Annotated in this window: 48 protein-coding genes and 1 pseudogene; 23 read left to right on the top strand and 26 right to left on the bottom strand. The window is 63.5% G+C overall.

The features are described 5' to 3' along the window. Nucleotides 1–42: 42 nt before the first annotated feature. Both JFN93_RS10750 and JFN93_RS10745 read right to left on the bottom strand, forming a co-directional pair. A complete protein-coding gene (locus tag JFN93_RS10750) occupies nucleotides 43–948 on the bottom strand; it encodes an AEC family transporter (protein ID WP_199384081.1) in 906 nt (301 codons plus the stop codon). A gap of 187 nt (nucleotides 949–1135) precedes the next feature. Continuing rightward, nucleotides 1136–1969 (bottom strand): GNAT family N-acetyltransferase, encoded by an 834-nt coding sequence (locus JFN93_RS10745; RefSeq protein ID WP_199384080.1) that lies wholly within the window; start codon nucleotides 1967–1969, stop codon nucleotides 1136–1138. A 273-nt stretch (nucleotides 1970–2242) separates the two neighbouring features. On the opposite strand from JFN93_RS10745, the gene JFN93_RS10740 reads away from it, so the two are divergent. Beyond that, nucleotides 2243–2812 carry a methanogen output domain 1-containing protein gene (locus JFN93_RS10740; protein ID WP_199384079.1) on the top strand — a complete coding sequence of 190 codons (570 nt, stop codon included), beginning with the start codon at nucleotides 2243–2245 and terminating at the stop codon, nucleotides 2810–2812. Continuing rightward, a complete protein-coding gene (locus JFN93_RS10735) occupies nucleotides 2802–5225 on the top strand; it encodes a PAS domain-containing hybrid sensor histidine kinase/response regulator (protein ID WP_199384078.1) in 2424 nt (807 codons plus the stop codon). The genes JFN93_RS10740 and JFN93_RS10735 overlap by 11 nt, the downstream gene beginning before the upstream one ends. Nucleotides 5226–5309: 84 nt before the next feature. Here JFN93_RS10735 and JFN93_RS10730 read toward each other — a convergent pair whose 3' ends face one another. Further along, on the bottom strand, nucleotides 5310–7661 hold the full coding sequence (locus JFN93_RS10730) for a PAS domain S-box protein (protein ID WP_199384077.1): 2352 nt from the start codon (nucleotides 7659–7661) through the stop codon (nucleotides 5310–5312). A 33-nt stretch (nucleotides 7662–7694) separates the two neighbouring features. Beyond that, complete coding sequence (locus JFN93_RS10725) at nucleotides 7695–8750, bottom strand: ABC transporter substrate-binding protein (RefSeq protein WP_199384076.1); 1056 nt, start codon at nucleotides 8748–8750, stop codon at nucleotides 7695–7697. Nucleotides 8751–8951: 201 nt separating this feature from the next. On the opposite strand from JFN93_RS10725, the gene JFN93_RS10720 reads away from it, so the two are divergent. The 11 genes from JFN93_RS10720 to JFN93_RS10670 all read left to right on the top strand — a co-directional run bounded on the left by JFN93_RS10720 (nucleotide 8952) and on the right by JFN93_RS10670 (nucleotide 18968). After that, a complete protein-coding gene (locus JFN93_RS10720) occupies nucleotides 8952–9674 on the top strand; it encodes a YkgJ family cysteine cluster protein (protein WP_199384075.1) in 723 nt (240 codons plus the stop codon). A gap of 191 nt (nucleotides 9675–9865) precedes the next feature. Beyond that, nucleotides 9866–10288 carry a hypothetical protein gene (locus JFN93_RS10715; RefSeq protein ID WP_199384074.1) on the top strand — a complete coding sequence of 141 codons (423 nt, stop codon included), beginning with the start codon at nucleotides 9866–9868 and terminating at the stop codon, nucleotides 10286–10288. A 603-nt stretch (nucleotides 10289–10891) separates the two neighbouring features. Beyond that, nucleotides 10892–11245 (top strand): hypothetical protein, encoded by a 354-nt coding sequence (locus JFN93_RS10710; RefSeq protein WP_199384073.1) that lies wholly within the window; start codon nucleotides 10892–10894, stop codon nucleotides 11243–11245. Then, the gene (locus JFN93_RS10705; RefSeq protein ID WP_328753847.1) at nucleotides 11242–13155 is read left to right on the top strand and encodes a V-type ATP synthase subunit I; all 1914 of its coding nucleotides are present in this window, start codon (nucleotides 11242–11244) and stop codon (nucleotides 13153–13155) included. The genes JFN93_RS10710 and JFN93_RS10705 overlap by 4 nt, the downstream gene beginning before the upstream one ends. Nucleotides 13156–13235: 80 nt before the next feature. Continuing rightward, nucleotides 13236–13448, top strand: a complete 213-nt coding sequence (locus JFN93_RS10700; RefSeq protein WP_199384072.1) for an ATPase — start codon at nucleotides 13236–13238, stop codon at nucleotides 13446–13448. A gap of 13 nt (nucleotides 13449–13461) precedes the next feature. Next, the gene (locus tag JFN93_RS10695; RefSeq protein ID WP_199384071.1) at nucleotides 13462–14022 is read left to right on the top strand and encodes a V-type ATP synthase subunit E family protein; all 561 of its coding nucleotides are present in this window, start codon (nucleotides 13462–13464) and stop codon (nucleotides 14020–14022) included. 2 nt (nucleotides 14023–14024) lie between these two features. Next, on the top strand, nucleotides 14025–14966 hold the full coding sequence (locus tag JFN93_RS10690) for a hypothetical protein (RefSeq protein WP_199384070.1): 942 nt from the start codon (nucleotides 14025–14027) through the stop codon (nucleotides 14964–14966). Further along, complete coding sequence (locus tag JFN93_RS10685; RefSeq protein ID WP_199384069.1) at nucleotides 14963–15280, top strand: V-type ATP synthase subunit F; 318 nt, start codon at nucleotides 14963–14965, stop codon at nucleotides 15278–15280. The genes JFN93_RS10690 and JFN93_RS10685 overlap by 4 nt, the downstream gene beginning before the upstream one ends. Beyond that, the gene (locus JFN93_RS10680) at nucleotides 15280–16896 is read left to right on the top strand and encodes a V-type ATP synthase subunit A (protein ID WP_199384068.1); all 1617 of its coding nucleotides are present in this window, start codon (nucleotides 15280–15282) and stop codon (nucleotides 16894–16896) included. The genes JFN93_RS10685 and JFN93_RS10680 overlap by 1 nt, the downstream gene beginning before the upstream one ends. A 132-nt stretch (nucleotides 16897–17028) precedes the next feature. Further along, a complete protein-coding gene (locus JFN93_RS10675) occupies nucleotides 17029–18351 on the top strand; it encodes a V-type ATP synthase subunit B (RefSeq protein WP_199384067.1) in 1323 nt (440 codons plus the stop codon). Further along, nucleotides 18348–18968 carry a V-type ATP synthase subunit D gene (locus JFN93_RS10670; RefSeq protein WP_199384066.1) on the top strand — a complete coding sequence of 207 codons (621 nt, stop codon included), beginning with the start codon at nucleotides 18348–18350 and terminating at the stop codon, nucleotides 18966–18968. Before JFN93_RS10675 ends, JFN93_RS10670 begins: the two co-directional genes overlap by 4 nt. Nucleotides 18969–19189: 221 nt before the next feature. On the opposite strand, the gene JFN93_RS10665 is transcribed toward JFN93_RS10670, so the two are convergent. Then, nucleotides 19190–20122 carry a homocysteine S-methyltransferase family protein gene (locus JFN93_RS10665; RefSeq protein WP_199384065.1) on the bottom strand — a complete coding sequence of 311 codons (933 nt, stop codon included), beginning with the start codon at nucleotides 20120–20122 and terminating at the stop codon, nucleotides 19190–19192. A gap of 190 nt (nucleotides 20123–20312) precedes the next feature. Between JFN93_RS10665 and JFN93_RS10660 the strand changes: the two genes are divergently transcribed. Next, nucleotides 20313–20726 (top strand): DoxX family protein, encoded by a 414-nt coding sequence (locus tag JFN93_RS10660; protein WP_407931881.1) that lies wholly within the window; start codon nucleotides 20313–20315, stop codon nucleotides 20724–20726. A 234-nt stretch (nucleotides 20727–20960) separates the two neighbouring features. On the opposite strand, the gene JFN93_RS10655 is transcribed toward JFN93_RS10660, so the two are convergent. The 6 genes from JFN93_RS10655 to JFN93_RS10630 form a co-directional block, all read right to left on the bottom strand. Beyond that, on the bottom strand, nucleotides 20961–21206 hold the full coding sequence (locus tag JFN93_RS10655; RefSeq protein WP_199384064.1) for a helix-turn-helix domain-containing protein: 246 nt from the start codon (nucleotides 21204–21206) through the stop codon (nucleotides 20961–20963). A gap of 753 nt (nucleotides 21207–21959) precedes the next feature. Beyond that, a complete protein-coding gene (locus tag JFN93_RS10650; RefSeq protein ID WP_199384063.1) occupies nucleotides 21960–22949 on the bottom strand; it encodes a D-2-hydroxyacid dehydrogenase in 990 nt (329 codons plus the stop codon). A gap of 158 nt (nucleotides 22950–23107) precedes the next feature. Continuing rightward, entirely contained in the window at nucleotides 23108–23995 is an 888-nt protein-coding gene (locus JFN93_RS10645; protein WP_199384062.1) for a fumarylacetoacetate hydrolase family protein, read from the bottom strand. Nucleotides 23996–24011: 16 nt separating this feature from the next. Next, nucleotides 24012–25856, bottom strand: coding sequence for a carbon starvation CstA family protein (locus tag JFN93_RS10640; protein ID WP_199384061.1), 1845 nt, complete (start codon nucleotides 25854–25856; stop codon nucleotides 24012–24014). 198 nt (nucleotides 25857–26054) lie between these two features. Continuing rightward, nucleotides 26055–26789 (bottom strand): LytR/AlgR family response regulator transcription factor, encoded by a 735-nt coding sequence (locus JFN93_RS10635; protein ID WP_199384060.1) that lies wholly within the window; start codon nucleotides 26787–26789, stop codon nucleotides 26055–26057. Next, entirely contained in the window at nucleotides 26786–28480 is a 1695-nt protein-coding gene (locus tag JFN93_RS10630; RefSeq protein WP_199384059.1) for a sensor histidine kinase, read from the bottom strand. Before JFN93_RS10630 ends, JFN93_RS10635 begins: the two co-directional genes overlap by 4 nt. Nucleotides 28481–28727: 247 nt before the next feature. Here JFN93_RS10630 and JFN93_RS10625 point away from each other — a divergent pair, with 247 nt between their 5' ends. After that, complete coding sequence (locus JFN93_RS10625; protein WP_199384058.1) at nucleotides 28728–30239, top strand: phosphotransferase; 1512 nt, start codon at nucleotides 28728–28730, stop codon at nucleotides 30237–30239. Between the two features lie 51 nt (nucleotides 30240–30290). Here the strand turns inward: JFN93_RS10625 and JFN93_RS10620 are convergent, their stop codons facing one another. Both JFN93_RS10620 and JFN93_RS10615 read right to left on the bottom strand, forming a co-directional pair. Next, nucleotides 30291–31472 carry a PAS domain-containing protein gene (locus JFN93_RS10620; protein ID WP_199384057.1) on the bottom strand — a complete coding sequence of 394 codons (1182 nt, stop codon included), beginning with the start codon at nucleotides 31470–31472 and terminating at the stop codon, nucleotides 30291–30293. A 571-nt stretch (nucleotides 31473–32043) separates the two neighbouring features. Next, the gene (locus tag JFN93_RS10615; RefSeq protein ID WP_236021644.1) at nucleotides 32044–32268 is read right to left on the bottom strand and encodes a hydrogenase maturation nickel metallochaperone HypA; all 225 of its coding nucleotides are present in this window, start codon (nucleotides 32266–32268) and stop codon (nucleotides 32044–32046) included. 542 nt (nucleotides 32269–32810) lie between these two features. Between JFN93_RS10615 and JFN93_RS10610 the strand changes: the two genes are divergently transcribed. Then, nucleotides 32811–35834 carry a PAS domain S-box protein gene (locus JFN93_RS10610; protein ID WP_199384055.1) on the top strand — a complete coding sequence of 1008 codons (3024 nt, stop codon included), beginning with the start codon at nucleotides 32811–32813 and terminating at the stop codon, nucleotides 35832–35834. A gap of 13 nt (nucleotides 35835–35847) precedes the next feature. Here JFN93_RS10610 and JFN93_RS10605 read toward each other — a convergent pair whose 3' ends face one another. Beyond that, nucleotides 35848–36870: a zinc-binding dehydrogenase gene (locus JFN93_RS10605; RefSeq protein ID WP_199384054.1), complete on the bottom strand. Its 1023-nt coding sequence runs from the start codon at nucleotides 36868–36870 to the stop codon at nucleotides 35848–35850. Between the two features lie 219 nt (nucleotides 36871–37089). Here JFN93_RS10605 and JFN93_RS10600 point away from each other — a divergent pair, with 219 nt between their 5' ends. Continuing rightward, nucleotides 37090–37503, top strand: a complete 414-nt coding sequence (locus JFN93_RS10600) for a VOC family protein (protein WP_199384053.1) — start codon at nucleotides 37090–37092, stop codon at nucleotides 37501–37503. Nucleotides 37504–37906: 403 nt separating this feature from the next. Here the strand turns inward: JFN93_RS10600 and JFN93_RS10595 are convergent, their stop codons facing one another. From JFN93_RS10595 to JFN93_RS10585, 3 genes are all read right to left on the bottom strand, one after another. After that, nucleotides 37907–39400: an ATP-binding protein gene (locus JFN93_RS10595; RefSeq protein WP_199384052.1), complete on the bottom strand. Its 1494-nt coding sequence runs from the start codon at nucleotides 39398–39400 to the stop codon at nucleotides 37907–37909. Between the two features lie 333 nt (nucleotides 39401–39733). Then, nucleotides 39734–40288 (bottom strand): class I SAM-dependent methyltransferase, encoded by a 555-nt coding sequence (locus JFN93_RS10590; protein ID WP_199384051.1) that lies wholly within the window; start codon nucleotides 40286–40288, stop codon nucleotides 39734–39736. 99 nt (nucleotides 40289–40387) lie between these two features. Further along, nucleotides 40388–40570: a YezD family protein gene (locus tag JFN93_RS10585; protein ID WP_199384050.1), complete on the bottom strand. Its 183-nt coding sequence runs from the start codon at nucleotides 40568–40570 to the stop codon at nucleotides 40388–40390. Nucleotides 40571–41051: 481 nt separating this feature from the next. Here JFN93_RS10585 and JFN93_RS10580 point away from each other — a divergent pair, with 481 nt between their 5' ends. After that, a complete protein-coding gene (locus tag JFN93_RS10580; RefSeq protein WP_199384049.1) occupies nucleotides 41052–42758 on the top strand; it encodes a YncE family protein in 1707 nt (568 codons plus the stop codon). Nucleotides 42759–42822: 64 nt separating this feature from the next. Further along, nucleotides 42823–43410 carry a c-type cytochrome gene (locus JFN93_RS10575; RefSeq protein ID WP_199384048.1) on the top strand — a complete coding sequence of 196 codons (588 nt, stop codon included), beginning with the start codon at nucleotides 42823–42825 and terminating at the stop codon, nucleotides 43408–43410. Nucleotides 43411–43790: 380 nt separating this feature from the next. On the opposite strand, the gene JFN93_RS10570 is transcribed toward JFN93_RS10575, so the two are convergent. The 9 genes from JFN93_RS10570 to JFN93_RS10530 form a co-directional block, all read right to left on the bottom strand. Further along, nucleotides 43791–45233: a glycosyltransferase 87 family protein gene (locus tag JFN93_RS10570; protein WP_199384047.1), complete on the bottom strand. Its 1443-nt coding sequence runs from the start codon at nucleotides 45231–45233 to the stop codon at nucleotides 43791–43793. Further along, nucleotides 45230–46702 (bottom strand): glycosyltransferase family 2 protein, encoded by a 1473-nt coding sequence (locus JFN93_RS10565; RefSeq protein WP_199384046.1) that lies wholly within the window; start codon nucleotides 46700–46702, stop codon nucleotides 45230–45232. Before JFN93_RS10565 ends, JFN93_RS10570 begins: the two co-directional genes overlap by 4 nt. Beyond that, the gene (gene arsS, locus JFN93_RS10560) at nucleotides 46687–47691 is read right to left on the bottom strand and encodes an arsenosugar biosynthesis radical SAM (seleno)protein ArsS (RefSeq protein ID WP_199384045.1); all 1005 of its coding nucleotides are present in this window, start codon (nucleotides 47689–47691) and stop codon (nucleotides 46687–46689) included. The genes JFN93_RS10565 and arsS overlap by 16 nt, the downstream gene beginning before the upstream one ends. Further along, nucleotides 47692–48222 (bottom strand): hypothetical protein, encoded by a 531-nt coding sequence (locus JFN93_RS10555; protein WP_199384044.1) that lies wholly within the window; start codon nucleotides 48220–48222, stop codon nucleotides 47692–47694. Between the two features lie 127 nt (nucleotides 48223–48349). Next, entirely contained in the window at nucleotides 48350–49225 is an 876-nt protein-coding gene (locus tag JFN93_RS10550) for a sulfurtransferase (protein ID WP_199384043.1), read from the bottom strand. A gap of 723 nt (nucleotides 49226–49948) precedes the next feature. Beyond that, complete coding sequence (locus JFN93_RS10545) at nucleotides 49949–50701, bottom strand: glycosyltransferase family 2 protein (protein ID WP_199384042.1); 753 nt, start codon at nucleotides 50699–50701, stop codon at nucleotides 49949–49951. Further along, the gene (locus JFN93_RS10540) at nucleotides 50698–52527 is read right to left on the bottom strand and encodes a VTT domain-containing protein (RefSeq protein WP_199384041.1); all 1830 of its coding nucleotides are present in this window, start codon (nucleotides 52525–52527) and stop codon (nucleotides 50698–50700) included. The genes JFN93_RS10545 and JFN93_RS10540 overlap by 4 nt, the downstream gene beginning before the upstream one ends. A gap of 11 nt (nucleotides 52528–52538) precedes the next feature. Then, the gene (locus tag JFN93_RS10535; RefSeq protein WP_199384040.1) at nucleotides 52539–53378 is read right to left on the bottom strand and encodes a hypothetical protein; all 840 of its coding nucleotides are present in this window, start codon (nucleotides 53376–53378) and stop codon (nucleotides 52539–52541) included. Between the two features lie 225 nt (nucleotides 53379–53603). Beyond that, entirely contained in the window at nucleotides 53604–54773 is a 1170-nt protein-coding gene (locus JFN93_RS10530) for a sulfurtransferase (RefSeq protein WP_199384039.1), read from the bottom strand. Between JFN93_RS10530 and JFN93_RS10525 the strand changes: the two genes are divergently transcribed. The 4 genes and pseudogenes from JFN93_RS10525 to JFN93_RS10515 all read left to right on the top strand — a co-directional run. Beyond that, entirely contained in the window at nucleotides 54754–55005 is a 252-nt protein-coding gene (locus JFN93_RS10525; protein WP_199384038.1) for a hypothetical protein, read from the top strand. The genes JFN93_RS10530 and JFN93_RS10525 overlap by 20 nt on opposite strands. Nucleotides 55006–55161: 156 nt before the next feature. Continuing rightward, nucleotides 55162–56526, top strand: coding sequence for a Fic family protein (locus JFN93_RS10520; protein WP_328753842.1), 1365 nt, complete (start codon nucleotides 55162–55164; stop codon nucleotides 56524–56526). A 154-nt stretch (nucleotides 56527–56680) separates the two neighbouring features. Beyond that, nucleotides 56681–56878 (top strand): annotated as a pseudogene (locus tag JFN93_RS26090) (hypothetical protein); the annotation flags it as partial. 146 nt (nucleotides 56879–57024) lie between these two features. Next, nucleotides 57025–57671: IS256 family transposase (locus JFN93_RS10515; RefSeq protein ID WP_199384036.1), on the top strand; the 647-nt coding region annotated here is incomplete at its 3' end.

Below are 57671 nucleotides of genomic sequence, written 5' to 3'. Positions count from 1 at the left end.
CTCGGGGTGGCAGCTCCGTACCGTGGCAGGGGGCTCCCGGCATCAGATGCGGGTCAGGAACAGGTGCCAGAAATGCAGGGTCACGAAGGAGAGCGGGATCCCGATCCCGACCAGCATGCCGACCAATTGCGGCCGCAGCTCGTGGTCGATCGCGATGATCCCCGCCGTGATCATCGGTGCCATGGCCGCCTCGAACACGGTGACCCGCACCGCCGTCTCGGTCGCGCCCAAGAGCCCCAGATAGAGCAGGGTGACGAGAGCCGGGCCGGCGAACAGTTTGTACCCCAAACCGGCCAGAAGGTATTTCAGCTCGGCGCCGATGCCTCCGAAATGGAGCTGGAAACCGACCGAGACCAGGGCCAGCGGGGTCAGCGTGCTGCCGAGTTTCTCCAGCACGGTCACGCTCCACTCCGGGAAGGGAACCGGCCGGAGCAGCAGTGCCAGCACCAGCGCCTGGAAGGGGGGAAACATCAGCACCTTGCGCGCCATCTGCCGGGGAGAAACCGATCCGGAGGAGTAAAGGGTTGCGACGAAGATGCCCAGGGTGGAAAGGACCATGAAGGAGCCGAGTTGATCGGCGACGATCCCCACCCCGAGGTATTCCTTCCCGAAATAGGCCTCGATCATGGGAAGGCCGACGAAGGAGGTGTTGCCAAGACCGGCGACCAGGATCAGCGCGCCCAGGGTGTCGCGCTCCAGGTTGAACATCCGGCCGGCGCACCAGAATACGGCCCAGGCGCACCCGAACAAAAGCCAGGCCATCCCGGCGGTCAGCGCGAGCGACGGGTCCAGCTTCAGCTTGTGGATATGCAGCACCGCCAGGGCAGGAAGCGAGATGTGGATGATGAACCCGTTCAGCGCCGCCGGCGTCGCGGCAGGGAAGCGTCCGTTTTTCTTGAGCCCGATGCCGGCGAGAAGACAGACCGCCAGCAGGATGATGTTCGCCATGCTTCAGTTCCTTGGGTGGAGGGAGATGGGTTGGGGGAACGACCGGGACCTGGGCGCCGGGGACACGAGTCGAGGCGGGACCGGTGCCGTCTACCGTTTAATGAAACAAGGTTTTAGCCTTATTGCATGACGGCTCACCGGACGCAACAGAAATTTTCGGGGCGGGTCTTCTTCTGAGGGGGGACTGTCAGCCGATACTGCCGAGCGCCAGGGAAAAGATGAAGGTGGGGTCATAGGCGGACGGGTCGCCGCAGCACATGAGCAGGTGGTTTTCCACGACGCGGAAGTGGTGCATGAACAAAAGGGCCGCGGCCGCGGAATTGCCTACCGGCGCGTGCACCAGCACCGGTCTCGCCCGCCCCGCCAGGGCCAGGACCGCATCCAGCAATCCCCATGCGGTCAGCCATTCCCGGCAGGCCCAGGGGCCGACCCGGACCAGCCCTTTCCATTCCTGGGCGGTCACGAACCCGTCCTTTTCCTCGAACAGGCTCCCCCGGCGGACCAGTTCGGCGATGGCCGGCGCCTTCGGTTCGCCCCAACCGGCCTGGTCCAGGTCCAGCATCGCCGGAGTGGCCCTGCGGTGCGGCGCCCGGCGCTCGCCGTCGGCCCCGAAGCCCACCCAGGAGTTGACCGTGTCGACCGGCAGAAAACCGAGCCGCTCGTAGATGGGTCTCCCCGCCTCGCTTGCGGTCAGCCAGATGTTTTCCACCCCCGCCCCCCGAAGGGCCTGGAGCGCCCGCCGGGCGAGCTCCAGTCCGATGCCCCGGCCGCGCCACCGGGGCGCCAAGTAAAGGTTGGCGATCCAGCCGCTGCGGCCGTACCTTATCGAAAAGCACCACCCGACCGGCCGCCCCAGTTCGCGATAAACCAGGCACCCTTCCGGAAACCGCTCCAGGAGGAATTCCAGCTCCCAACGGTCGAGTACGGTCCCGACCGCGCCTAGTTCCTCCAGGACCGGATCGATGTCGTCGACGGCAAAACGATCAAAGGTCCCCCTGGCTTCCTCGTCAATAATCTCCACGGCATCTCCTCCCACCGGCGGATTCATGGCGCATGACCACCCGGTAATCCTGGGCGGAAAATGCGCAACAAATACGCCGGCAATGAGGAGAAATACCGCCTTGTCCGCGAGAGCCTGTTGGCAGCAGCAATTCCGGCCCCCACGAGCACGGTAGGGACACCCGATTGACTGACACAGCTTCGGGGCCACGGTGTGTTGAAACATGTCCATACTGTTTTATAGTCAAGAGGTGTTCAGTTTTGTCAGGAAGAATCTGACACAAAGGAGGAAGTCATGCCAGAGATCACCTCTGCTGAGAGTATTCCCCATCGCGGCAATGCCGAAACAGCTCGCACCATACAGCAGCTCGACATCCCCCTGGAACGGGACCTCTTCATGCGGACTCTGATTCGGGAACTGGCCGGGACCCTCGAGGAGATCATCGGCTACGAGGAGGCCGCCGGTTACATCAGCCTGGTGGGGCAGCACATCGGGGAGTGGATCGATTCGGTCTACAAGCGGGAGCTTGGGGTAGCCGTGCTTTCCCACGATCAGGTGGCCCAGGTGCTCGTCGACCTGAAGCGACGGATCCAGGGCTCCTTCTCCATCGTCGAGAGCGACGACAAGCAGATCATTCTGACCAGCACCAGCTGCCCGTTTGCCGACAAGGTACTGGACCGCCGCTCCATGTGCATGATGACCTCCAACGTCTTCGGGGTGATCGCGGCCAAAAACCTCGGCTATGCCAAGGTGGTCCTCGAAGAGACCATCGCGGGGGGGTGCGACCGGTGCAAGGTCCTGGTGTACCTGCAACCGACGGCGGAAGCCGCCGCGGCCGAAGGCAGGGAATACTATGGGAGATGACCCGGCACCACCCTCCCTCCTTGATTTCTTCGCCGGGCTTTGCGGTCCGTGGGACACCGCGTGTTTCATCGTGAACAACGAAGCTAAGCTGATCGCGGCAAACCAGGCCGGGGTGCGGCTTTTGGGCGCCGGCGCCACGGACTGGCCGGGAAAGACGCTTACCGACTTCCTCACCAACCCTCCCGAGTCGGTGCACCGGTACCTGTCGGTCTGCGCCCGGAACCGGCAGCAGGTTCCCGGGGTCCTCACCTGCGCCGGAAACGACGGAGTGGATATCAGGTACCGCTGCGTCGGGCATCGGATCGACACCCGGGCGAGCTCTGCTCCGCTCGTTTTTCTGCGCTGCAACCCCAGCCACAACCTGGCCGACAAGTTCATCGCCCTGAACGAACAACTCGACAAGCAGCACCGGATCCAGAACCAGTTGCTCGTCGAGCGGGATCAACTCCAGGTCGAGATTGCCGAGCGCCAGCGCGTGGAAGAGGAGTTGCGGCAGACGACCAAGACACTGAACCTGATCGTGGAAAACCTGCCGGACATGGTCTTTTTGAAAGACGGCCGGGAATTCCATTTCCTCCAGTTCAACCACGCCGGCGAAACGATGCTCGGGATCCCCCGGGAGGAGCTGCTCGGCAAAAACGACCACGACTTTTTCACCCAGGAGCAGGCGAACTTCTTCACCGGGAAGGACCGGGAGGTTTTTCTGCGGGGAGAGGTGGTCGACATCCCGGAGGAGCCGATTCGGGCGCGCGACGGGCAGACCCGTTTCCTGCACACCAAGAAGGTGCCGATCCTGGACGAGCGCGGCGAACCCGCCTACCTTTTGGGCATCTCCGAAGACATCACCAACCGGAAGAAGGCCGAAGAGGCGCTGCGGGCCAGCGAAGAGAAATACCGCACCGTCGCCGACTTCACCTACGACTGGGAGTACTGGGTCAGCCCGGAGCGGCAATTCATCTACTGCTCCCCCGCCTGCGAGCGGATCACCGGCTACAGTGCCTCGGAATTCATCGACAACCCTTCCCTTTTGGAAACGATCGCCCACCCGGAGGACCAGGAAGAGTTCCGCCGGCACCTCAGCTCAGCCCCCTCCCCCTCGGGGGCCGAATACGAGTCGGAATTCCGCATCCTGCACCGTTCCGGGGAGATCCGCTGGATCTCTCACGCCTGCCGGGCGGTATACGACCGCAACGGCACCTACCAGGGGCGCCGCGGCGCCAACCGCGACATCACCGACCGAAAACACGCCGAGGAGGCGCGGATCAGCCTGGAAAAGCAGCTTCTGCATGCCCAGAAGCTGGAATCGCTGGGGGTACTGGCCGGGGGGATCGCCCACGATTTCAACAACATCCTCATGGCGATCATCGGCAACGCCGACCTCGCCCTGGTGAAGGTCCCCCCCGAGGCCCCCGTGGTGGAGTACCTGCGCAACATCGAGACCGCCGCGACCCGCGCCGCCGACCTCGCCAAGCAGATGCTCGCCTACTCGGGAAAAGGGAAATTTTTCGTCGAGCCTTTGGAGGTGAACCGCCTGCTGCGGGAGATGCTCCACATGCTCGAGGTCTCCATCTCCAAAAAGGCGGTGCTGCGCCTGAACCTGGGCGAGATCCCGACGGTCGAGGCCGACGCCACCCAGCTGCGCCAGGTGGTCATGAACCTGGTGATCAACGCCTCCGAAGCCATCGGAGACCGCAGCGGCGTCATCTCCATCACCACCGGAGCCATCGAGTGCGACGCCAGGTACCTGCAGGACATCTGGCAGGGCGAGGGGATCTCCCCCGGCAGCTACCTCTACCTGGAGGTGGCCGACACCGGCTGCGGCATGGACAAGGAGACCGTCTCCCGGATCTTCGATCCCTTTTTCACGACCAAGTTCACCGGACGGGGTCTCGGGCTCTCGGCGGTCATCGGCATCGTACGGGGCCACCGGGGGGGGATCAAGGTGTACAGCGAGCCGGGCAAGGGGACCAGCTTCAAGATCCTGCTGCCGAGCTCCCACGCCCCGGCCGCACCGGACGCCCCCCGGGAGCAGGGGGACCAGTGGCAGGGGGAAGGGACGGTACTTCTGGTGGATGACGAGGAAGCGGTGCGGGGGATCGGGAGCCAGATGCTCCGGGAGCTGGGGTTCACCCCCGTCACCGCCAAGGACGGCCGCGAGGCGCTCGCGATCTACCGGGAACATCCCGGCATCGAATTCGTGATCCTCGATCTCACCATGCCGCACCTCGACGGGGAGCAATGCTTTCGGGAGTTGCGGCAGACCGATCCCCAGGCGAAGGTGATCATCTCGAGCGGCTACAACGAGCAGGAGATCTTCGCCAAGTTCGCGGGAAAGGGTCTGTCCGGATTCATCCAGAAGCCGTATCACCTGAATTCGCTTCGGGAAGCGATCAAGAAACTGCACAAAGAATGATCCCGGCAATCGATGGGGCACCGCAACCAAAAAGGGGGAGCGTTTCGGCTCCCCCTTTTTTTCTCAACCTTACCCACCCCTGTTTCAGCCTTTTTCTCCCGTCACCACCTTGACCAGCACCTCCCGCAGCGATTTCAGGGTGTACGGCTTCTGGATGAAACCGGCGAGCCCCTTGCCGGCGAACTTCCGGGTGATCTCCTGCTCGGTATACCCGCTGGACATGACCACCTGCACCTCCGGTACGATCCGGCGCAGCTCATGAAAACACTGCTCCCCGTCCAGGTGCGGCATGGTGAGATCCAGCAGGACCAGGACGATCTTTGAGCTTCGCTCCCGGAAAAGGGCCAGGGCCTCGTTGCCGTCCCGGGCGGTCACCACGTCGAAACCGAGTTCCTGGAGCATCTCCGAGGCGATGTCCAGGACCGTCTCCTCGTCGTCCACCAGAAGCACCGTCCCGCCCCCCCGCCATTCCTTAAGGGCCTGTTCGGTCGCGGTCGGCGGCTGCAGCGCACCGGCGGCGGGAAGCAGGATCTTGAACATGCTCCCCTTGCCCGGTTCGCTGTAGACGTTGATCCCCCCGTTGTGTCCCCGGACGATACCCAGCACCGCCGCCATCCCCAGGCCGCGGCCGGTGAACTTGGTGGTGAAGAAGGGATCGAAGATCTTCCCCATGGTTTCCTTGTCCATGCCGCAGCCGGTGTCGGTCACCTCCAGGCAGACGTAGCGCCCGGCACGGATGTGATCGTTGAGCCAGACCCCCTTCAGATAGTTCTGGTCGCAGTCGAGGGAGCCGGTGGTAAGGGTGATCACGCCGTTGACCTCCCCGATCGCCTCCGAGGCGTTGATGACCAGGTTCATCACGACCTGACGGATCTGGGTGATGTCGGCCTCGATCGCCGGGATCGGGTCGTGCAGGTTGAGCCGCAGCGCCGCCTTCTTGGATACGGAAACCTCCAGCATGCTGACCATGTCCTTGAGCAGCTGGTTCAGGTCGATCTTCTCGACCAGAAACTTCCCTTTTCCCGAGTAGGCGAGCATCTGCTTGGCCAGGTCGGCTGCGCGGGCCGAGGCCTGTTCGATCTTGCGCAGGTTCTCCGCCCCCGGGGAGTCATTACCGATCCGCATCAGGGCGAGGTCGGCATTGCCGAGAATGGCCATGAGGAGGTTGTTGAAATCATGGGCGATGCCGCCGGCCAAAACCCCCAGGCTCTCCAGCTTCTGGGCGTGCAAAAGCTGGCGCTCCAGGGAAAGCCGCTCCTCCTCCGCCTTGCGCTGATCGGTGATGTCGTGGCCGATCCCGAGGTAAAGTACCCTGCCGCTGGCATCGCGGTAGAGGGTGCCGTTGGCCATGAACAGGCGCCAGGAGCCGTCGGCGCAACGGACCCGGTAGGCGGGACTGGTCCCCCCCTCCCCGGTGGACAGGATTTGAGAGAGGTACTCGAAGCAGGGCGCTACGTCGTCCGGATGCACGCAGGGGGCGAACTCCTGGCCGATCACCTCGCTCGCCGGATAACCGAAATGCTGCTCCCACGAGCGAGAGACAAACTGGAACACCCCTTGTGCGTCGAGCACGAAGATGACGTCGAAGGAGTGGTCCACGAAGCTTCTGAATTTGGACTCGCTCGACTTGAGGGACTCCACGGCCGCATCGCGCTCGACGAGCTTGACGGCGAGATCCTCGTTGGCGATCTCCAGGTCGTGGGTCTTCTGTTTGACCTGGGAGGACATCTCGTTGATCGATGCGGCCAGCGCCCCGACCTCGTCGCCGTGGGTCACCTCCAGCTTGGCGTCGTAATCCCCCTCGGCGATCTTCTGCGCGTGCTGGGAAATCCGGATCACCGGCCGGGAGACGAACCGGGAAATGAAGTAGTTGATCAAAAAGGCGATGACGAGAAAGGAAATGGAGAAGTTGACCACGACCTGGAGCAGCGCCGTCTGTACCTTCTCGCTGACCACCCGGGTGGGGAAGCCGAGCCGGACCTGCCCGAGACGGATCTGGGCCGAATCGTAGATCGGGATGGAGACGTCGTAGTATTCGTGGCCGTCGAAGCGGCGATAGATCTGGGTGACCGGTCCCGCAGAGGCGATGCTGCGCCGCATGGTCGGGTCGGTGAAGACCTTTCCGTTGAGCGAGGGATCGCCGTTGTACAGGATCTTCCCGGTGGTGTCGCTCACCCCGACGTAGGTGATGTGGTGGTTTCGCTGCAGAATTTGGCGGCACTTGGTGTCCAGGCCGGCCAGCGAATCGAGCGGCAGCCCCAGGCTCAACAGCTCTTCGACGATGGAATGGAGGCTGTAGCCAAGACCGTAGCTCCCGGAGAGGAGCGCCTGGGTGTAGTTCTTCTTGAAGCTCAATACCAGCGCCGTCGAGCTGATCAGAAACGAGGTCAGCAAGACGCTGATGGTGATGAAAAGAATCTTTCGGCTGATCTTCATGACGATCTTTTTCCTGTCATCGCGGTAGCGGGGCTAACGGACGATGTTTTCCCCTGCCAGTTGCAAAAGTTCCACCGGGATCTCGATCCGGAAGCGCCGGGCCTTGGTCAGATCGACCGCGACCCCGTACTGGTGCGGCCATTCCGGCACGATGTCGGCGGTTTTCTTCCCGGCGAAAAGGTCCCGGATCATCCGTGCGCTCTGGCTGCCGATGCTTTCGTGCGACGGATAGATGGTAGCGGTCGCCCCCCATTTCCCCATCACATCGTCCCGCACCAGTCCGATCAGCGGCCGCTTCGAGGTGCTGAAGACAACCTCGGAGAAGTTGCTGCGGGTCCCCATCTGGTCACACGGCTTGATGTAGGCGTCGACCTTGGCATCGAGTTCCTCGATGAGCTTTTTGGCCCGGGCGGCCATCACCCGGTCGCCGTTCTCTCCCTTTACCAGGGGAACCGAGCGGAAGATCACCTTGATGTCCTTGAACTCACGGTCGTTTTTCAAAAGGTTCTGGATCCAGCTGTTGTAACTGTGGGATTGGGGCATGTCGGCATAGATCAGCCCGAAGGTGTGCGCCTTGGGCATGAGCCGCCGGATGAACTTGAGGCGTGCCTTCACCGGGACGGGATAGCAGACCCCGGTGAAATTGGCCGCCGGCTTGCCGCTGAAATCCCTGATGACCCCGATCCCCACCGGGTCGGTGGGCGAGGCGAAGACGACCGGCTGCGGCTTTCCGTACAGGACGTTCTTGGCCGAAAGGGTCGCGGCGGTCCCGCCGACAAAGACGACGTCGTATGGCTTCTTCAGCTCTTCCTGCAGGATGCGCTCCCCTTCCCGGACGTCGTTGCCGGAAAAGCGGACCGTAGTGCTCAAGTTTCTCCCTTCGGTGTAACCGTAACGAACCAGTGCGGCAAAAAGCGCGGTGCGCACCTCGTCGTACGGATTTCCCCTCTGGGAGTCGAGGACCAGCAGCCGGCGTACGGCAGGAGCATGGGGGGGGTCGGTACCCGCCGAGCACACCGGGAGACGGGATGCCAGGAGGGCAACGGTAAGCAATGCAAGCAGGAGAAGTGATACGACGGTGGTACGCATCTTCCCTCCAGGAAAGTCGGGGCACATGAGGTGAAAGTGCTAAAGCCGCTATAACGTCTATCGGTTTAAAAAGAGAAAAGTAAAACGAAATTTTACCCCGCCGTACCCCGCCGCCGATTTTAATGGCCCGCACCGCGGGAAGTTGCTATCATCCGGCCGCTTCCGCAAATGCCCGGCGCCCGGGGGAAACAAAGGAGAGCCATGACCGGATCACCCGAATCGATTGACCAGCTCGTTGACCTGGTAAAGCAACAGCAGGCTTTTTTGGAGATGTTCGTACGTTCGTGGGTGCAGGAGTACCGCTCAAACGGTGGAGCCGTCTTCTGCGCCAAGGGATGCCGCAACTGCTGCAGTCTTGCGGTCCATACCGGATTTGCCGAGGCGGTGGCCGTCGCCAGATTCCTCGACGAGGAGAAGGAGCACGCCGTGGCGGCATACGCGGTGCGGCTGAGGGAGCAGGTGCAGGGGGTGAGCGAGCTTTCCGACTACCTGCGCCGGCACCGGCAGGAGATCGGTTTTTGCCCGTTCCTCGACGCTGCCGGGGCCTGCAGCGCCTACCCGGTCCGTCCGCTCACCTGCCGCAGCCTGATCTCCACCCGCGAGAGCATCTGGTGCGGCATCGATTTCGCGACGCTCGCCCCCGCCGAGCGGGACGCCTATATTTCCGGATTGGACCGCCACGTGGTGGCGTTTCCCAGCCACTACGTGGCGGTCTTGCAGGAAGCCGGGCAGGAGCTGGAAGATGCCGGAGCAAAACGGATGCGGGAGCTGCTCGGTTTCGCCATCTACGGTAACCTCGGGGTGCTGGTGCACCTGATCCGCCGCCACGGCCTCGCCGAGGCCTGTCTTGAGGGACCGGCCGAAGCCGCCGGAGTCAGCGCCGCAGCCGGGTTCGACTCCCCGCTGCTGGTGACCGTATCGTGATCCAAACGGGATACCATTCGGCCTCCTGCCGTTGGGAGAAGCACAGGGTGGGCAGCCCCTGCCCACCGAGCCGATGCATCGAGATAATCGGATATAGCCTCAAGACTATAAACGTATGTTTTTTCGATGAATTCCATTGTACACCTTTCTCATAGTGCTACTGTTGTGACACATAAAACAGGAGGTGCACCATGTCAAAGAGATTCGCATTACTCATTGTCGCTCTTTCGTTTCTTGCAGCATGCGCCGGCACCCAGACAAGGCATGACACAAACCCCGCCTACTCTCAGCACCAGTACAAAAGCCACGACATCGACATTGCCTGGAAAGCGGACAAAACCGATCAGGGGCTGCGGCTCACCGGAACCATCTCCAACCCCCACTACGAAACTACCTACCAAGCGTTCGAACTTACCGTCTCACTGTTGGATGACAGCGGCAAAACAATCGGGCAGAAGATCTTCTCCACCGATCCAGGCTACTTTGCCGGATCGCAGCCGCTCGTGCTCGACATTCCGATTGCACCGAGTGCCCAGGTGCGCCAGGTCAACTTCAACTATTCCTATGCCATAGGAGACGACCATTTCACCGGCAACTTCAAGTCGCTCCCCTGACGTCCCCAGGTGAACCTTGGGAACAAGGGACGCCTCCCGAATCGCAACATCGTAGATCTGACGAGGAGACCATTTCTGTGGGAGCGCCATTGCTGGCACGATCCGCCGGAGGCGGTGACAACGGTTGCGATCATTCGCGCCTGGAAAGGCGCTCCCACCGTGTACGCAGCAACGTCAAACAAAGGCTCCAGCACGGCAGGAAGGTCCCTCTCCAAACCCCGGTGTCCACCATCGTAGGGGCGCAGCATGCTGCGCCCGCAACCCCGCCAGGTTTCTCAAAGATTTCGTGAACAAGCAAAACCTCAAAAGCCCCCCTTTTTCATAGACGGACGTCACACCCTGCCCTTTCTCCCCCATGCCGACTCAACCAGAGTCAGCTCAGAGAGCTTCCAGTCCCGCCCCTGTGAGCACGGCTTCGGTGACAACACCGACACAGCTGCTGGCATCCCCCTATCCTCCTGGCTATGGAAACCATTAATGATATACTTATCAGGGCTTCGATACAGTAGTGATGCTCCCGGTTCAACCGCTCTCAGCATCCTGAAAGTGTGCAGGTGGCGGTAGTAAGCACGATGCCGGACCGGGATCCCTTTCGAAAAACAGATGCTCCACGACAACCTGGGGAACGGCATGGAACAGGACATCCTGCACGTCATCCTGGAGGTGGAACGGGAGATCCGGCAGCAGCTGGCAGAGGCCCAGCAGCAGGCGGACCAGCGGCTGGCCGAGGCGCGCAGCCGCAGTGACGAGGAAGTGGCCCGCGAGGAGGCGCGGCTGCAGCAGGCGCTGCCGGAAGCGGTAGCAGCCGCCATCGAGGGCGAAGCGAGGCAGAGCGCGGCAGCAGTCAGCGCCGCGGCCCAAGCGTACGCAGACCGGCTTTCCCGGCTCGACGAGGATGCGCTGCGCGAAGTCCTGCTTCGGGAGCTCACCGCCATCCTCCCGGGAGATCGGCCGTGATCGTCCGGATGGCCAAGGTAGGGGTGGTCGGGCCCAAGGAGCTGCTGCTTCCGGTTCTGGACCTCGTGCGCGAATCCGGGGTGTTCCAGGTCGAAGCGGAGAGCCGGGAGCTGGCCGCGGAGGAGAAGGGGGTCCACCCTCACCGTCCCGACCTGGAGAGTGTGGCACGCCGGCTCTTTTACGAGGATCTGCTCCGCAAGATCGACGAACTCTCCCCCTGCCTCACCGACCACCCGGGGCGGGAGAGCTTCCTGGAGCCGGAGAACGCGCTCGATGCCATCGCCCACGTCGTCGACAAGCACCGCCTGTCCTGCCGCGAGTTGTGCCGCAACCGCGAGCAGCTTTGGCAGGAACGCGAAAGGCTTAAGCGGCAGACCCAGTTCGTCAGTGCCATCGCGCCCCTCATGGAGGGGGCGGCCGATTCCTCCCTCGGTTTCTTCGGGGTAACGGTCCGCGACCCGGCGGATCTGGACCGCCTGATGCAGCTTCTTTCCGATCTGACCGGAGGGAGGTACGAAATCATGACCACCACTGCGGCCGACGGCACCCTGGTTGCTCTGATCGCCCTCCCCCCGCAGTTTGCCGATCGGGTGCGCCGCCTCCTCGAGGAAGAACGGATTCCCGAACTCGCTTTCCCCGAGCAATACCGCGACCGTCCCCTACCCGAGCAGACCCGGCGCCTGCAGGAGCGCCTGCTGCAGGTCACCGATGAAACAGCCCGGGTCGAGGCCGACGTCGAGCGCTTCGCCCACCGCTGGGGGCCGATCTACCACGCGATTCAGCAGTGGCTCGAAGACCGTCTCTCTCTGCTGCGCGCCACCGGGCTGATCCACGAGACCGACTTCTGTTTCCTGCTCCACGGCTGGCTCCCGGTTCCCGACCTGGAGCGACTCCGCGCCGGGATCGGCGAAAAGTTCGGCGGCTCCGTCGTGGTGGAAGAACTCCAGGTGCTCGAAGAGGACCTGGCCCAGGTTCCGGTCTCCATCAGCAACCCCGCCTATTTCCGCCCGTTCGAACTCTTCTCGCGGCTGTTGCCGCTTCCCTTTTACACCTCCTACGACCCCACCCTCTTCATCGGCCTCTTCTTTCCGATCTTCTTCGGGATGATCCTGGGCGATGCCGGTTACGGCGGCCTGATCCTGGCCGGCTCCCTCGCCCTGCGCAGGTACGCCAGGCAGCGCGATCTCCGCGATGCGGCCGCCATCCTTTTCATCTCTGCCTGGTACGCCATCGGTTTCGGCCTTCTCTACGGCGAGTTCTTCGGAATCGCGCCCTCCTGGCCATTTCTTGCAGGTATCGCCGTCGTCGACCGGCGCCACGCCGTGCTGCCGATGCTCATATTTTCCGTCTCGGTGGGGGTGGCCCACCTCATCCTCGGACTGTTTCTCGGCGCGCTGGGGGCTTTGCGCCGCAAAGAGCCCCGGGAGGCGTTGCTCAAGCTGGCCAACCTGGCGCTCCTGGTCTTTTTGGCGGGGGCCGCCATCTCCCGGCTCGCCCCGTTTCCCGCCCCGGTCACCCGCAGCCTCGACCTGGCGGCCCTGGCGGCGGTCGTGGCCGCGCTTTTGGCCGGCGGGCTTCTCGCCCCGCTGGAGATGCTGAAGCACATCGGCAACGTCGTCTCCTACGCGAGGATCATGGCGATCGGTCTCGCCTCGGTCTTGATCGCCCACGTGGCCAACCGTCTCGCGGGGCTTTCCGGGGAGATGATCTTCGGCGCGGTGGCGGCCGGGCTTCTGCACCTGGTGAACCTGGTGCTCGGGATCTTCTCCCCCACCATACATGTGCTGCGTCTGCACTACGTGGAGTTTTTCGGCAAATTCATGAGCTACGGCGGGCGCCGCTTCGAGCCGTTTCGCCGCCCCGGCCTGCCGCACCCCCCTCCCCTTCCAAGGAGGAGAGCAGGTCCTTAATCCCCCCCTTTGCCAAAGGGGGACTGTATCGGTGCCTGCGTTGCGCCGGCCCAGGCATTTCCTTAAACAAGGAGGAAACCATGGAGAAAGTCCTGTTGGGTTTTGCGGCTGCCCTCGCCATCGGGCTGAGCGCGCTTGCCACCGGGTATGCCCAGTCCAAGATCGGCTCCGCCGGGGCGGGTGCGCTCGCCGAAAAGCCGGAGCTGACCGGGACCGTCATTATCCTCTTGGCGATCCCGGAGACCCTGGTCATCCTCGGCTTCGTCATCGCCGCCATGATCCTCTACCTGTGAGCCGGGGGAAGCAATGGGGCACCGGGAGCTGATCGAATCGCTGCGCGAGGCAGGTGCGGCCGACCTGCGCGCAATCCAGGAGCAGAGCGCAGCGGCAGCGGCAGCGGTCGAGGCCGATTGCGCGGTGCGGATCGCCGGGTTGCGTCGGCAATACGCGCTCGATCAGGAGATGGCGGTCGCTGCCGAAAGGGGACGCGTGATCGCCACGGCGCAAGGTAAGGGCGCACTGATCCGCCTGGAAGCGGAGAGCCTTTTGGCCGAACGCCTCTTCCGGCTGGCGCAGGAGGCTCTGGCCCGATTGCGACAGGATACCCCATCGCTGTTCGAAGCCCTGGCCGCGGAACTTCCTTCCTGCCGGTGGGAAACGGTGCGGGTGAACCCCGCCGACCGGGAGCTGGCCGCCGCCGCTTTTCCCGAGGCGCAGATCGAGGCGGAAGCAGGCATCCACGGGGGAATGGTGGCGGTGGCACCAGGCGGAAGAATCCGGGTCGACAACACCCTGGAGAAGCGTCTGGAGCGGGCCTGGCCGCAGCTTTTGCCCCGGCTGGTACAGGCAATCGCGCCGGAGGAGTGAAGATGGACGCGTTGCGGGCTCCCACCGCTGCCGGATATCCCCGCGAATACCTCTGCGCCAGAATCGGAGCGCGGCGGACGTTCCTGCACCACGACTGGGACGCGATGCTCGCCGCCCCGGATCCGATCGCGGGGCTTCCCGCCGCCCCCTTTCGCTCCGCGCCGGTCACCACGGAGCAGGAAATCTGGTCCGCCGCCCAACGGGAATGGAGCTGGCTCTATGCCCAGATGGAGCCTCGGCTGCGGCGCGGCTTCGCCCCGCTTTTTCTCTACTTCGAGCTGCGTACCGTGATCCTCTGCCTGAGGCAGCAGCCGGCCGGCGCGGCGACTGAGGATCTGCTCCGCAGTTCCCTGCTTTCCCCCGTCCTCTGCCGCGTCCTGCTTATGGATCGGGAGCCCTCGGAGACGGTGCGCGGCGTGATCCGGTTCTTCGTCGGAGTGGGGCTCCCGAACCGGGAGCTTTCCACCGGGTACCGGGAGCGGGGCCTGGCCGGGTTGGAGGAGCGGCTCACCGACCGGTACCTGGAGCGGACGGTAGCGCAGCGCCTCGATCCGCTGCTGCGGCGGGTGCTGGGCCGTATCATCGACCTGCGTAACGCCCTGCAGCTGGCCAAGGCGCTCCGTTGGGGAATGAACGCCCCGGCGTTTCTCGCGGGAGGGACGGTCGCCCCGGCCTGGTTCGCCAAAGCCATCCATAACGGAGCGGCCCGGGCATCGGTGGAGGCCCAGTTGATGGGCGGGGGGATCGATCTGGCGGCCGAGAACCTGGAGGCGCAGCTTTTGGGAAGGGTGAGCCGGGAGGTGCGGAGCTGGGGGCGGGTGGCCGGCAACGGCCCGATCCTGGACTACCTCTGGTCGGTCGCCATGGAGGCGCGCAACCTGAGCCTGCTCTGGCACGGGCGGGGCCTCCCGCGCGACCTGCTCCACAAGGAGTTGATCCAATGAAGAAGGTCCTTTTCATAACCCCAGCCGACGCAAGCCACGGCTTCGCCCTGGCCGGCGCCGCCCAGGAGGTGGTCGCCGCCGCCGAGGCGGAGGCGGCCCTGGTTCGGGTGGCGGGCGAACCGGATACCGCGGTGGCGGCAATCGACGAGCGGCTTTTGGGGGGGATCGGGGAAGATCGCCTGCGCGCCCTGGAAAAGCGGTGGTCCGGCGTATTGGTGGTACTCCCCGCCCCGGCCACGACCGCAGAGAGCGCCGAGGATTACGCCCTGCGGCTGATCCGACGGGCCATCGGCTACCACGTGAGGATGCGGTGATGAGGGAATCGGGAGCCAAGGGAACCATCACCGGGATTTCGGGGCCGACGGTCACCGTCGACACGCCGGGGCTCAAGCTCTGCGAGATGGTCCTGGTGGGCGCGGCCCAACTGGCCGGCGAAGTGGTCCGCCTGGAGCGGGAGAGGACCGTGGTCCAGGTCTACGAGGAGACCCGCGGCCTCAGCGTGGGGGAGCCGGCGCGGGGAACCGGTCTCCCCCTCACGGTGCGGCTCGGGCCGGGATTGATCTCGACCATGTACGACGGCTTGCAGCGGCCGTTGGAAAGCCTGCGCCAGGTGGAGGGTCCCTTCCTCCGCTCCGGCCGACTCCTGGAACCGCTCGATCCGCAGCGGAACTGGCAGTTCACGCCGGTACGGCACCGGGGAGAAGCAGTGCGGAAGGGGGAGTTGATCGGGACCGTTGCGGAAGGGGCGCTGCTCCACGAGGTCGTCGCCCCGCGGGAGGGGACGCTGGAGTCCGTCATCGACGGCACCTTCACCATCGAACGGGCGGTCGCGGCGTACCCCGGCGGAGAGGAGATCTTCGCCTTCCAGAGCTGGCCGGTGCGGCGTCCCCGCCCCTACCGGCGCAAGTTCTCCCCCGCGCAGCCGCTGGTGACCGGACAGCGCGCCATCGACTTTCTCTTCCCCATCGCCCGCGGCGGAACCGCGATCTTTCCCGGCGGCTTCGGCACCGGCAAGACGATCCTGGAACAAAGCATCGCCAAGTACGCCGACGCGGACCTGGTGGTCTACGTCGGCTGCGGCGAGCGGGGCAACGAGATGGCCGAGCTTTTGGAGGAGTTCCGCACCATGGGGGACCGCTGGACCGGCCGGGGACTTTTGGAGCGGACCGTCGTCGTGGTGAACACCTCCAACATGCCGGTCGCGGCGCGCGAGGCATCGATCTACACCGCGGTCGCCATGGCCGAGTACTTCCGGGACCAGGGGAAAAACGTCCTGCTTTTGGCCGACAGCATCTCGCGCTGGGGTGAGGCGCTGCGGGAGATCTCGTCGACCCTGGAGGAGATGCCCGGGGAGGAAGGGTATCCCACCTACCTCGCCTCGCGGCTGGCCGCCTTCATGGAACGCGCCGGGACCGTCGAGACCCTCTCCGGAAAGACCGGTTCCCTTTCCATGATCCTCTCCGTCTCCCCGCCGGGGGGCGATTTCACCGAGCCGGTCACCCAGGCCTGCCTCCGCACCGCCGGCGTCTTTCTCATGCTCGACACCGCCCTCGCCCACGGCCGCCACTTCCCGGCCATCAACTGGTTCCAGAGCTATTCGCTGTACCGCGACCGGATCGCGCGCCACTACGAGGAGTCGGTCCCTGGGTGGGAGGCCATGGCGGCGCGCTGCCGGGAGCTTTTGCAAAAGGAAGAGGCGCTGCGCGAGGTCGCCGAGATCGTGGGAGCCGAAGGGCTGCAGGATGCCGACCGGCTCCTGATGCACACCGCCGAACGGATCCGGACCCGGTTTTTGCGCCAAAACGCCTACTCCGAAGACGCCTTCTCCGCGCCGGAGCAGACCGCCGAGCGGATCGCCGCGCTTTTGGAAGCACACGAGCAGGCGCAGCAACGCCTCGCCGAGGGCGTGCTGCTGGAAGACCTGCTTTAACTGCGGTTAAAAGCAGTTCAGAGTTCATGGTTCTGAGTTTCGAGTCATCCTTGGGGTTTCAACTTTGAACTTAGAACTTTGAACTCTGAACAGAAGTTAGCTTTGAACTCTGAACAGAAGTCAGAGGTTGCCATGCGCCTTGCCGAACACAGCTACCGCACCATTACCTCGGTCCGCGGCCCCCTTCTCTTCGTGGAGGGGGTATTCGGCGCCCGCATCGGCGAGGTGGTGGGCGTCGAATTCCCGGACGGGGCCGGCGCTACCGGCGAAGTACTGAAGATTACCGGCAACGCCGTGCTGATCCAGGTCTTCGGCGAGACCGCCGGGCTCGATATCGACGCCACGGTGGTCTTCACCGACTCGGTGCGCCAGGTCCCCCTCTCCCGCAAGGCGCTCGGCCGCGTCTTCAACGGCTCCTTTGCCCCTATCGACGGGGCTCCTATGTATATCCCGGAAAGATGGGGAACGGTGAGCGGACTTCCGCTCAACCCGACCGCCCGGGCCCGCCCCGAGGAGTTCATTGAAACCGGCTACACCGCGATCGACCTCTTGAACACCCTGGTAAAAGGGCAAAAGCTCCCGATCTTCTCCAACGCCGGCCTCCCCTCGCTGGAACTCGCCGCGGGAATCCTGCGTAACGCCCGGCTCTCGGGAGGCGGAGCGTTCGCGGTGGTCTTCGTGGCGTTGGGGCTCACCCACCGGGAGTACTCCTTTTACATGGAGGTACTCTCCGAGATGCACACCGGGTTCGTCGCCTTCGTGAACCGCGCCGACGAACCGGTGGTGGAGCGCTTACTGGCGCCGCGCTTCGGCCTCACCTGCGCCGAATATCTCGCCTTTGCCTGCGGCATGGACGTGCTGGTCCTGGTAACCGACATGACCAACTACTGCGACGCCCTGCGCGAGGTCTCCACCGCCCGCGAGGAACTTCCCGGGCGCCGCGGCTACCCCGGTTATATGTATTCCGACCTCGCCTCCCTCTACGAGCGCGCCGGCCGGATCGGTGGGGAAAGCGGCTCGGTCACCATGATCCCGGTCCTCACCATGCCCGAAGACGACATCACCCACCCCATTCCGGACCTAACCGGGTACATCACCGAGGGACAGATCGTCCTCTCGCGCGAGCTGCACCAGCAGGGGGTCTTTCCCCCGATCGACGTCCTCCCCAGTCTCTCGCGGCTCATGCAGCGGGGGATCGGGGCCGGCCGCACCCGCGCCGACCACCGCGAGGTGGCGGACCGGCTCTACCGTCACTACGCCAAGGGACGCGACCTGCGCCGCCTGGAGGCGATCGTCGGGCGCGAGGGGATGCTGGCGGCCGACCGGCAACTCCTCTCGTTTGCCGAGGCCTTCGAGCGGGAGTTGGTGCACCAGGGGACGCTCCGCCGCGAGATCGGGGGGAGTCTCGACGCCGGCATTGACCTTTTGCAGCGCTTCTCCCTGGAGGATTCATGATTAACCCGACCCGGACCAACCTCCTGCTCCTGAAAGAGAAGGCCCGCTCGGTGACCGGGAGCGTGGCGATCCTCAAAGCGAGGCGCCTGGCCCTGATGCGCGAGTTTCTGACCGTGTCCGAGCCATTCCTGCGCTCCAGGGACGAGGTGAGCCGGGAATACGCCCGGGCCTTGGCCGAGCTGCACTTGGCCTGCGGCCACGAGGGAGAAAGATTCATTGCAGCGCTGGAGAAAGTGATGGCGCGAGACCTGGGGGTGGAGATTGCCGAGCGGAGCGTGATGGGGCTTACCTACCGGGAACTGACCGTTCGTGAGGAGCCGGTGCGGGAACCGCAACAGCGGGGCTACGACTGCCGCGCCACGACGCCCCACCTGGAGGAGGCGATCCATCGGTTCGAGCGGGTTTTGGCCGAGGTTTTGGAGATAGCGGCATTGGAAAGCAAGATGAAGCGGCTGGGCGACGAGATCGCCCGGGTGACCAGGAGGACCAGGATCCTGGAAGAGCGCGTGCTCCCGACGTTAAGCCGCCAGATCCGCACCATCGCCCAATACCTGGGCGAGCGCGACCGGGAATCCTATTACCGATTGAAGCTTTTCAAGCAGAAGGTGGCGAGCTGAGACCCAAAGCCCGATCTTCGAAACAAAGCAGAAGCCGGGTATCCAGCAGTGCGGGTGCCAACCCTGTGGGAGAGCCTTTCCAGGCGCGCATGCCGCCGGTGATCGCGACAGGAATGTCGCTCCTACCCAAAAAAGGCGATGAATATTTGCCTGGCGCAGGTGGGAAGCCCCCGCCCACCGATCCGATGGTTACGCCGCGTGGGCTAAGTGCCCACCCTACCTCACCGCAACCGCTCCGCCAGCGCGCGGATATGCCGCCCATCCGTCCCGCAGCACCCGCCGAGGATCTTCAATCCCAGCTCATCCCTAAGCCCCGCCACCGAACTCCCGAACACCTCGGGATCCTCCTCCACCAGCTCGGCACTTTCGTCCAACTCTTCCGGGCTGAGCGCCGCCGTGTTGGCGAGCAGCCCGATCATCCGGCGACGCACCTCCGGCGAGGAATTGGTTTCATCCAGCAGAGCCGCCCGCGCAAAAGAAGCATGGGTGCAGTTGATCAGGTAGCCGATCGGTTTCGGATTGGCCACGCCATCGATGGCAGCGATGGCATCTTTGAGCGGCGTGCCGTCCAAAAGCGTCCCCGCGGGCCGGACCACGAAACTCACCACATACGGCTTCCCGGTCGCTGCCAGCGCCAGCGCCAGCCCGGTCGCCTCGGAAAGCGCCGGGAGCGTCGCCGCGAGCAGAAAATCGACTTTGGTCGCCGCCAGCCGTTCGGCCTGCCACGCATGATACTGGGCCGCCTCCTGGACGCTGAGCGCCTCGGCCGGCTCGTAGGCGTTCCCTTTGCAGCTCATCAAGCCGCAGATGAGGATTTTTTCCGCATACCCGCCGTAACTTTCCCGCAAGCGATCCAGAAAAGCCGCGTTGTCCGCGTTAAGATCTCTCCCCTCCAGACCGGCGGCCGCGATCCGTTCCCGGCTCGCCCGCCAGGTGGGCGTGGACATGAGGAGCGGCAGCCCGAATTCGCACCCGATGTCCAGGTAATCGCGGCAGAGCGCTTCCAGGGCACCCCGCTTGGCCTCTTCGTAGATGAACGCGGAGTTGACGACAAAGGGATCGAGCTCCAGGTCCTCCCGGCGGCGCAGCCGCTCGATCAGCGCCCCCTCTCCGAGAATGCAGGGGTAGCGATCCAAAAATTCAGCAAAGTTCACGGTCTTCTCCTTCCCGGCATCACTGAGCACCAGCCCCCGTAGCCTAGTCCAGAGAGCAAACCTTTTCAACAGGATTCCCGGTCGTTTTCCTGCATTAGGTACTCACCGTAGGATTTATAATGACAGTTGGTGCAGCAAGCCTGCTGCTGGTTGATCGGCAGCCAAGATACGGATCAGGAGGTGGTTTCCCGTGAGATCTCTCACGTCTAAGTTCGAAGCGCAATGTTACGCACTGATGCGGTTTTTCGCCGGCTTTCTCTTCCTCTGCCACGGCGTCCAGAAGCTGTTCGGCTATCCGATGCCAATGCCCCCCGGCGTCCCACCTTTCATCACCTATGGCGCAGGGTCCATCGAGCTGGTCGGTGGCACCCTGATCATGCTCGGGCTCTTCACCGGCTGGGCGGCCTTCATCACCAGCGGGCAGATGGCGGTGGCGTACTGGATGGCACACGGTCCCAAGGCCTTCCTCCCTCTCGTGAACCAGGGAGAGCTGGCGGTCCTTTACTGCTTCGCGTTTCTCTACATCTCCGCCCACGGCAGCGGTATCTGGAGCATCGACGCGTTGCTTGCGCCAGGCAAAGAACCGCCACACCATCCGGACTGAGACGTTATCGGCGAACTCCCCACAAAAGTAAGGCACCCGGTACAAACCGGGTGCCTTTGTCTTCCTTGTGCTAAAGCGGGACTTTGTCCAGCCAGCCCACTCTCCATTTTTTTAAGGCGCCGCCGGATTTACAGGAGCGCCTCCCGACATACGGAGAACACCTCCCGATTTAAAGGGTGCACCTCCCGATCTAGGGCGTGTGGAGGATTTTGTGTAAATGACGATTATAGGTGGTCAGGACTCTTTATCGCAGCCGTCGCACCTTTCGGGGCAATTGGCTATCAGGCGGCAGGGGGGAACGCCGAGGTATTGGGCGAGGCAGGAAAGCTGCTTCATGGCGGGAAAGCGGCGGCCGGTTTCCCAATGGCCCCAGGTCGCGGTGGAGACGCCGAGTTCCCTCGCCGCGGCTTCCATTTTCAACCCCTTTTGCTCCCGCCATGCTGCCAGGTTCTTCCCCAGGATCTCATTGACCGGCCTCATCGCATCTCCCCTACCGCAGAATGTGGTAACGGCTATCGACATCAGCTCATTTAGGTCGTGGACTTTACAAATTGCATGCCTACATAATTCCCCCGTGTTCATTACATAAGTAGGCGAAATCGTGTCAATCGCACCAACCATTAAATTCGATTACTGTCCACTTTATTACAGTCAAATTCATAACCGCTCCATATTTCACAACATGTAACAAAATGGACTGTCCATTTTGTTACAGTCCGTTACGAGCAAGAAGCAGTAATGCCCTATGGCTCAAAGAAAGAAAAAGGCACAGGTATATACCCAGTGCCTTTTCTTTCGAAACGTGGCATCACCGCCACAATCTTCGGCTACTTCGCAACAGGAGTGCCGCGCCTTCAATAACGACTAGAAGGCAAATTTTCCTGTGGGAGCGCCTTTCCAGGCGCGATCCACCGAAGGAGGTAACAGCGGTCGCAGTAATTCGCGCCAGGAATGGCGCTCCCACAGGGTAAGCCAGCCGTCTTGCTTGTGTCAGAGAGACCAATCGCGACAGGAATGTCGCTCCTACAGGCGACCTCACCCCTCTCCCCCCTGTTCCTCGAAAGACCGGGCGCGGCTCTTGCGTTCCCCCTTCGCAAAGGGAGAGACGCGAGTTCTGGAGCAGCGCTTCGTGGAACATTCCGGTCCCCGGAATTTCCGGATGATCGAAAAAAAGAGGCGCCCGGTGGAAAACCGGGTGCCTCTTTTTCAAATCGGGGAGTTCCCTTCTCCCGCTCAGCCTGCGGCGAGAAACGGGCGGTTCACCACATTGATCGGGGCACCGGCCAGATAGGAGGCGACGTTGTCGGCGATGATCCCCATCAGCCGCTGCCGGGCGGCCAGCGAGGCCCAGGCAATGTGCGGGGTGAAGACGCAGTTCGGCGCGGTCAACAGGGGGTTGTCCGCACGCATCGGCTCGTGGGCGACCACATCCAGGCCGGCCCCGGCAAGCACTCCCTTTTTCAGGGCGCAGGTGAGATCCTCCTCGTTCACCAGCCCGCCCCGGGCGACGTTGATGAGAAACGCGTCCGGTTTCATCCGCGCCAGAAGCCTCTCGTTGACAAAGCCGGTGTTCTCCGGGGTCTGGGGGCAGTTGAGGGTCACGACGTCGGCGCTGGCAAAAAGCTCCTCCAGAGGGACGAAACGGACCGGAACCGGCCCCGGGTCCTGGGGGATTCTCGGGGCGTAGGCAATGACGTTCATGCCGAAGGCGTGGGCCACCCGCGCCACTCCCCTGCCGATGACACCATAGCCGACGATTCCGATGGTCCGACCGTCCAATTCGACGATGGGCGCCTTCCAGAAGGAGTGGTCGGGGCAGCGCACCCACTCCCCCGCCTTCACGGCGGCGTCGTGCAGGGAGACCTTGACCGTCAGTTCCATGAGCAGGGCAAAGGTGGTCTGAACCACCGATGCGGTGGAATAGGCCGGCACGTTGGCAACGGGAATGCCGAGCGCCCCGGCGGCCCCCACGTCCACGTTGTTGTAGCCGGTCGCCAGCATGGAGATGTATTTCAGGTTGGGGAGCCGTTGGAGGAGATCCGCGTTGAGCTTCACCTTGCTCAAAAGAACGATCTCCGCGTCGGCCGCACGCTCGGCGACGAGCTCAGGCGGGGTGCGATCGTACACGGTGCAATCGCCCAGCATTTCCAGGGGGGTCCAGGGATTGTCACCGGGGTTGATGGTGTAGCCGTCCAGAACCACGATCTTGCTGCTTTTGGTCATACGTGTGACGTCTCCTTATCCTATCGTGCCGCCTTAAGAAGTCCCCCTTTAACAAAGGGGGATTTATGCGGATTTATGGGGATTTGACTCTAAGGTTCTCACTGCCCACCTTTGTCAAAGGAGGGATCAAAGGACTTTCCGATTCGGACTCCTCCGGTTCAGCCCTGTCCCAGGACGACCGGGTTTTCCAGCACGCCGATCCCGTCGATCTCGATCCGCACCAGGTCCCCCGGCTGGAGATAGCGCGGCGGCTGGAAGCCGATCCCGACCCCGGCCGGTGTCCCGGTGGCGATGATGTCGCCGGGATAGAGGGTGATGCCGGCTGAAATGGTTTCGATCAGCTTGGGTATCGGGAAGATGAGATCGGTGGTGCGGGCATCCTGGCGCAGTTCGCCGTTGACCCAGCAGCGGACCCTGGTGTCGGCGCCGTCGAACTCGTCGGCGGAGACCAGCCAGGGGCCCATGGGGCAGAAGGTATCGAACGACTTCCCCATGAGCCACTGTTTGTGGCGCTGCTGCCAGTCGCGGGCGGTCACGTCGTTCACGATGGTGTACCCCCAGACGTGCTCCATGGCGCGCCCCGCGGGAATGCCGCGGCCACCCCGGCCGATCACCACGGCAAGTTCCGCCTCGTAATCGACCGCGTCCGACACCCCGGCCGGGATCCGGATGGCGGCACCGGGGGCGATCACCGACTCGGGAACCTTGGAGAAGATGATGGGTTCCGTCGGGACCTCGTCGCCCCCCTTGGCCAAGCTCGTGTCGAAGCCGCTCTGGGCGAACTCCCGGGCGTGGGCGTGGTAGTTCTTGCCGACGCAGAAGATGTTGCGGCGCGGCCGGGGGAGCGGCGCGTCGAGCTGCACCGCGGCAAACGGGACCGGGTCCCCCAGCTCCAATTCCTCCCCCGCCGCCAACCGCTCGAACAGGGCGAGCGCACCGTTTTCGTACGCCCGCCCCCCGATCAGGAAAGGGGAGACGCAAGCGCCGTCGGCGAAAAGCCGGCCGACCCGCCGCATCCCTTCATGCCAGTAGGTTGCTATCTTCACGAAACGCTCCTGTCGGCTAGTCCTGGGCCGTCCCGGAACCGTACTCCGTGTCTTGTTCCACCGTCTCCAGAACCAGGTCGCCGTAGGCGTCCTCCACCCGCTCCTCGATCTTCAAGAGGTGATACCACCTTCGGAAGGCCGCGACAAACACGATCGCCATCAGCACCATGAGCACGATCGAGAGGACGACCAGGAGGTAGAGCCCCTTGGGGAGGAAGTTCTTGGTGACGTTCAGGTAGCCGGCGGTCATGGTGACCGGGATCATGAAAATGCCGGGGACGGCGGTCACCCAGGCGTAGCGCGCCTTGCCGAGCCTGAGCAGCATGGTGGTGCCGACGATCAGGGCGCAGGTGGCCAAAAGCTGGTTGCTCATCCCGAACAGCGGCCAGATGGTGGTGATGTCGCCGGTGTACACCAGGTAGCCCCAGGAAGAGGTGAAGATGAGGCTGGTGACGATCACCCCGGGGGTCCACTTGTTGTCGAGGAACTTCGGCGAGACCTTGCCGAGCATCTCCTGCAGCAGGTAGCGGCCGACCCGGGTGCCGGCGTCGACGGCGGTGAGGATGAAGACCGCTTCGAACATGATGGCGAAGTGGTACCAGTAGGCCATCATGCTCCGCATGAACGGGATCGCGGAGAAGATGTAGGCCATGCCGACGGCCAGGGAAACGGCTCCGCCGGGACGCCCCTGCACCTGCTCACCCACCTCCTGGGCGAGGACGGGGAGGTTGACCGTGGTGAGGTGCAGGGCCTGAAACGCCTTGGGGGCCGCGTTGATCGCGAAGTAGTCGGCGGGGACCAGGACGCAGGCGGCGATGAGCGCCATGAGCGCCACGAATCCCTCGGTGAGCATCGCGCCGTAGCCGACGAAGAGGATGTCCTTCTCGTTGGCGAGCATCTTCGGCGTGGTCCCCGTGCCGATGATGGCGTGGAACCCGGAGAGGGCGCCGCAGGCGATGGTGATGAAGATGAAGGGGAAGACCGCCCCGGGGATGATGGGGCCGCCGCCGGCGACGAACGGGGTCAGGGCCGGCATCTGGAGCTGCGGATGGACCGCGACGATCCCCAGGGCCAAAAGCGCGATAGTGCCGATTTTGAGGTAGGTGGAAAGGTAGTCACGGGGGACCAGCAGGAACCAGACCGGCAAAACCGAGGCGAAGAAGCCGTAGATCGGGATGATCAGCGCGATCTGCTTTTTGGAGAAGGTGAAGAGCGCGGCCAGGGTCGGGTCGGCGGCAACGTAGGGGCCGGTGGCCAGGGCGGCGACCAGAAGCACCACGCCGATCACGCTCCCCCCCTTCACGTCGCCGGGGCGGACCTTCTGCATGTAGATCCCCATCACCATGGCGATCGGGATGGTGCAAAAGACGGTGTAGGTCCCCCAGGGGCTGTTGAACATGGCGTTCACCACGGCGATGGAGAGGCCGGCCAAGGTGAGGATCAGGATGAAGAGGATGGCGACCGAGGCGACCTTGCCGGCGACCTTGCCGATCTCGCTCTCGGCGATGAGCGACAGGCTCTTCCCCTGGTAGCGCACCGAGGCGAAGAGGACGATGGCGTCGTGGACCGCGCCGGCCAGGACCGAGCCGATGATGATCCAGAGCGCCCCGGGCAAAAAGCCGAACTGGGCAGCGAGGACCGGTCCCAAAAGCGGGCCCGCCGCGGCGATGGCGGCGAAGTGGTGCCCGAAGAGGACGTACTTGTCGGTCTTCACGTAATCGTGCCCGTCCGCCATGGTGACCGCAGGGGTCACCCGGGCGTCGTTGAGCCCCATCACCTTGTTCGCCAGGAACAGGCCGTAGTAGCGGTAAGCCAGTGCGAACACACACAGCGCCACGAAAATCAGAGTCAATGCATTCATCGTTCTCCCCCTGTAATTGGATTCGAATCCACCACGCTGTCGACTCGAAAACCCGGTGTGCCGCCGCAAAAGCCCCGGGCGCGGGAACGGGTCTGGTCAGCGTAACTCTAGGGGATCACAGGAAATATGAAAAGAGAAAGGGGGCGAACGGCGGGATCGGGAGGCTGAATGGTCGAAAAACGGGGTTGAACGGCAAAGCTAGAAATCAAGACGGCTTTTCAGCTGCTTCGCGTTGTAGCGGCTCACCGGGACCTCGCTGCGCGCGCGGTCGTCCAGGACCAGTTTGTAGCTCCCGTTGAACCAGGGGATCACCTCCAGGACGTGATCGAGGTTGACCAGGAAGCTGCGGTGGGCGCGAACAAAACCGGCCGGCGCCAGCTTCTCTTCCAGCTCGTTCAGGGTGAAGCGGGTTTTGAACCGGCCGTCGGTGGCGTGCACCACCACCTCCCCCTCCTCGCAGCAGGCGAAGATGATCCGCTCCGGAGGGGTGGGGACGATGGCGTCGCCCCGGGAAAGGGGGATGCGCCGGCAGGGCTCCCCCCGCTCCGGTTCGGGCACCGCCCGACGCAAAAGCGCCTTCTGCGCCTTGGCCACCGCCTTGGCGACCCGCTCGGCGGCGAACGGCTTGCAGAGGTAGTCGATCGCTTCCACCTCGAAGGCCTGCACCGCGTACTGGTCGAAGGCGGTAGCGAAGACGAGCAGCGGGACCTCCGGGAGTTCCGCCAGGAACTGGGCCATTTCCAGTCCCCCGATCCCCGGCATCTGGATGTCGAGGAAGACGAGCTGGGGACGGGTCTCCCGGATCCCCTTCAGCCCGGCGGTGCCGTTGGCGGCCTCGCCGACCACCGTTACCCCCTCGATCCGTTCCAGGAGGTAGCGGAGCTCGCGCCGGGCTGGCGCCTCGTCGTCGATGATGAACGCGGTTATGGTCATGATTGCGGCACCGTGAAGCGGACCGTGGTCCCCTCGCCTAAAGCACTTTCCACCCCCAGGAGGTGATCCGCCCCGTAGAGGGCGACCAGCCGGGCATTGACGTTTTTCAGCGCGATCCCCGCCCCCTGGCGCAGGGGAGGCTGCCCCCCTTCGGCAAAAAGCGAGGCCAGCCGGACCGGGTCCATCCCCACCCCGTTGTCCGTGACCTCGATCCGTACCCCTTCGGCCGCGCGGCGGGCGGAGATGGTCACCTCGCCGCCGTCCTCCAGCGGAAGGATCCCGTGCTTGAGCGCGTTCTCCACCAGGGGCTGCAGGGAAAGCGGCGGGAGGCGGCAGTCGAGGAGATCCTCGTCGACCGCGAAGGTGACCTTCATCCGCTCCTCGAAACGGGCCGACTCCAGGGCGATGTACGCCCGGCAGTGCTCCAGCTCGGTGGCCAGGGGGACCGTCCTCGGGGCGGTGTTGAGGTTGGCGCGAAAAAAATCCGCCAGCTTCACCAGAAGCTGCGACGCGGTCTCGGGGCTGGTCCGGGTGTAGCTGATGATGGTGTTGATCGAGTTGAACAAAAAGTGCGGGTTGATCTGGGCCTGGAGCGCCTTTATCTCCGCCTCCTTGGCGAGCTTCCGCTGTTCCTCGACCTCCGATATCTCCAGCTGGTTGGAGAACAGATGCGCGAGGCCGTTGGCAAGCTCGACATCGAGCCGGGTCATGCCGTTTTTCTTGAGGCGGTAGAGCTTCAGTGCCCCGATGGTCTTGTCCCGCTTCTTGAGCGGCACGATGATGGCGGAGCGGAGCCGGCACCCCTGGTGGGCGCAGCCGATCTCCTCCTTGTCCAGCGGGGTGCTGGTGGCCCCGGAGTCGAGGACCGCCCGGGTCGAGGCGGTGAGGACCGGGTTGCCGGCCTGGTGGTGGGAGTCTTCGGCCCCCACGTGGGCGAGGATGCTGGTGAGGTCGGTGACCGCCACGGCGTCGAGGTCGGTCGCGTCGAGGATGATGCGTGCGGTGGCGGTGGCCGAGGCGCTGTCGAGGCCGCCTCGGAGAAACGGCAGGGTGCGCAGGGCGATGTTGAGCGCGGTCTGGGCCTGGTAGGCGGCGAAGCGCTCGTTTTCCCGGAAGATGGAGGCGACCAGTTCCACGAAGAGCGCGAGCCCGATGGAGTTGACGATGATCATCGGGAAGCCGATGAGCTGCACCAGGTTGAGCGCGGCAGGAAACGGTTTGGCGAGCGCCAGGATGATCGTCATCTGGAGCACTTCCACCACGATGCCGGTGCCAAGGGCGGCGATCGGATCGAACGGGCGTCTCTTGAGGCGGCGGTAGAGGAGCCCCCCGACCAGCCCTTCGGCGATGGTCGCGACACAGCAGGCCACGGCGGTGAAGCCGCCGATGTCGATGAGGAGGCGGTGCCCGCCGGCGATCACCCCGGCGGCAAAGCCGACCAGCGGCCCCCCCAGGATCCCGCCGAGCGCGACCCCGACCACCCGGGAATTGGCAATGGCGTTTTGCGCCGGAACCCCGAGATAGGTCCCCGCGATGCCGACCAGGCCGAAGAGAAGCGACAGCGACAGTTTGTCGGAACGGCTCGTCCGGCCGGTGAGCACCCTCCTGATGACGTCGAAGCGCATGATCAGAAGGAAGGCCAGCGCAAAAACACCGAGGCGTCCCAGCAGATTTAGGAGAAGCTCAAGCATCCCACCCTCATTCCCAAGGTGAACCCGCAGCGGAGTGTACTGACTCCCTCAGTCAGGTGTCAAGAAATTAGCGGTTCGCGCGGCGGGTGGCCTCGGTCCGCCGGAGCACATACCGCTTAACTTTCGCACCCGATTCGTGGTCCAATTAGAAAGGACAAATAAAAACATAAATCAGCCGCAGATGAACGCCGATGAAGGCGGATAATCCGGCGGCGAACAAACCGGGGCGATGGGGGAGGATCATGCCATGTTGCTCGAAATGCATTGCCACACTGCGGAACATTCCGCCTGCAGCAGGGTTTCGGCGGTGGAGTTGGTACGAAAAGTCCATGTCAAGAGGCTGCAGGGGGTGGTGCTGACCGACCATCACTACCTCTGGCAGGAGGCCGACCTTGCCGAACTGCGCCGGCAGGCAGGGGTGCCGCCCGACTTTGTCATCCTGAGCGGGCAGGAAACGAACGTGCCGGTCTTCGGCGACGTCCTGATCTACGGCGCCCCGGTGACGATCCCCCGCGGCACCCCTCTGACGGTCGTTCGCCAGGAATTCCCCGATCTGGTCGTCGTGTGGGCGCACCCTTACCGGAACGGCCGGGAGCCGACCGACGAGTTGCTCCGCTCCCCCCTGCTGAACGGGGTGGAAATCTTCAACTCGAACCACACGGTGCAGGAAAACAGCCAGGGGCTGCAGGACTGGCGCCGGCTCCAGCTCGTGGCGACCAGCGGTACCGATACCCACGCGGCCAGTTACGCGGCCACCTATCCCACGGTTTTCGACCAGCCGATCCGGACCATCCGGGAGCTGGTCCAGGCGGTCCGGAGCGGGCAGTGTCGCCCCTACCTCAAAGAGGTTTCCCACCGGGAAGCAAGCAAGGTCATCGAGGTCACCATCGGCAACGAGAAACCGGATCGGACCCAGGAAAAGATCATCGTCCGCACGCCCCCCAACGACACCGCCTGGAGCGCGGCAGAACGCGCCTATCACATCATGACCGCCATCTCCGAACGCGGCTTTGACCAAGGGATGTTCCGCGTGCCGCAGCCGATCCAAAAAAATGCCGACTCCGGCACCATCCTGGAGCAGGGTCTCACCGGGGAGTCGCTTTTCGACCGGCTGGTCGCCGCCTCAACCGATGAGGCACAAAAGTACCTGCGGCTCTGCGCCCAGTGGCTGGCCCGCTTGCACCTCCAGCGCCTCCGGATCACTTCCCCCGAGGAATTCCTCCGCGAGGAAACGCGGCGCCTGACGGTGGACCTGAACCGCTTCACCGATAGCGACCCTCCGTACCGCAACAAGATCACCGGTATCGTCCGGGCGGTGCAGGCGGCCGAGCAGGATCTGATGGTCCGGGATCAGGAGAGCTGGATCCAGGGACACGGCGACTACCAGTCCCAAAACATCATCATCGGCCGCGACGGCGCCGGCGGGGAGGCCGGCTTTTACCTGGGGGCAATCGACTTCGAACGGTCCCAGGTGATGCCGCCCGCCTTCGATGTGGGCTGGTTCCTGGCGCAGGCCCGCTCCCAGTTCGACAACTACCCCGCCCTTTCCGGAGGGCTCGTCGAAGAGACCTTTCTGGATGCCTACGTGAAGGGCGCGGCAGCGATGGTAACCGACGATTTCTGGCGTCAGGTGGAGCTGTTCCGGGCGCGGGCCAACGTCAGCATCGCCGGTTTTTTGGTCAAGATGGGGATGGCGGGGTCACCCGAGTTGTGGCGGATTCTGGTTGAGTCGGAGCGGGCACTGACCTACGTGGGGTGAGGTTGGGGTGCGGGGTATCCTGCCGAGGCAAGAGCTGCCGGAGCGGCAGCACTAGCCGGTAATCTTGTGGGCGACACCGCAGAGGGTGGTTGGTTTCGGCCCAGGCTGGCGAACGAGCTCTCCCGACATCAGGATCCGCCCTCCCTCTTCGGACCCAACCCGGTATTCCAGCCGTACCGGTGCGCTCGCCGCCACGGCCTGCCGCAGGGCTTCGCCCACCGCCGCGCGGTCCTCAGGATGCACCAGCAGAAGCGCCGCAGCGAGGGTGTTGACGCCGGGCCCGGCGCCGTGGAGCTGGCGCCACTTCTCCGAGGTGGTGAAAAGGCCGGTGGCGCTGTCCCACGCCCAGGTCCCGAAGTGAGCCAGATCCCCGGCCTGTTCCAGGATGGTCTTCAGCTGCGCCAGCCGCTCCTCCGCCTTCTTGCGGTCGGTGATGTCGGTGATCATCGCCTGCTTGGAGACGGTTCCGTCGGCGTGGTAGATCGGGGTGTTGGAGACGTGGTACCAGCGGTTGTCCAGGGGGCTTTTGACCTCCCAGCGGACCGACTCGCCCGCCAGCACCCGGGCGTTGACGCACCAGGGGCAGACCTCGTTGAGGTTGTGCAGGGCCTGGTAGCAGAGCTCGCCGGTGGCGTCGTGCCCGATCCGTTCCTTGAACCTCTCGTTCAAAAATTCGATGCGGTGGGCGGCGGAGCAGACGTAGGTCAGCCCGTCGAAGGCGCGGATCATGGCCCGGCTGTAGGCCTCGCTTTTTTCCAGGGCCGCCTCGACCCGCTTGCGGTCCCCGATGTCGGTCAGCATCCAGACCGACCCGGTGCAGTGCCCTTCCCGATCCAACACCGGGCTGGCATTGACGATGGTCCAGACCGGCCCGTTGTCCTTGCCGAGCAGACGCAACTCGAACTGAACCTTGCTTCCCTTTCTCAGCTGCGCCAGTTTTTCGCGGCAGTCGTCCTTGTCATCGGCGGCGACGAAGTCGAAAAGGGGACGGCCAACCATCTCGTCGGCGTGGTAATCGAGGAGAATGCCCATCCGGGTGTTGACGAAGCGGGTGTTCCCCTTGGCGTCGAACTCCCAGATCCCTTCGTTCGCCGTCTCGATCATCCTGCGGTAACGTTCTTCGCTTTCCCGAAGCGCGACCCCCTGGGTCATGACCAGGATGTTCTTTTCATGCTTGAGCGCCGCAACCATTTGAATCAGCTGGGCACGGGAAAACTTGTCATAACCGGTCATGCTTCGCTCCGTACAGGAGAAATCACCGTTGGGGGTCTAACCGACGGCGCGGCAAGGTTACCGCAAAGACAAGCGAAGATACCATAGGTTGCTGCGTGGGGACAAGCAACGATACCGGGAAGATATGCGCGTCGGCTGCCGGGTTGGGAACGACGGGAAGGGAGCCTTATCCGGCGAAGTTGAAGGTGCCGATAAAGGGAGGTGAAGCTGCCGCCGGTGTGCTGTAGGAGCGCCATTCCTGGCGCGAACCGCTGTGGGAGCGCGGCGACAATGCCGCTCCCGAGAGAACGGATGAGGAGTCAGGTATTGGTGTGGGAGCGCCATTCCTGGCGCGAACCGCCGGAGGCGGTGACAACGGTCGGGGTCATTCGCGCCTGGGAAGGCGCTCCCACAGGGTACGCAGCAAGTCGAGCCGAGACTCCATCGCGACAGGAGCCTCGATCGCGACAGGAATGTCGCTCCTACCAAGTCACTTTCGGGCCACGGTGCCGGCCCGACCGGGTCCGCAATCGATGCCATCGGTTGCGGTCATTCGCGCCAGAAAAGCCGCTCCCACAGGGTAGCGGGTCTCCTACTCCGCCAGCCGGAACCCTGCCCCGGCGAACTGGATGTTGGCGGCGTCGTGACAGCGGGGCGGCGATACCGCATGAACCCCGCCGCACTCGGGACAGCTGCCGACAAAGGTCTCCAGAACGAACCCCGCCCCGCACCCCTGGCAGGCAGCCTGGAGCCCCCCGTTGGGCAGCGGCTCGTCCCGCAAGGTGCCGCCGTGCGCCTGGGCCACAAATTCAACCAAAGCCTTTCCTTCCGCAAAAGGCCCCATGCCTGCGGGGTGCCCGCATCCACAACCGCTCATATTGTTTTCTCCTTGTTTGATGCCGGCGTCTCGCGCCGGCCATGCCGCCCTGCCCAAGGCTCGTCGAGGCAGCAGGGCCGCGCCTAACGGTGATTCCGCATCTTCGATGATGGGAGTTTCCCTATCACGGGGATGAACCTTCAGTCAACAGGGGCAGATCCTACCAGTCCGGTGCAAGATCGCCTTGACCAGCGTCAAGAAGTTGCAGTTAAAAGCCCCCCCGGGGGGAGTAATTGTGACTGCAGCCATCCATGATAAGCTCTTAAAGCGATCGTTGGTAATCACTCAGAGAGATGCTTTGACTGTCACGGTAAACGATATGACAGTAGGATCAGAAGGCCCGCTCTTTCCACGTTCTGCCAGTCACCGTGCCATCCAATGTCACAATTGTGTTGACCTAAACATTTTTAATCCTTATCTTGTGCCATCCGGTAATCCATCGTTTTACGGAGCACGGTGTCGATGCACCGCGAGAATCGTACATGTCCCGTCTGACACGCCTTTCCATACGTTCGATCCTGCTTCTGATCACCTTCGTGGTCGCCCTTCCCGCCGCAGGCGTGATCATCTATGCGGGGGTACAGCTCAGAAACGACCAGCTTCGCGATGCCTACGCCGAGACCGCGCAGCTTGCCGAACGGATCGTCAACGAGCAGCAGAACCTGGTGGCCGGCGCGGAACAGTTGATGACCGCCCTGTCCCAGCTTTCCGAGGTGAAACAGCACGACGCCCCCAAGGTCGTGCCGATCCTGCAGAAGCTGCGCCAGCTGAACCCGATGTATTCCAATATCTTCATCGCCGACCGTGATGGCGTCGTCTGGGCCACCGCCGTCCCGGTCAAGCCGCCGTTCGTCATCGCCGACCGGCGCTACTTCCAAAACGCCCTCTCCAGCGGGCGCCTCTCCTCAGGTGAGTACGTCGTAAGCCGCGCCACCACCAGACCCGCCTTCAACGTCGCCGCCCCCCTCAAGGATGAAAACGGCCGGATCATCGGCGTCATCAGCGTCGGATTCGTGATCGACCGCTACCGGGATCTCCTGAACCAGATGCGCATGGCGAACGGTTCCAACTTCCTCATGATCGACCACCGGGGGATGGTGCTGGCCCGGGGGGTGAATCCCGAGCCGTACGTCGGAAAGCCGTACCCGGCGGAGGAATTCCGCAAGATGAAGGCCGGCCCGGATTGGGGAACTTCGATCCGGCAGGGCCTCACCGGGGACCAGCGGATCACCTCCTACCGTAAATTGCGCCTTCCCGGTGAAGCCACCCCCTATCTGTACGTGACCACCGGAATCCCGATGGAGGTGATCAACGGCACCGCCGGGCGCAAGCTTACCGCCAACATGCTGATCCTCTCCTCTTTCCTGGTCCTGGCCTGCGCCATCGCCACCCTGGTCGGCAAGCATTCCATCGAAGACCGCGTAAAGATGCTCGAGGACGCTTCGCGGCGCCTGGCCACCGGGGACCTGGGGGTGCGGGTTGCCGAGCTGGTGGAGGGGGGAGAGCTGGGGGATCTGGGTCGCAGCTTCGACCTGATGGCGCAGGAACTGGGCAAGCGCGCCGCCGAGCAGCAGCAGATGGAAGCGATCCTGCGCCTGAGCGAGGAGCGGACCCGCCAGGCGATCAGCGCCTCGAATCTCGGTGTTTTCGACCACGATCATCGTTCCGATACCGTCTACTGGTCGCCGCGGTTGCGGGAGATTAACGGCTGGAACGCGGACCAGGCGATGGGGGTGGCGGACTTCATCAACATCCTGCACCCCGACGATCGCGACGCCATCGCGGCCTCCGTCGCCAGGGCCCACGACCCGGCCGGCGACGGGATCTGGGACGTTGAACACCGCATCATCCGGGGCGACGGCGCGGTACGCTGGCTGACCGCCCAGGCACGGACCTTTTTCGAAGGTGACGGCACCATCCGCCGCCCGGTCCGTACCGTCGGCACGGTCCGCGACGTCACCGAGCAGAAAGAGATCCAGGAAGAGCAGCGAAAGCTTGCCTACCTGGTGGAGATGAGCCGCGATTTCATCGGCATCGCCTCCTTGCAAGGGAGGGTAGAGTACCTGAACCCGGCGGCGGCGCGGCTGGTGGGGTTGGAGGGGGCCGACCTGGCGGCGTTCCGGATCCCCGATTTCTTTCCGAAGGAATGCCGCGGCGTGACGGATCAGCTCATGGATGGCCTGGCTGCCCAGGGCTACTGGCACGGAGAGGCGGTCTTCGAACACTTCGTCACCCACGAACCGATCGCCGTCGAAATCACGGCTTTCACCATTTACAACGAAGACGGCTCCCCGCTCGCCTACGCCAACGTGACCCGCGACGTGAGGGAGCGTAAGGCCGCCGAGGCGGAAAAGACCCTGTTGACCGAACAGCTGATCCAGGCCCAGAAGATGGAATCGATCGGGCGGCTGGCCGGCGGGGTCGCCCACGACTTCAACAACCTTTTGACGCCGATCCTGGGCTATGCGGAATTCGTCAAAAAAGACCTGGCCGGCCAGGAGGCGCCCCTGGCCCGGATCGAGAACGTCCTGAAGGCGGCCAACAAGGCCCGGGAACTGGTGCAGCAGCTCTTAAGCTTCAGCCGCAAACAGGTCCTGGAGATGAAGACCATCGATCTGGGGCAGGTGGTCGGCAGCTTCCAGGGAATCCTGCGCCACACGATCCGGGAGAGCATCGCGCTGCGCTTTCACCTTTCGGAGGAGCCCGGCGCCATCCGCGGCGACAAGAACCAGATCGAGCAGGTCATCATGAACCTGGCGATCAATGCCCAGGATGCCATCGACGAGCACGGCGCCATCACCATCGAGACGGCGGCGGTCTTCCTGGACGAAGAGTATGCCCTCCAGCACCAGGAGGTCCGCCCCGGGCGCTACCTGATGCTGGCGGTAACCGACGACGGCTGCGGGATGGACCAGGCGACCCGGCAGCGGATCTTCGAACCGTTTTTCACCACCAAGGGGATCGGCAAGGGAACCGGCCTGGGACTGGCCACCGTCTATGGGATCGTGCGGCAGCATGGGGGGCACATCTGGGTCTACAGCGAGGTGGGAAAAGGGACGACCTTCAAGTGCTACTTCCCTCTGGTGGACGAGCCGCTTGCCAGCGAAGCGGCCGCCGAGCAGGAGCAGGTTACCCTCGACGGGCGCCGGCGCTCCATCCTGGTGGTGGAGGACAACGAGATGGTCCGCACCCTGGTGGAGGAGATGCTGAAGCAGCAAGGGTTCGAGGTCCTGGCGGCGGAGAGTCCGAAGGTCGCCTTGGGGCTTTGCGGTGGGCGTCTGCTGGATCTTTTGATAACCGACGTCGTGATGCCCGGCATGACCGGCCCGGAACTCTACTCACGGCTGGAGCGGAGCTATCCAGACCTGAAGGTGCTCTACATGTCCGGCTACACGAGTAACGTCATGGTGCACCAGGGGATCCTGGACGAGGGGATCCATTACATCCAGAAGCCGTTCAGCACGGCCGAATTCGCCCGGAAGGTGGAGCGGGCGCTGGGGGGATAACCCCGGACCGGCTTTACTTCCGGCCCGGGAGCACCATCACCTTCCCCCCGGTTGCCGAGGCGGCGAATCGCTCCAGCGCGTCGGGAAGCTCCTCGAGCTCGATCCGGTCGCGGATCTCGGTCTTCAGGTCGCTTCCGAGGAGCCGTTGCGCTTTCCCGGCGATCCGCAACTGCTCCGCCGGGGATTTGTAGCCGAACCAGACACTGAGCCAGAACCCCTCCAGCCGCTTGCGCTCGAAGATCAGCGCGGCCGGGTCGACCCGACTCGGCTCCATCGACAAGGCGCCGTACACGAAAAGCGTGCTTCCGGCCGGTTGGGCCCCGAGGACCCGGCCCGACATCTCCCCGGCGACGGCGTCAAACCCGATCGTGGCGGCCCACCGGTGGCATAGTTCCGCCAGTTTCTCGTCGAATTCCGGTGCCGCGGAGTTCAGCACGTGCTCCGCCCCTTCCCTGCGCAACAGCTCGACCTGTTCCTCCCGCCGCACGACGTTGATGGTCGGCACCGAAAACCGGATCCCGAGCTTGACCACCATCCGCCCCACCGCGCTGGCGGCTGCCGTTTGCACCAGCGCTCCGTGCCCGCCCCGACGCACCTTTTCCAGCAAGCCCCACGCCGTCAGCGGGTTGATGAGGAGATTGGCGCCCTGCTCCAGCTCGACATTCCGGTGCAGCCGGATGCAGCGCAGCGCGCTGATGGCCAGATACTCCCCCCAGGTCCCGCCGGCACTGTCCGGATCGGCCGCCGCACAGGCGACCCGCCGCCCCAGGAGCAGGCGGGGCAAGACCCCGCTGCCGGCGGCAACGACCACACCGCTTCCTTCAAAACCGGGGATGGCGGGAAGGGGCTTCTGGAAGCCGTAAAGCCCCCGGATGAACATGAGGTCGGAGGGATTGACCGGAGCCGCGTCCATGCGGACCAGCACCTGACCGGGACCCGGACGGGGCACCGGCACCTCGGCCACCGTCATGCTTTCCCGCCTGCCGTCGTAACCGCTCAAGAGCACCGCCTTCATCGTCCCGGGTATGCCGGTCATGACCACCTCCGATAGGCAATTTTTGAGTTTGAATCCTTGAATGGGCCCCGCCGGTGCAACCAGGACATCAAGAATACATAATTGCTCCGCTTTTTCCTGCCCCTGGCAGCGCTAAATCAGTTGGAAATTCAGCACCCATAAATCAAAACCCGTATTTTTGCTTTTCCGGCGTAGGCTGTTACAGTTTTGCGTTTCCAAACCAGCCCATGGAGGTGCCTGATGCAAGTAACTCCCTACCTCAATTTCGCCGGAAGGTGCGAGGAAGCGGTCGAATTCTATCGGAAGGCGCTCGGTGCGGAGGTAATCATGCTGTCGCGCTTCAAGGATATTCCCGAACCGCGCGAGCCGGGCATCATCCCCCCGGAAGCGGAAGAAAAGATCATGCACCTGCGGCTTAAGGTCGGTGAGTCGACGCTCCTTGCTTCCGATGGCCGCGGTGAGGGGGAACCGAATTTCCACGGCTTCTCCCTGACGATTACCGCCGCCAGCGAGGCGGAAGCGCAAAGGCTGTTTGCCGCCCTGTCCGAAGGGGGCCACATCCAGATGCCACTCGGGAAGACCTTCTTCTCCCCCAGTTTCGGCATGATCGCGGACCGTTTCGGCCTGTCCTGGATGGTCTACGTAGCGCCGTAAATAAGGGGGACAGGCACCTGCGGAGCCAGTCCCCGGGGGTAAGAAGGGGGACAGGCACCTGCGGAGCCAGTCCCCGGGGCTAAAAAGAGGGACAGGCACCTGCGGAGCCAGTCCCCGGGGGTAAGAAGGGGGACAGGCACCTGCGGAGCCAGTCCCCGGGGGTAAGAAGAGGGACAGGCACCTGCGGAGCCAGTCCCCGGGGCTAAAAAGAGGGACAGGCAGCTGCGGAGCCAGTCCCCGGAAAACAAAAAAGGCGCCTCGGGAGACCGGGCGCCTTCTGCATTCCTAAGAGTTGAGCAGGGGATTACTTCTAAGCTGGAGCCTGCGGGATTGATTCTGTGGGAGCGCCATTCCTGGCGCGATCCGCCGCAGGCGGCAACAGAGAGGGGGACCGCCCCCCTCCTCATCCCTCGAACGAAAAATAGAAGGTAGCCCCGCTCCCGAGCTCCCCTTCGCAGGTTATCTCCCCACCATGCCGGTCGATGATCCGCTTTACCGTGGCCAGCCCGATACCGGTCCCCTCGAAGCCCCCCGCGTTGTCGAGCCGCTGAAAGGCATCGAAGATCCCGGATGCCTGTTTCCCGTCGAAGCCGATGCCGTTGTCCCGCACGAAGAACCACTTTTTCCCACCCCGATCCTTTGCCCCTACTTCGATGCGGGTTTCGGGGCACTGGGCGGCGTATTTCCAGGCGTTTCCCAGCAGGTTCTGCATGACGACACGCAACAGCCCGGCATCGGCATGTGCCGTAAGCCCTGGCTCGATCGCAAAACTCGCCGGCCGCTTCGGGTCCTTGGCCCTAAGCTCCAGGGCGAGCTCATCGGCCACCGCAGTGAGATCCACCGGTTCCCGGATCAGTTCGCCACGGGAGATGCGGGAGAAGTCCAAAAGGGTGGTGATGAGGTTCTCCATCCGGCGCGTGGCTTTCAGGATGATCCTGGTGAAGTCGGCGCAGGTTTCCAGATGCGTTTCCGCCGGGGCTTCCCGGATCAATTCGCAATAGCCGCCGATCACGCTCAACGGCGAACGCAGGTCGTGGGAAACGGTGGCGCAAAAGGCGTCCAGTTCCCGGTTGGCGGTTTCCAAATCATCGGTGCGCGCCAGGAGATCCCGGTTCAGCGCGAGGATCTGCCGCTCCCCGGCATCGCGCTCCCGTATGGCACGGCGCAGCCGGGCCGACCCGAAAAAGATGCCGATAAGCCCGATGCCCCAAAGAGCAACGAAGCTGACAGCGATGAGGATGGAGGTCTCCCGGACGATCTGCCAGAGCGGTTCCATGGGGACGGCGACGCTCAGTCCACCGCGGATTTCGCCTACGTGGTACCCCTGCACGGCATGGCATTTCAGACATTCCGCTTCCGTTTTGAGCGGCTTCATCAAGCGCAGGAAATAGCCGTCGCCCAGCTTCTCGACCGTGCTTTCCTCCCCGGAGCCTTTCGAGAAGGCGCTGAGCGCCCGTGCCTCCCAGGGATCGGGGCGGTTCTCCGGCCGGATCGGACGCAGGCTGGTCATGTGCCCTTTCACGCCGTATTCCCGCGCCGCCGTTTCGAAAACGAGGCGGGTCATGTAGGAAGGGTTCACCAGGGTCAATTTCTTCCCATCGCGGGTGACGATGTCGCGGTCGGGGAGATTGGCCAGGTAGGGATTGGGCTGGATTCTCCCGTTGACCGGAACGTACACGGCGCCGGCTTCCGCATTCCAGTGCCGGTACACCACGTCGCGCTGGAAGTTGCTCCGGGCCTGGGTACGGGCCGTCTCCACCGCCTGGGACCTTTCGTGCTGCAGGATGGCAATCAGCAACACGGCAATGACCAGGGTCCAGCCGATAGCGAGGCTCCATTCGTAGTACTTCAAAAGCCGGGGCTGGGTCGAAGCCAGTTCCGCCGGTAGATTTTCCATCGGTTCGTCCAACGTCATTTCACCTTTATTCAGGGCCAGCTGCGTAATCCCGCAGCATGCCGTAAGCATCCCAAGTGACATTCGCCCTCGCCCACCCGCGCCGAAGGGCCGCAGGGAAGCCTCTTCCCCGGCTCATCATCTATTCGGACGAAAGCTCGATATCTTAACCGGAAAAAGAAAAGGAGACCAGCGCTTTGCGGCGCCGGCCTCCAACAAAGAAAGAGGCATCCGCCCCAAGTCCGGATGCCTCTGGTCTACCGATTTAATGGTCCTCCCGCTGACTCAGAGCATATCCCCTAAGCCCTCGGGTGGAATACATCTGCGGAGTTCGCTTCAATTCCGCGCCAACGTGCCGTACTGGTAAACAGCGGCCAGCGCGTGTTCGCGGTAGTAATGACTGATGCGCCGCAACCCCACGGGATTCAAAAGGGTGTCCAACTCCTCATGGGTCAGGGTCTTGGAGCAGGTGTCGCAGGAAAAAAAGTCCTCACAGGCAGGACCGCAGCGCTCGTCCAGCCGCGGGCAGCGCACCTCCATGAGCAGAAAGCCGCCGGGTCTCAGATTTGCCGCGATGTTCTCGATGTAGAGCCTTCGCTCTTCGCGGCTCATGATGATGTTGAACACGTAGGTCGAGAGAACCAGGTCGACATTGAGGGCGCTTTTCCGGAGCTCATCCACGGCGAGCAGTTGTTCGATCTGTTTCAGGGCAGGACATCCCTGCAGCCGTTCCAACTGTTCCGGCACGTCGGCCGCGTGCACCCGGAATCCCTGGCGGGACAGGTAGACCGCATTCCTCAGGGTACCCGTACCGTAATCGAGGACCTTCAGGGCCGACTGTTTCTTGAAGAAGAGGCTGTAGCGCCTGATGCTTTCCGACGGAACGCTCATGTCTTGCTCCTTGCGGCGGGAGATGCGGCTGCCCGGCTGCCGCCCGCCCTTCCCGTAGGCACCGTTCCCCGAGGCGGGACGGCACCGGGGGAAGTCCGGCTAGATACCGCCGCCGTCAACGTGCCCGGCCCTGTTGAGACGGATCTTCTCGTTTTTATCCACTTGGATCACCCGGCCATCCTGGACTACCAGCGTCACGGTGCCGAAGCGGATCGAGGCAAGGGCCTCGCGCACCACTCGTTCCAGTTCCCGGCTCAATGGATCAGAAGTTGGCGCGGCCATCAGAGGACCTCGAGCATTGCGAGGGAGCGGTCGCTCTCGGCGCCCCAGGAGCTCCTTCCGACGGACGGGGAATTCTCAAAGATAATTCTGCTCATACTGCCCTCCTGTGATTTGCCGCCCCTGCCGTTTTGATCGGATCGTCTTCGGACCGGATCAAGGTTTGCGACAGGCAGCAACATCAGTCTAGTTGAACAGTAGATAATATATTTTATTTATTCCGTCAAGTACATTTTTGCCGGTTGGCAAGTTGCGCGCGTGGGAATGGGCGACCAAAAGCGTCCCCCATCATGGGCTCCGCAACGCGGAAATAAATGTTGACAGCCGGGCGCAAATCATTTATCTACTAGAACCATAGATTTATCAGACAAAGCTGACCAGACTCACTGGAGGCCGAAGACCCACCGAAACGGTGGATGCACTTCGGCCTCTTTTTTTTTCACGAACCGGGGCAGGGAGCCGGGGAGACCCTCAAGGAGGAAGCATGATGAGCAGATGGAAAGGAGCAGTATTGGCGGCGCTGACGGCATTGGCGCTGGGAATCACCGGCTGCGGCACCTCAGGCAGCAGCTCGGGGACCGCGGCCAACGCGGTCGTCATCGGCGGAGCGCTGGAACCCGGCGCGGCGCGGGCCACCCTGAAAACGGTCGGCGCGGCGGCCTCGAACCAGATCGGCACGGTGGTAGCGCTCGATGCCGCAACCGGCGCGATCATCAGCACGGCGCCCGTTGCGGTAGTGGCCGACAGCACCGGTTCGGGAGGCACCTTCAGCGGCCTCACCATCAACCCGCAGGCGACGCCATCCGGCGTGGTGCTGAAGGTTACCCTGAACGACGGCAAGACCTACCGGAGCCTCCTCTCCAACGATCTGAGCTCGCCCGGGACCCTCTCCGCCACGGTCGGTCCCAAATCCGACGCCATCGTGGTCGCCGTCTCCACGTCGCTTGGGCTGAACGGGGTGCTCGGGGACCTCGGCGTGAAGGTTCCGGCCGGCACCAAGCTCGCTGACGTCGTCGCCAAGGTGAACACCGCGTCGGCTGCCGTGCTGCCGCTCCTCGAGCAGGGGTATGTCATCAACACCGGCGGCTCGGGGCAGACTACTCCCGGCTTCTCGATCATCAACCGGACCACCCAGAGCGTGGTGAAAACGGTCCGCTTCTCCAACCTGACCGGCCTGCGGGTCGGCCACTTCGCCAACGTGACCGCGGACGGCTCCGAACTGTGGCTGTGCAGTAACAAGCGCGGCGGCGCTGCCGGGGACATGAACGTCTACAACCTCGCCGGTTTCGCCAACTACTCGACCGTCAACGCCGGCAACCAGGCGAGCCTGATCAAGCACTCCTTCCAGGGGGTCGGCTGCGGGGTGCAGAACGTCCAGAGCCCGAACGGGCGGTACCTCTTCGCTTCCTCGGACCAGGGGACCAAAGGGATCAACGTCTTCGACGTCGCCAACCACCGCTACCTGGGGAACATCACCAACAACAACACCGCTCCCCACGTCGGCGCGGTTTCGCAGGACGGCACCAAATACTACACCAGCACCTCGAGCCTCTACCACGTGGTCGGCTACGACATCTCCGGCCTCCCCAACGCGGTCCCCACCGACGCCAACAAGACCTTCGACCTGAGCCTGGGCTACGGCGGCATCCACGCCATCCGGCTGCACCCGGGGGGGCGCTACCTCTTCGTCGGCAACAACACCTGGCCGGTCCCCTCCAGCTGGACCGGGGCGGTCACCTCCGGGACCAACGTGGTCGACCTGCAGACCCAGCGGATCATCGCCACCATACCGGGACGGCCGCACAACTATGCGATCTCGCCGGACGGGAAGTACCTGTTGGTGACCGAGCTCTCCTCCCCCGACTGCGAGGTCTCCCTTCCCGGGGACCCCGGCAACCGGCTCCAGTTCATCGACATCTCGACGCTTTTGACCGCGTCCCCGGATCCGACGAAGATTCTGGACATCAAGCACTTCGACACCCCGGGCTACGGCGGCAGCCACGCCGCCTGGGACCCGACCACCGGCATCCTCTACTACTCCGTCTACGACACCGCCAACCAGGGATGGCTGATCAAGCTCAACACCAGCGGGCTTTCCGCCGCCACTCCGTCGGTCGCCCAGATCGGCGACAAGATCAAGATCGGCGCGGCTCCGCACGGGGTGCTCTTCCCCGGAATCAACTCGGACTAAACCAGGCCGACCCGCGTCGCGCCTTCTGGTGCGGCGCGGGCCGATCTCGCCTTCGGAGCCTGACATGAAGATGCGTACCAACATTGCCGGCGCGGCCCTCCTCGCCGGCCTTTTTTCCCTGTTTCTCACCGGCTGCGGCAACTCGTCCGCCACCGGGACCACGACCGGAACGACCACCGCGCCGGCAGCCCCCACCGCACCGACCGGCGTGACCGCGACCAGCGGCATCAACAAGATCGTCCTCACCTGGACGGCGGTGCCCGGAGCAACCACCTACCACGTGTACTGGTCCACCGACCCGAACGTCACCCCCGCGACCGGTACCAAGGTGGACGTCGGGAGCTGGATCAAGTACGAGCAGGTGGGGCTCTACGTGAGCCAGACCTATTACTATGTCGTCACGGCAGTCGGCCCCGGCGGTGAGAGCGCACCGTCCCAGCAGGCCGCAACCGTCGTGGCCACCGACGGGCAGAACCTCTACGAAAACAACTGCGCCCACTGCCACGGACCGATCACCGCGACCACGATTACCAACGGGACCCCGGACCGGATCCAGGCGATGATCGCCAACAACACCGGCGGCATGGGGGTCCTCTCCACCCTGACCCTGGACCAGATCAACACCATCGCCGCCCAGCTCCCCTGCCACTAAAGGACATGAGCGCTCCAGCTTGGTAATGACACCGGCGACTCTGGAGCCATATGGAGAGGTAATGCTGGCTCTGGGCAAATCCCGGTAAAGTCCCCCTTTGCGAAGGGGGATTTAGGGGGATTTGCCTCTAAGGTTCAGGCATTAGAGGGCACAACGGATAACCTCAGAGCCAAATCCCCCCCCGCCCCCTTTGCCAAAGGGGGCGGGATCATAGGACGGACCTTCTTTTGGGGGAAAATTTCGAAATAAAAGAAGGGCCGCTCCCCGGGAGCGGCCCTTCTTGCGTGTGGCCAATATGCTGCGCCCTTACGAGCGGGAATGAAGACTGCGCCCATCACCCCGATGGGCCTCGGCTTGAATCATGCAGCCAACCGCTGCGGTCAATCGCGCCTGGAAAGGCGCTCCCACAGGGCAAGCGTCCCATTACCTATTGAGCCATCCTGGCTTCCTCGAAGCAAAAAGGCCCTCCCCCCCTTTCGCCGTGCGGCACAAAAGGCAGCGATACCGGCGATCAGCGGTGCCGCAGCGACCGCAAAGGTGACGTAGCCGCTCTCGGTCCACTCCCCCAGGATGAAGTACGGGATCTGGACCCGGTAGGTGAGCAACACCGCCCAGCAGAGCACAATGCCGGCCGGTCCGCCGCAAAAGGGAAGGAACCCCGCCAGCCAGAGGGCGTACCAGGGCTGCAGGGTCGGGGTCAGCACGAGAAACGCGAAGGCGACGCAATAGCAGCTCTCCACCCCTGCAAGAGCACGGTCCCTCTCCCCAGCCGCCTCGCACCTTCCGACCTGAACGCGCCAGGTGACGATGGCGACGGTAGCGGCAAAGGCCCCGATCAGAAAAAGTCGGGCGGCCGGCCCGGAGCCGAGAACCCCGCGCAGGACGGTGAAGGCGCCGCCGGCGAATTCCCAGTTAAGGGCGTACTGCTTCAGGCTGAAAACTAGGTTGGCCAGATCGGGAAGAAACGCGGCAATCAACAGCCCCATGGTGGTGACAAAGGTAGCGGCAAACACGGGACGCCACCGCCGGGGCACCAGCAGGATCAGCACCGGGGTCAGCGCCAGGGGGAAAAGCTTCACCAATGCCGCTACGGCCGCCAAAGCCCCCGCGCCGGCGTAGCGCCACCACCGGCACCGCGCGCCATCCCCCCCTTCGGGGAGCAGCAACAGCAGCGCCGCGGCCGTCAGCGCCACCCCCGCCCCGTCCACATGGCCGGAGCCCGCGATCTCCAGGACCGGGAGCGGATTCCAGGCATAGAGCACGGCGCGCCCGGCGGGCAGACCGACCCGTTGCAGCAGCACCAGCAGCGCATAGCAAAACAGAAGATCGAGCGCCACCAGCACGGCTTTCAGCGCGACGACCGAGGGGTGGAGCGCGGCCCCGGCCGCGAAGATGAGTTGGGCCGCCGGCGGGTAGATGGTGGGGAACTGGGGATGGTTGATCCTCGAGTGGATCTCCCTGAGCTCGTCGCTAGGGGTGACGGCGCCGGGGGCATGGGCATAGGGATTCACCCCGGCCACGGTCCGCGTCTCGTCCCAGACGTAGCGGTAGACGTCGTCGGAAAGTTGCGGGGGATGGAAGAGGAACATCAGCCGGAGCAGGAGAGCGACCGCCAGTATCGCCACCGGGGAACGGGGGACCGCTATCGGTCCGCAGACCGCGGCGGCCAGGGCAACCGTTACGACCGCGGTTACCCCGATGAGTAGCGGAACGCAAAGACGCAACTCAGGCTGCAGCGCCAGCAGCGCATGACCGCCCAGCACCAGGAGCGGGATGCCCCACCGCACCACCCCCCGGCCCGGCGCCACCCGAAAATCGGTCACCCGCGCGACCCCATCGGCACTACCTCCCTGAGGTCTTTGGCCAGTACCAGGGCAAAGCCGAACGGAAAAAGCAGGAACAGGGGGATGGCGAACCAGGTCTGGCGCTGCCAGGCAAAGAGCACCGGAAGCAGGCAATAGCAAAGGAGTGCCGCGTTCATGATGACATAGCGCACGCTCTTTTGGTGGTAAAGCCAGGCCAGGCCGGGAACCCTCTGGCGACCGGTCACGCCGAACTTGGGAGTCCGCTCGAACTCCCCGCCGCGGCGAAAGATCCCCTTCACCACCGAGAGCGCGATGCTCGGCGCAAGCCCGATGGTAAGCACGGGGAGCAGGAGCAGGTGCCGCAGCGAGACGGTTCGGTTGCGCCAGGCATAGAAGAAAAAATAGCCCATGATGGCGCCGCTCGTGGCCAGGAACAGCGGCAGGTCCAGACGGAGCATCTGGTGCAGCCCGATCCCGACCCGCCAGGTGACCGCCGGGTAGAGGGTGAGCATCACCACCATCCCCATCAGCCAGTACAGGTTCGTCGTCAGGTGGGCGACCGCCTCCAGCTTCACGGCAACCGGGAGCGGGCTGGCGAGCAGGCGCGGCAGGATCTTGCGGGCGGTCTGGATCGATCCCTTGGCCCAGCGCTGCTGCTGGCTGCGCAGCGCCGCCATGGTCACCGGAAGTTCCGACGGCACCTCGCATTCGTCGCGGTAGACGAACCGCCATCCCGCCAGCTGCGCCCGGTAGCTCAGATCCAGGTCCTCGGTCACGGTATCGGACTGCCAGCCGCCCGCGGACTCGATCGCGCTCCGACGCCAGACTCCGGCGGTTCCGTTGAAGTTGAAAAAGAGCCCGCGCAGGTACCGGACCTTATGCTCGATACCGAAGTGCGGGCCGAGCAGCAGGGACTGGATCGAGGTGAACCAGGAATGGTCCGCGTTGCAAAAAGACCAGCGGGTCTGGACCATGCCGACGCCGGGGTCGCGGAACCAGGGGATGGTCTGCTTCAGGAAATGCCGGGGCGGGATGAAGTCGGCATCGAAGACGGCCAGGAATTCCCCCCGGGCCAGGACCATTCCCCGGGCGAGCGCCCCCGCCTTGTACCCTTCCCGGTTCTCCCGGCGCACCACGTCGATCGCGACACCCTGCTCCCGCCAGAAAGCCGCGCGCAGCTCGACCAGGGCGCGGGTGTCGTCGGTGGAATCGTCCAGGACCTGGATCTGGAGCCGGTCCCGGGGCCAATCCAGCCCGGCGGCGGCATCGAGGAGGCGCTCCGCCACGAACCGCTCGTTGTAGAGAGGGAGCTGGACGGTCACCAGCGGCGCCTCAGCGGCCGGAAAAGGGTCCGGGGCAACCGGTTCCGCGGCCGAGTAGCGGAGCAGGGAGCGGATCAGCCAGATCCGGTGCCCCCCGTAGAGGCAGAGGGTGAACAGCGCCAGGAAATGGAGTGCGGTGAGGAGCTCGGTTACTGCGGTGGGCATGCCAGGGAGCCTTTCCTTGTCGGTGTTTCCTTACGCACTGAGGCGGAGCCTCCGCAGCCGGAACCGTGTCCCGCAGTGCAACTGAAGCAGTGCTCCGCCATCCGGATCGGGTTTCCCGACCGGACCGCCTCCGCCAGCTCGGCAACCCGCAGCGGGGCTCCGTCGATACCGCGCAGGGGGAGCCCGGCGGCGAGATTGAAGTCGCAGTTGTAAAGGGTCCCGTCCCAGCCGATGCTGATCAGGGTCCGGCACATGATGCCGGGGGCGGCGTCGGGGTTGAACCGCTCCGCCAGATGGGCGAGGTAGCGCTGGTAGGCCCCGGTTTGCTCCAGGCTGACGCGGTAACGCCCCAGCGGGACGTTGTTCATGCAGTGCAGGTGGTTGAAGCTGATGCCGAACCGCTCCCGCAATTCCTGCCGATAGGCTTGTTCCAGCGTCTCCCGGGCCGCGGCGACCGCAGTACCGCCGGGATTGTAGACCAGGTGCAGCTCCCGGTCCTTGCCGTACCCCTTTTGGTTCAGCCGCGTGAGCGCCTCGATGCTCGCCTGGTATACCCCCCGTCCCCGCTGGGCTTCCACGTTCTCCAGCTCGTAGCAGGGAAGCGACGCCATCACCACCAGGTTCTGCTCCCGGTAAAAATCCGGCAGCCACTCCATCCCCTTTTCCAGGGCAATCGAGAGGTTGCTGCGGATGATCCGGCGCGCGGCAAGCCCCGCGGTCGCTTCGACCAGGTGCCGGAAATGCGGGTTCAGCTCCGGGCAGCCGCCGGTGATGTCCAGGGTGAGTCCGGGATGCCGTTCCAGGTAGCGGACCACCTGGTCGATGACTTCCCGCCCCATGATCCGCGTCCCGGTGGGGGATGCGCTGTGGTGGCAATGGATGCAGCTCAAGTTGCACCGGTCGCCGAGGTTGACCTGCAGGGTCTGCAGGCGCTCGAAGCGGGTCAGGCCACTATCGATGGCGCGCAGTTTCTCTTGGAATACTTGCATTTACTCGTTCACCTCCGGTTCCGGGCAGTCGCACGGGGTTCCCAGCTGCTTTTCCTCGAAGAGGTAGCGCTCGGGACGCCAGTTCACCAGCCGTGCGGAACCATGCGTTCCTTCTACGTCCTCACCGCTGACCAGCCAGAACTTCCGGGTCCAGTTTTCCCACCTGCCGCGCAGCGCCAGGCGGCCGCGGTCGTCGCTCGTCCCCCGGGCCAGCACCTCCGCCTGGGGCGGACGATCGGCGTAGCGGATCAGGGCGTAGCGCGAACGGGGGGCAAGCCCCTGGGCGGCCAGGGTAAAGTCACCGGTCGAGGCGCGGTAGAGGAGATTGCCGTTGGCGCCCCCTTTCACCACGGTCCAGGAAGACGGGTTCTTGGCGAAAAGGAGCAGGCGCTTTTTGCCCGATTTGGCTGGGGCGGTCGGGGGTGGCTCGGCGTTGGCTATGGTGGTCAGGGCCAGGAGCAGGGCCGATGCGATCGCGAGGGTTGCAACGCGGTATCGGAGCGCATCCTCACCCCTAGCAGCCCTCTGCATCCAGCCTCCACAACCCCCATCCTCACCCTGTCCGTCGCAAACTCGCGCTTTCGCGCGCGACCCTTGAAGGAGAGGGGACGTAAGGGCACCTCTCTGGGCAGCAATCATGGTTTACACGTCCATTCTTTTACTGGCCGGAGCGCTTTTCCCAGGCGGCCCAGCTTCCTTTGTAATTGCGGCCGTCGGGGAGGCCGGCGAGTTGATAGGCGGTCCAGGCATAGGCCGAGCGGACCCCGCCCAAGCAGTAGAAAACGACCGGTTTCCCCGAATCGACGCCATGCTTGGCCAGCAGCCGTTTCAGCTCCTCCCGGGAAAGGGGGTGCCGGTCTTTGCCGGTGTAGAAGTCGTCCCACGGGATGTGGATCGCCCCCGGGATCTTGCCGCGGATCCATTCCAGCGTGGAACGGGTGTCGATGAGGGTGAAGCCGCCGTTGTTTCTCTGGACATCCTCGGTGGAGACGATGTACTGGGGCTTCAAATCGACATGGTAGCGGGCTTTACCCGGAAGCGGTTTCTCCGCCCCCTTGGCAAGCGGAAGGTTATGTCCCTGCCACGCCTGGATTCCCCCCTTCAGGAGGCGGATCGGCCCCTTGTGTCCCAGCCAGGAGAATAGCCAGCTGGCATAACCCTCTCCCCCCCAGCTCTGGTCGGCGTCACCGTAGATGAGCAGCGGCGTCTTCTCGTCGATCCCGAGCCGGCTGAGCGTCGCGGCGAGTTCCTGGGGAGGGAGCGAGCTGTATTTCACCCCCCTGGCATCGGTGCGGGTAAAGCTATCCCAGGAGAACGGGATCGCTCCGGGGATATGCCCGGCCTGCCAGTCGCCTTTCGGGCGGGCGTCGAGGATGACGTAGCGCGAGGCAGTCCCCTTGGCGGCGTTGACGTCGATGAGGGCAAGATCGGCAGCGAAAGCCGAGGCTGCGAATAGGGCAAGGAGCAGGAAGGCGAGCGCGAAGAAGGTGGCCTTCCTGCCTGAGGTTCGTGTGTACTGTCGAGATGAATGCATTTGACCTCCTGTTTCAAGAAAGAAGGACCCCTGCCCCAAGCAGAGATCTCAGTTAGTGACGTTGCCGGCGCTTTGCCTTGTAGGAGCGACATTCCTGTCGCGATCCACCTCCCTATAAAGGAAGGCAGCTGCTCCCTGTGGGAGCGCCTTCCCAGGCGCGAATAACCGCAACCGAAGTTACCGCCTCCGGCGGTTCGCGCCAGGAATGGCGCTCCCACAGAATCGGTCAGCGATCCACCTCCATATGTAGGAAGGCAGCTGCTTACCCTGTGGGAGCGCCTTTCCAGGCGCGAATGGGTCCGTTCCCTTGTAGGAGCGACATTCGTGTCAGCGATCCACCTCCCTATGAAGGAAGGCAGCTGCTTACCCTGTGGGAGCGCCTTTCCAGGCGCGAATGGGTCCGCCCCTGTAGGAGCGACATTCTTGTCGCGATCCCCCCCACACAAGGAAGGCAGCTGCTTACCCTGTGGGAGCGCCTTTCCAGGCGCGAATGGGTCCGCCCCTGTAGGAGCGACATTCTTGTCGCGATCCCCCCCACACAAGGAAGGCAGCTGCTTACCCTGTAGGAGCGCCTTTCCAGGCGCGAATAACCGCAACCGAAGTCACCGCCTCCGGCGGTTCGCGCCAGGAATGGCGCTCCCACAGGTAAGGGGGCTTCTTGCGTAATGGGTGGGCGGGACCAAGCCCCCCTGCGGTTTCGATCCAGCCGAAGCGATCGGTAGTTCAATCCGCCGGGGCCACGCCGGGCGCCAATGCGGGCTCGACCGCAGCCGGCTCCCGCAGATCGCGCAGCAGCTCCCTGGCTATCACCGAAAGGATGATCGTCCCGGCCCGGACGGTTCCGCTCACCGTCCGGCTGATCTTGGACTTCCCGGCCCGCCGTGGATAGTACGGCACCGGTATTTCCGCGATCCTGAGCCGCCGCTTCACGGCCCGCACCTGCATCTCCACGGTCCACCCGAAATTCTGATCGGCCATGGAGAGCCGTTCCAGCGCCGTCCAGCGGATCACCCGCATCGGTCCCAGGTCGGCAAACCGATGCTTCCAGATGAACCGGATCAGCCCGGTGGCGAGCAGGTGCCCGAAGCGCTGCTGGAGGCTCAGTGCCTGCCGTACCGCGGGAACCCGTGCCCCAAGCACCAGATCCTGCTCCCCTTTGACGACCGGCGCGATCAAAAGCGGCAGACAGGCGAGGTCGTCGCTCCCGTCGGCGTCGACGAAGGCGACCAGATCGGGGGGATCGCTCCGGAGCGCCGCCAGCCCCGCCAAGCACGCTCTGCCATATCCGGCGGCCGGCTCGTGGACCACCTCGGCACCGCAGGTCCGCGCCACCGCCGCGGTGCCGTCGGTCGATCCGTTATCGACCACGACCACCCTGGAAAATACCGAGGGGAGCCCTTGCAATACCCCCGGCAGGGTCAACTCTTCGTTGCGCGCCGGAATCACCAGCGCTATGTCGGTACCGGCGGCACTCACTCCTGCCCCGCCTCCACGGCGGTGCGGCCTTTGATCTTCCGGTAGGCCACCGGCAGCAGGGACACCAGGGCGATCAGCACGATCCCCACCAGAGCCGTCGGCGATACTTTCCCGCTGATCAGTCCGAGCAGCGAGCTGGAGAAAACTATGTACGCGATGCAGGCCGGCAGCATGCACACGAAGGTCGCCACAAGGTACTGCAGGAAGGAAACGCTGGTCAACCCGAAGGCGTAGTTCAAAAGGTTGAAGGGAAACGCCGGGATGAGCCGGGTGAAGGCGACCACTTTCCAGCCGTGCTGGGCCACCTCGCGGTCGAGCTTGTCCCACCTCGGTCCGGTGAGCTTCGCGGCCACCCAGTCCCGGGCCACGTATCGTGCCACGAGGAAGGCAAGGGACGCCCCCGCGGTGGCCCCCACGATGGTATAGACCACGCCCCAGACCGGTCCGAACACGATTCCGCCGACGATGGTGATCGGAAGCCCCGGCAGGAACAGGACCGGAGCCAGCGCATAGAGCAGGACGTAGGCGGCCGGAGCGAGCGCGCCATAGCTCCCGATCAGGGCCTGAAGGCGTTCCTGCTGAAGGTACTGGGTCCCCCCGGAAAGCTGGACCGCGGCCACCGCGGCGATGAGCAAAAGAGCCGCGAGGATCGGCTTCCAAGGGCCTCGTGCCGGCTGGCCCGGCTGTGGATTACGTTCTTTAGTCACGGCAAATCCCTCCTTCCGTTTGAACGATCGTTTCAAAAGCAGACGGTTTACGTAGGTGAACGGCGCGGCGGCTCCCTTCTTGCGCCCCGCCAGGGTTTGCTCCGGCGCAAAGAGGAGGTCCACCAGGTGGTCGGTCGAGGTGTACCGGCCCAGCCCCTGGACGCAGCCGGCGCAGTAGGTCACCACCCAGCGCCCCGCTGCCTCTTCTTTACGAAGCTCCCCCCAGCTGGCCGCCAGTTCCGGGTTCAACATATCGACGGCGCCCCCCTTGCCGCAGCAGACCGTCCGGGTGCCGGAATGCGCCATCTCCTCGATGGCCACCCCCTGGCGTCGGAGCAGGTTGCGCACCGCCTGGTGGGTGGCCGGGAAGTTCCGCACCACGCAGGGGTCGTGCACCGTCACCACGCCGTGCGTCGGGGTGGGCTCGAACCCCGCGGCATCCAGCGCTTCCCAAACCGTCTTTACCTTGAGCCCGGCGCCGAAGGCGGCGAACATCGCCTGGCAGTTCGGGCAGGCAACCAGCACCTCCCGGACCCCGGCCTCGATAAGCCATTGGCGCAACTCCGAAAACATGGTATCGACCTGCCGCTCGCGCCCCAGCATGTGCGAGGGCTTCATGCAGCAGTCGAAGACGATCCCTGCCGTCGGCTCCGCCTTTTGCAGCGCGGCGAAGATGTTGCGGACGCCGTCGGGACGGGTACCGGCAAGGGAGCACCCGGGAAAGAAGACGGTGCGACACCCCTGCGGCAGCCGGTAGAGCGTGAAGCGCGGCGAGGTTCCCAGCCGTTCGTAGGTAACCAGGGGGCGGTGCTCCGGGAAAATCCCCTCCCCGCGCTCCACCGCGTCGCGCCGCATCTCCAGGAAGAAGGCATCGAGTTCGAGCCCCTCCGGGCACTGCGTCTCGCACAGACCGCACAGGCTGCATTCGAAGCTGCGCCTTACCGTTTCCGGATCGGACCGGTCGTAGGTCTCGGCAAGGCGCTTCGGGGTCCCGTATTTTTGCAGAAAGGCACAGTCCCTGGTGCAGGCACCACACGACGTGCACCCTTCGCGGACCTGGTTCAGCCGTTGGTCAAGCGCCTGTCCGGCCCGGCCGGGTATGGGATGGGAAGTAGCCATGGCTTACCTCTTCACGGGTTCTTGACGAAGATGCCGACGCTGTAGGTGGCGCCGGCGGCCGTGTTTTGTCCGTAGAGCGAGGGAGTGTAGGTAGCCTCGACGCCCCAGTTCTCGGTGATCTTGTAACCCAGGGCCACCTCCAGCTTGCCGAGGTCGAAGTTGTTGGTGGCGGTCGGGTTGCCGTTGCCGTCAAGCATCTTCCCGTTGTCCACGCTCAAGGTGCCGTCGAGCTTGGTGCGGGCGTAGAGCGCACGGGTCAGATCGACGCCGAACTCCACCAGGTAGCGGATTTCGTCGGACGGATCCCCCGCCCGCCACCGGTAACCGAACTCGAGGTTCGCGTAGCCGGGGACCGCCGGATAGAGGGAGCGGCCGTAGAGCAGGCGCAACTCCGTGTCATACTGGCCGTTTCCGAGCGGGAGCTGGTCGGTCTTGCTGTAGGCTCCCGGGATCTTCACCAGCAGCTGGCTGGATACGATCCCCCCCTTCGGGCTGTCGATCAGCTTGTATTTCACCCCCAGGTCGACGTCTCCCAGGCCATCGCCGCGGGTGACCGTGGCATCGTACTCGTTGCGCAGCCATTTGTAGGTGAGGGAGTTGATGACGGTGAGGCGATCGGTAATGCCGTACTCCAGGTAGTTGGTCAGGTTGCGGTCGTGGAATTTCCCGTCGAGCGCCGAGTTGGAACGCTTGCCGTCGGAGCCGAAACTCTCGTCGGAATAGTAGTAATTGAAGGAGAACTTGTCGTAGTAGCCCCCCTTGGCTTCGGTCCAGGCGCCGGCCCGGGACGGGGTAGCGGTCGACGCAAGGAGCGCCGCCGCGGCAAAAACTGTCAGAAAGGTACGTAACATGATGCTTTCCTCATTCCATGTGCTGATTCGCCATCTGCGACAAGGCCGTTACCTCCCTCGCCCTCAGGGAGAGGGTCGGGGTGAGGGTGGGGTTTCCAAGCTGGCCCTTCCGCGCGCTCCTGAAGGAGAAGGTACGTTGGGCAAGAACCTCCCTCCCAGCCGGGAGGGAGGCCTTGACTGAAGTGACGCGCATATCCAGGTGACGCCCATCAGCTTTCTTTTGTGTTACGGCCCGCTGATCCGGCCGTCCCCGGTAACCACCGGGTAGAGGGTGTTGTCCTGGATGGACCACTCGTTCCAGGAACCGTCGTAGTTGTAGACGTTCTGGTAGCCGAGGCCGAGCTGGATCAGCGTATAGACGCCGGAGCGGAAGCCCCCTTCGCAATGGTTGTAGATCGTCTTGTCCGGGGTGATGCCGAGGCTGGTGAAGTGCGCCTGGATGTCGGTGGCGCTCTTAAGCACCTTTACGTTGCGCCCGGACTGGAGGCTGCTGGCCACCGGCTGGCCGGTAGTCGGGTTGATGTAGTCGGTGAAAACGTCGGATTCGTAATCGCTGAACTTGGCATAGGGAATGTGCCCCGGCCGGGCTCCAGCGTTGGTGCTGTAAACAAAGGGGGTGCTGCTCAGGCTCCAAGTCCCGGTGGAGGCGGCTCCGGAGGTCACGGTCGTGGCGACCCCGGTGTACTCGCTGGGGGTGCGCACGTCGGAGATGACGTATCCGGCTTTGGTATGGTTCCCGTTGGCGGTGTCGATCACGGCCGCGACGTCGGCTTTATTGACCCGGAAGAGGTTGACGGCGCCGATCTTGTACGGCTTCGCACTCGGCGTCGGGGTTACCGCGGTGGTGCTCAGGGCGCGGCCGTCAACGTCTTTCCACTTGTCGATGCCGCCGTCGATGGCGTACGCCTTGGCGTGGCCGTAGCTCTTCAGCACCCAGACCACCCGCGGCCCGTAGGAGGAGGTGTCGTTGTCGTAGGAAACGACGGTGGTGTCCGGGGTGATGCCGTTTCGGGTCAGAATGTCCACCAGTTCCGCCTGGGTCGGGATGTCGTAGGCGATCTTGACCGGGTTGCCGCTGCCGTCGACCTTGTACGAGCCGGTCGCCGGGTCGATCACGTTGCGTGCGAAGTAGAACTGGGTTCTCGGGATGCTGATGGCTCCCGGGATGTGCCCCGCGGCGTAAGCTGCCGCCGAACGGGTGTCGACGATGACGAAATTGGCGTCGCTGGCATGAGCGGCGACCCAGTCGGTCGACTTGAAGTAATCCGAGAGCTGGGCGGTGGCGGCCGGCGTGGTGGCCGCCGAGGCGGCGGAGCTGTTGCACCCGCTAAGGAGCGCGGTCGCAGCGGCGCTTACGGACAGGGCGAGGACGGCAATGAGCAGTTTGATCTTCATAGGCAGGTCTCCTTTCTGGTTCGAGCCCCAAACCATTGCGGCCGGGGGTAGTTACCAGAAAAAAAAAGAGGTCAAGGAATCAGAGCGAAAACGCTCAATCCTTGACCTCCAGTTTTTCTGGTCAGTCGTGGTTTCGGTTTCGGAAGCGGCGGTCAGCGCCGTTCGTCGTGGTGCCAATCTACAAAAAGCAATCTGCAAAGTCAATAATAAAATTGTTGGTCTATCTTTTTAGTATTTTTATAGCCCCCCTTCACCGCTCAGAAGAGCCTCAACACTGGCAAATTCATGGAAACGGCCCAGCGCCTCGCCGTGTCGCGAATATTGATTTTCGTGACAAAATTATATTATATTGTCACGAAAGCGATTTTTTATGACAAAAGGATTTCTCGTGCCTAAGCATAGTGCAGAACAAGAACTGAGGCAGATCGAGCAACAGCTCGCGTCGTATCCACAGGGAATCGGTATAAGCGACCTGGAAAAGGTCCTTTCCGCAGCGGGAATGGTATTGAATCGGCGGTCCCTTTTGCGGCGCCTTGGCGTGCTCATCGAGAGCCACCGCATACGCGCCACGGGACTATTCAAGGGACGCGTCTATTGGCCCCAGGTTCCAGAGTTGGCCAAGATCACGGAGCCGGGAGACTCGCTTATTCCCCTCTCCGAGGCCGGACGCGCGGTTCGCAGTTATGTCAGCCAACCGATTCAGCGTCGCGAACCCGTCGGCTATAAACGCGACTTCCTCATCTCCTACCCCCAGTCCGGCCCCTATCTTGACGACGCCATCCGTTCCCATCTGCATCAGATCGGCCGTTCCCACCAGGGAGTTTTACCCGCCGGCACCGTGGCCCGGCAGGTAATGGGAAGGTTGCTTATTGACCTCTCCTGGGCGTCCAGCTATCTGGAAGGCAATACCTACTCCTTACTGGAAACGGAGCGTCTGATATCTTTCGGCCAGGCGGCAGAGGGGAAGAATGCGCTGGAGACCCAGATGATCCTGAATCACAAACAGGCCATCGAGTTTCTTGTAGAGTCGGCCGAGGAGGTCAGTTTCAACAGGTACTCCATTCTGAACCTCCACGCGCTGCTGTCGGACAACCTCCTCCCCAACCCGCAGGCCTGCGGCATGCTGCGTCAGATCGCCGTCGGCATCGGTGGATCGGTCTACACACCGCTGTCTACCCCGCAACTTCTTAACGAATACTTTCAGCGGTTTCTTGACATTGCGGCTGCCATTTCCGACCCCTTTGAGCAATCGTTCTTCGCTTTGGTGCATCTCTCCTATCTGCAACCGTTTGAGGATGTCAACAAACGGGTGGCACGTCTCTCGGCTAACATCCCCCTCATCAGCAACAACCTCTGTCCGCTCTCCTTTATTGACGTGCCAAAACGAGCCTACGTCGAGGGGATCCTTGGGATTTACGAGCTGAACCGCATAGAACTCTTGCGCGACATCTTTGTCTGGGGGTACGAACGGTCGGTCAAACGCTACCTGAGCACCAGGGAAGAGTTGGGGGAGCCCGATCCGTTCCGCCTAAAGTATCGCTCCGCCTTGATCGAGGTTATCCGCAACGTTGTCGTCAACGCTTCTCCAGTGCCTCTGGATGTCGACAGATGGACCGCGGAACACATCCCGAACCAGGATCGGCTACGCTTCGTCACCCTGGTCCAGGCGGAATTGAACGGCCTGCACGAAGGCAATATCGCACGGTTTCGTCTGCGGCCATCGGAATTCAAGGCGTGGCGGGAAAAATCATAAACTCTCTCTTATTTAAGGGCTGAGAGCCGTTTCTCATGGAAGATGATCGAGGTCAGATGTGAGCGTTGGAAAGATCCTGTACGACAGATTTTTCCCCAACAGGACACCATGCCGAAAGGCGGCCTCGGCAATCTAATAGAAAGAGGCAAGAAAGGCCGGGAACAGCGAATTCGTAGACGAGGAGTTTGTATCTTATCCGGACCAGTGGGCGTTTCTTTCAGCGATCAAGAGATTGTCGGAGGATGACGCGAGATCGCTGTCGCCCAGTTGTGCCAAGGGAACGATCTGGGCTTGCTCAAACCGGACGAGGAAGAAGATCAAAAACCTAGGGAAGGAGTCGAAGCCAGCTTGACGACGGCGGACTTCCCTCAGCGGAATCATCGACATGGCGCATGATAAGACGACTGATGGGGACAATTGAAAAAGGCCCCCGGGCCTGTAAAATCCTTTGTGTAAATGGCCATTTTCGGTTAGAACCCACTCGACAGGAGGGAGCCGATGGCCAGTGTAGATGAATTGCTTGATGCTTTGATGAAGGACTGCAAGAAACCCGAAGAGATTGTTGGCGAAAACGGTCTTCTGAAACAGCTGACTAAGCGTGTCCTGGAGCGGGCCATGCAGGTCGAGATGACAGATCATCTCGGCTACGAGAGGCATTCCCCAGACGGTAATAACAGCGGTAACTCACGTAATGGAACCTACAAGAAGACGGTGAAAGGTGAGTTTGGCACGCTTGAAGTTACCGTACCACGGGACCGAAACGGAACTTTTGAACCAGTAATCCTTCCGAAAGGGCAGAGCCGCTTTACCGGCTTTGACGACAAGATCATCTCCATGTATGCCCGCGGGATGACGACACGTGATATTCTGAGCCATCTTCAAGAGATGTATGGGGTAGAAATATCGCCGACCCTCGTTTCGCAGGTGACTGATGCCATCGCAGATGAAGTAAAACAATGGCAGAATCGGCCGTTGGATGAGGTTTACCCGATCGTGTACCTGGATGCAATCAGGGTCAGAGTCCGGCACAATGGACATGTTATTAACAAGGCCGTCTACCTCGGCATAGGCATCACAGCTGAAGGGATCAAGGAGATCCTTGGGATGTGGACTGCCGAGAATGAAGGTGCCAAGTTCTGGCTTCA

It is taken from the genome of Geomesophilobacter sediminis (assembly GCF_016458275.1).
Lineage (GTDB): Bacteria > Desulfobacterota > Desulfuromonadia > Geobacterales > Geobacteraceae > Geomesophilobacter > Geomesophilobacter sediminis.
The sequence above is the reverse complement of the archived record's forward strand: the minus strand, read 5'-3'. Positions and strand labels throughout refer to the sequence as shown.

Bases quoted from the DNA above. Each gene is read 5' to 3' on its own strand.
- JFN93_RS10750 (WP_199384081.1), bottom strand. From the start codon at position 948: ATGGCGAACATCATCCTGCTGGCGGTCTGTCTTCTCGCCGGCATCGGG.
- JFN93_RS10740 (WP_199384079.1), top strand. From the start codon at position 2,243: ATGCCAGAGATCACCTCTGCTGAGAGTATTCCCCATCGCGGCAATGCC.
- JFN93_RS10735 (WP_199384078.1), top strand. From the start codon at position 2,802: ATGGGAGATGACCCGGCACCACCCTCCCTCCTTGATTTCTTCGCCGGG.
- JFN93_RS10730 (WP_199384077.1), bottom strand. From the start codon at position 7,661: ATGAAGATCAGCCGAAAGATTCTTTTCATCACCATCAGCGTCTTGCTG.
- JFN93_RS10725 (WP_199384076.1), bottom strand. From the start codon at position 8,750: ATGCGTACCACCGTCGTATCACTTCTCCTGCTTGCATTGCTTACCGTT.
- JFN93_RS10720 (WP_199384075.1), top strand. From the start codon at position 8,952: ATGACCGGATCACCCGAATCGATTGACCAGCTCGTTGACCTGGTAAAG.
- JFN93_RS10715 (WP_199384074.1), top strand. From the start codon at position 9,866: ATGTCAAAGAGATTCGCATTACTCATTGTCGCTCTTTCGTTTCTTGCA.
- JFN93_RS10710 (WP_199384073.1), top strand. From the start codon at position 10,892: ATGCTCCACGACAACCTGGGGAACGGCATGGAACAGGACATCCTGCAC.
- JFN93_RS10700 (WP_199384072.1), top strand. From the start codon at position 13,236: ATGGAGAAAGTCCTGTTGGGTTTTGCGGCTGCCCTCGCCATCGGGCTG.
- JFN93_RS10695 (WP_199384071.1), top strand. From the start codon at position 13,462: ATGGGGCACCGGGAGCTGATCGAATCGCTGCGCGAGGCAGGTGCGGCC.
- JFN93_RS10690 (WP_199384070.1), top strand. From the start codon at position 14,025: ATGGACGCGTTGCGGGCTCCCACCGCTGCCGGATATCCCCGCGAATAC.
- JFN93_RS10685 (WP_199384069.1), top strand. From the start codon at position 14,963: ATGAAGAAGGTCCTTTTCATAACCCCAGCCGACGCAAGCCACGGCTTC.
- JFN93_RS10680 (WP_199384068.1), top strand. From the start codon at position 15,280: ATGAGGGAATCGGGAGCCAAGGGAACCATCACCGGGATTTCGGGGCCG.
- JFN93_RS10675 (WP_199384067.1), top strand. From the start codon at position 17,029: ATGCGCCTTGCCGAACACAGCTACCGCACCATTACCTCGGTCCGCGGC.
- JFN93_RS10670 (WP_199384066.1), top strand. From the start codon at position 18,348: ATGATTAACCCGACCCGGACCAACCTCCTGCTCCTGAAAGAGAAGGCC.
- JFN93_RS10655 (WP_199384064.1), bottom strand. From the start codon at position 21,206: ATGAGGCCGGTCAATGAGATCCTGGGGAAGAACCTGGCAGCATGGCGG.
- JFN93_RS10650 (WP_199384063.1), bottom strand. From the start codon at position 22,949: ATGACCAAAAGCAGCAAGATCGTGGTTCTGGACGGCTACACCATCAAC.
- JFN93_RS10640 (WP_199384061.1), bottom strand. From the start codon at position 25,856: ATGAATGCATTGACTCTGATTTTCGTGGCGCTGTGTGTGTTCGCACTG.
- JFN93_RS10635 (WP_199384060.1), bottom strand. From the start codon at position 26,789: ATGACCATAACCGCGTTCATCATCGACGACGAGGCGCCAGCCCGGCGC.
- JFN93_RS10630 (WP_199384059.1), bottom strand. From the start codon at position 28,480: ATGCTTGAGCTTCTCCTAAATCTGCTGGGACGCCTCGGTGTTTTTGCG.
- JFN93_RS10625 (WP_199384058.1), top strand. From the start codon at position 28,728: ATGTTGCTCGAAATGCATTGCCACACTGCGGAACATTCCGCCTGCAGC.
- JFN93_RS10620 (WP_199384057.1), bottom strand. From the start codon at position 31,472: ATGACCGGTTATGACAAGTTTTCCCGTGCCCAGCTGATTCAAATGGTT.
- JFN93_RS10610 (WP_199384055.1), top strand. From the start codon at position 32,811: ATGTCCCGTCTGACACGCCTTTCCATACGTTCGATCCTGCTTCTGATC.
- JFN93_RS10605 (WP_199384054.1), bottom strand. From the start codon at position 36,870: ATGACCGGCATACCCGGGACGATGAAGGCGGTGCTCTTGAGCGGTTAC.
- JFN93_RS10600 (WP_199384053.1), top strand. From the start codon at position 37,090: ATGCAAGTAACTCCCTACCTCAATTTCGCCGGAAGGTGCGAGGAAGCG.
- JFN93_RS10595 (WP_199384052.1), bottom strand. From the start codon at position 39,400: ATGGAAAATCTACCGGCGGAACTGGCTTCGACCCAGCCCCGGCTTTTG.
- JFN93_RS10590 (WP_199384051.1), bottom strand. From the start codon at position 40,288: ATGAGCGTTCCGTCGGAAAGCATCAGGCGCTACAGCCTCTTCTTCAAG.
- JFN93_RS10585 (WP_199384050.1), bottom strand. From the start codon at position 40,570: ATGGCCGCGCCAACTTCTGATCCATTGAGCCGGGAACTGGAACGAGTG.
- JFN93_RS10580 (WP_199384049.1), top strand. From the start codon at position 41,052: ATGATGAGCAGATGGAAAGGAGCAGTATTGGCGGCGCTGACGGCATTG.
- JFN93_RS10575 (WP_199384048.1), top strand. From the start codon at position 42,823: ATGAAGATGCGTACCAACATTGCCGGCGCGGCCCTCCTCGCCGGCCTT.
- JFN93_RS10565 (WP_199384046.1), bottom strand. From the start codon at position 46,702: ATGCCCACCGCAGTAACCGAGCTCCTCACCGCACTCCATTTCCTGGCG.
- arsS (WP_199384045.1), bottom strand. From the start codon at position 47,691: ATGCAAGTATTCCAAGAGAAACTGCGCGCCATCGATAGTGGCCTGACC.
- JFN93_RS10555 (WP_199384044.1), bottom strand. From the start codon at position 48,222: ATGCAGAGGGCTGCTAGGGGTGAGGATGCGCTCCGATACCGCGTTGCA.
- JFN93_RS10550 (WP_199384043.1), bottom strand. From the start codon at position 49,225: ATGCATTCATCTCGACAGTACACACGAACCTCAGGCAGGAAGGCCACC.
- JFN93_RS10540 (WP_199384041.1), bottom strand. From the start codon at position 52,527: ATGGCTACTTCCCATCCCATACCCGGCCGGGCCGGACAGGCGCTTGAC.
- JFN93_RS10535 (WP_199384040.1), bottom strand. From the start codon at position 53,378: ATGTTACGTACCTTTCTGACAGTTTTTGCCGCGGCGGCGCTCCTTGCG.
- JFN93_RS10525 (WP_199384038.1), top strand. From the start codon at position 54,754: ATGAGCAGTTTGATCTTCATAGGCAGGTCTCCTTTCTGGTTCGAGCCC.
- JFN93_RS10530 (WP_199384039.1), bottom strand. From the start codon at position 54,773: ATGAAGATCAAACTGCTCATTGCCGTCCTCGCCCTGTCCGTAAGCGCC.